Origin of the sequence: Longimicrobium sp. (assembly GCA_036389135.1) — a bacterium.
Taxonomy (GTDB): domain Bacteria; phylum Gemmatimonadota; class Gemmatimonadetes; order Longimicrobiales; family Longimicrobiaceae; genus Longimicrobium.
This window is the reverse complement of sequence record DASVQP010000089.1, coordinates 1-45,442: the sequence shown is the minus strand read 5'-3', so window position 1 is coordinate 45,442 and position 45,442 is coordinate 1. Positions and strand designations below refer to the sequence as shown.

Annotated in this window: 44 protein-coding genes; 22 read left to right on the top strand and 22 right to left on the bottom strand. The window is 70.7% G+C overall.

Features of this window, described 5'->3' with window-relative positions:
• Positions 1-152 precede the first annotated feature (152 nt).
• The 5 genes from VF584_20310 to VF584_20290 all read right to left on the bottom strand — a co-directional run bounded on the left by VF584_20310 (position 153) and on the right by VF584_20290 (position 5,072).
• The gene (locus tag VF584_20310; GenBank protein HEX8212532.1) at positions 153-332 is read right to left on the bottom strand and encodes a hypothetical protein; all 180 of its coding nucleotides are present in this window, start codon (positions 330-332) and stop codon (positions 153-155) included.
• Between the two features lie 173 nt (positions 333-505).
• Positions 506-868, bottom strand: a complete 363-nt coding sequence (locus tag VF584_20305; protein ID HEX8212531.1) for a hypothetical protein — start codon at positions 866-868, stop codon at positions 506-508.
• Positions 869-944: 76 nt separating this feature from the next.
• Positions 945-1,472, bottom strand: coding sequence for a hypothetical protein (locus VF584_20300; GenBank protein ID HEX8212530.1), 528 nt, complete (start codon positions 1,470-1,472; stop codon positions 945-947).
• 463 nt (positions 1,473-1,935) lie between these two features.
• The gene (locus VF584_20295; GenBank protein HEX8212529.1) at positions 1,936-3,306 is read right to left on the bottom strand and encodes a sigma-54 dependent transcriptional regulator; all 1,371 of its coding nucleotides are present in this window, start codon (positions 3,304-3,306) and stop codon (positions 1,936-1,938) included.
• A gap of 86 nt (positions 3,307-3,392) precedes the next feature.
• Positions 3,393-5,072 (bottom strand): ATP-binding protein, encoded by a 1,680-nt coding sequence (locus tag VF584_20290; GenBank protein ID HEX8212528.1) that lies wholly within the window; start codon positions 5,070-5,072, stop codon positions 3,393-3,395.
• A gap of 234 nt (positions 5,073-5,306) precedes the next feature.
• On the opposite strand from VF584_20290, the gene VF584_20285 reads away from it, so the two are divergent.
• Entirely contained in the window at positions 5,307-5,852 is a 546-nt protein-coding gene (locus VF584_20285) for a DUF411 domain-containing protein (GenBank protein ID HEX8212527.1), read from the top strand.
• A gap of 302 nt (positions 5,853-6,154) precedes the next feature.
• Here the strand turns inward: VF584_20285 and VF584_20280 are convergent, their stop codons facing one another.
• The 6 genes from VF584_20280 to VF584_20255 form a co-directional block, all read right to left on the bottom strand.
• On the bottom strand, positions 6,155-6,376 hold the full coding sequence (locus VF584_20280; GenBank protein ID HEX8212526.1) for a hypothetical protein: 222 nt from the start codon (positions 6,374-6,376) through the stop codon (positions 6,155-6,157).
• The gene (locus tag VF584_20275; protein HEX8212525.1) at positions 6,370-7,251 is read right to left on the bottom strand and encodes an FAD-dependent oxidoreductase; all 882 of its coding nucleotides are present in this window, start codon (positions 7,249-7,251) and stop codon (positions 6,370-6,372) included. The genes VF584_20280 and VF584_20275 overlap by 7 nt, the downstream gene beginning before the upstream one ends.
• 4 nt (positions 7,252-7,255) lie before the next feature.
• On the bottom strand, positions 7,256-7,696 hold the full coding sequence (locus VF584_20270) for a hypothetical protein (GenBank protein HEX8212524.1): 441 nt from the start codon (positions 7,694-7,696) through the stop codon (positions 7,256-7,258).
• Complete coding sequence (locus tag VF584_20265; protein HEX8212523.1) at positions 7,693-10,368, bottom strand: LodA/GoxA family CTQ-dependent oxidase; 2,676 nt, start codon at positions 10,366-10,368, stop codon at positions 7,693-7,695. The genes VF584_20270 and VF584_20265 overlap by 4 nt, the downstream gene beginning before the upstream one ends.
• A gap of 23 nt (positions 10,369-10,391) precedes the next feature.
• On the bottom strand, positions 10,392-12,512 hold the full coding sequence (locus VF584_20260; GenBank protein HEX8212522.1) for a tyrosinase family protein: 2,121 nt from the start codon (positions 12,510-12,512) through the stop codon (positions 10,392-10,394).
• 504 nt (positions 12,513-13,016) lie between these two features.
• On the bottom strand, positions 13,017-13,199 hold the full coding sequence (locus tag VF584_20255; GenBank protein ID HEX8212521.1) for a hypothetical protein: 183 nt from the start codon (positions 13,197-13,199) through the stop codon (positions 13,017-13,019).
• A gap of 195 nt (positions 13,200-13,394) precedes the next feature.
• Between VF584_20255 and VF584_20250 the strand changes: the two genes are divergently transcribed.
• From VF584_20250 to VF584_20235, 4 genes are all read left to right on the top strand, one after another.
• Entirely contained in the window at positions 13,395-15,173 is a 1,779-nt protein-coding gene (locus VF584_20250; protein ID HEX8212520.1) for a glycoside hydrolase family 3 N-terminal domain-containing protein, read from the top strand.
• 78 nt (positions 15,174-15,251) lie between these two features.
• Positions 15,252-15,593 carry a hypothetical protein gene (locus VF584_20245; protein HEX8212519.1) on the top strand — a complete coding sequence of 114 codons (342 nt, stop codon included), beginning with the start codon at positions 15,252-15,254 and terminating at the stop codon, positions 15,591-15,593.
• A gap of 84 nt (positions 15,594-15,677) precedes the next feature.
• Positions 15,678-16,181, top strand: a complete 504-nt coding sequence (locus VF584_20240) for a helix-turn-helix domain-containing protein (GenBank protein ID HEX8212518.1) — start codon at positions 15,678-15,680, stop codon at positions 16,179-16,181.
• Positions 16,181-16,741, top strand: a complete 561-nt coding sequence (locus VF584_20235) for a PIN domain-containing protein (GenBank protein ID HEX8212517.1) — start codon at positions 16,181-16,183, stop codon at positions 16,739-16,741. Before VF584_20240 ends, VF584_20235 begins: the two co-directional genes overlap by 1 nt.
• Before the next feature lie 119 nt (positions 16,742-16,860).
• On the opposite strand, the gene VF584_20230 is transcribed toward VF584_20235, so the two are convergent.
• On the bottom strand, positions 16,861-17,412 hold the full coding sequence (locus tag VF584_20230) for a C40 family peptidase (protein HEX8212516.1): 552 nt from the start codon (positions 17,410-17,412) through the stop codon (positions 16,861-16,863).
• A gap of 264 nt (positions 17,413-17,676) precedes the next feature.
• On the opposite strand from VF584_20230, the gene thrS reads away from it, so the two are divergent.
• From thrS to VF584_20205, 5 genes are all read left to right on the top strand, one after another.
• Positions 17,677-19,650, top strand: coding sequence for a threonine--tRNA ligase (gene thrS / locus VF584_20225; protein HEX8212515.1), 1,974 nt, complete (start codon positions 17,677-17,679; stop codon positions 19,648-19,650).
• A gap of 358 nt (positions 19,651-20,008) precedes the next feature.
• A complete protein-coding gene (locus VF584_20220) occupies positions 20,009-21,136 on the top strand; it encodes a hypothetical protein (GenBank protein ID HEX8212514.1) in 1,128 nt (375 codons plus the stop codon).
• A 293-nt stretch (positions 21,137-21,429) separates the two neighbouring features.
• Positions 21,430-21,639 carry a cold-shock protein gene (locus VF584_20215; protein HEX8212513.1) on the top strand — a complete coding sequence of 70 codons (210 nt, stop codon included), beginning with the start codon at positions 21,430-21,432 and terminating at the stop codon, positions 21,637-21,639.
• A 126-nt stretch (positions 21,640-21,765) separates the two neighbouring features.
• Positions 21,766-21,996, top strand: coding sequence for a hypothetical protein (locus VF584_20210; GenBank protein HEX8212512.1), 231 nt, complete (start codon positions 21,766-21,768; stop codon positions 21,994-21,996).
• Positions 21,997-22,079: 83 nt separating this feature from the next.
• Positions 22,080-22,619 (top strand): hypothetical protein, encoded by a 540-nt coding sequence (locus VF584_20205; protein HEX8212511.1) that lies wholly within the window; start codon positions 22,080-22,082, stop codon positions 22,617-22,619.
• 105 nt (positions 22,620-22,724) lie between these two features.
• On the opposite strand, the gene VF584_20200 is transcribed toward VF584_20205, so the two are convergent.
• The 4 genes from VF584_20200 to VF584_20185 all read right to left on the bottom strand — a co-directional run bounded on the left by VF584_20200 (position 22,725) and on the right by VF584_20185 (position 25,505).
• Entirely contained in the window at positions 22,725-24,149 is a 1,425-nt protein-coding gene (locus VF584_20200; protein ID HEX8212510.1) for a rhomboid family intramembrane serine protease, read from the bottom strand.
• Positions 24,150-24,227: 78 nt separating this feature from the next.
• Positions 24,228-24,386, bottom strand: a complete 159-nt coding sequence (locus tag VF584_20195) for a hypothetical protein (protein HEX8212509.1) — start codon at positions 24,384-24,386, stop codon at positions 24,228-24,230.
• 103 nt (positions 24,387-24,489) lie between these two features.
• Positions 24,490-25,008: a DUF3124 domain-containing protein gene (locus VF584_20190; GenBank protein ID HEX8212508.1), complete on the bottom strand. Its 519-nt coding sequence runs from the start codon at positions 25,006-25,008 to the stop codon at positions 24,490-24,492.
• A 65-nt stretch (positions 25,009-25,073) separates the two neighbouring features.
• Positions 25,074-25,505: a hypothetical protein gene (locus tag VF584_20185; protein HEX8212507.1), complete on the bottom strand. Its 432-nt coding sequence runs from the start codon at positions 25,503-25,505 to the stop codon at positions 25,074-25,076.
• A 211-nt stretch (positions 25,506-25,716) separates the two neighbouring features.
• Here VF584_20185 and VF584_20180 point away from each other — a divergent pair, with 211 nt between their 5' ends.
• From VF584_20180 to VF584_20170, 3 genes are all read left to right on the top strand, one after another.
• The gene (locus VF584_20180) at positions 25,717-26,667 is read left to right on the top strand and encodes a VOC family protein (GenBank protein ID HEX8212506.1); all 951 of its coding nucleotides are present in this window, start codon (positions 25,717-25,719) and stop codon (positions 26,665-26,667) included.
• Positions 26,668-26,749: 82 nt separating this feature from the next.
• Positions 26,750-27,742, top strand: coding sequence for a quinone oxidoreductase (locus VF584_20175; protein HEX8212505.1), 993 nt, complete (start codon positions 26,750-26,752; stop codon positions 27,740-27,742).
• A 12-nt stretch (positions 27,743-27,754) separates the two neighbouring features.
• A complete protein-coding gene (locus VF584_20170) occupies positions 27,755-28,297 on the top strand; it encodes a DUF488 domain-containing protein (protein HEX8212504.1) in 543 nt (180 codons plus the stop codon).
• A 268-nt stretch (positions 28,298-28,565) separates the two neighbouring features.
• Here VF584_20170 and VF584_20165 read toward each other — a convergent pair whose 3' ends face one another.
• From VF584_20165 to VF584_20155, 3 genes are all read right to left on the bottom strand, one after another.
• Entirely contained in the window at positions 28,566-28,967 is a 402-nt protein-coding gene (locus VF584_20165) for a hypothetical protein (protein ID HEX8212503.1), read from the bottom strand.
• An 11-nt stretch (positions 28,968-28,978) separates the two neighbouring features.
• Positions 28,979-31,546: an FAD-binding oxidoreductase gene (locus VF584_20160; GenBank protein ID HEX8212502.1), complete on the bottom strand. Its 2,568-nt coding sequence runs from the start codon at positions 31,544-31,546 to the stop codon at positions 28,979-28,981.
• Between the two features lie 180 nt (positions 31,547-31,726).
• The gene (locus VF584_20155) at positions 31,727-31,909 is read right to left on the bottom strand and encodes a hypothetical protein (GenBank protein ID HEX8212501.1); all 183 of its coding nucleotides are present in this window, start codon (positions 31,907-31,909) and stop codon (positions 31,727-31,729) included.
• 139 nt (positions 31,910-32,048) lie between these two features.
• Between VF584_20155 and VF584_20150 the strand changes: the two genes are divergently transcribed.
• Entirely contained in the window at positions 32,049-32,267 is a 219-nt protein-coding gene (locus tag VF584_20150; protein HEX8212500.1) for an MbtH family NRPS accessory protein, read from the top strand.
• On the opposite strand, the gene VF584_20145 is transcribed toward VF584_20150, so the two are convergent.
• Complete coding sequence (locus VF584_20145) at positions 32,192-32,941, bottom strand: hypothetical protein (protein HEX8212499.1); 750 nt, start codon at positions 32,939-32,941, stop codon at positions 32,192-32,194. The genes VF584_20150 and VF584_20145 overlap by 76 nt on opposite strands.
• Before the next feature lie 304 nt (positions 32,942-33,245).
• Here VF584_20145 and VF584_20140 point away from each other — a divergent pair, with 304 nt between their 5' ends.
• From VF584_20140 to VF584_20110, 7 genes are all read left to right on the top strand, one after another.
• Complete coding sequence (locus VF584_20140; protein ID HEX8212498.1) at positions 33,246-33,980, top strand: hypothetical protein; 735 nt, start codon at positions 33,246-33,248, stop codon at positions 33,978-33,980.
• Between the two features lie 4 nt (positions 33,981-33,984).
• Positions 33,985-35,283, top strand: a complete 1,299-nt coding sequence (locus tag VF584_20135) for a hypothetical protein (protein HEX8212497.1) — start codon at positions 33,985-33,987, stop codon at positions 35,281-35,283.
• Positions 35,284-35,312: 29 nt separating this feature from the next.
• Positions 35,313-36,902 carry a hypothetical protein gene (locus VF584_20130; GenBank protein ID HEX8212496.1) on the top strand — a complete coding sequence of 530 codons (1,590 nt, stop codon included), beginning with the start codon at positions 35,313-35,315 and terminating at the stop codon, positions 36,900-36,902.
• On the top strand, positions 36,903-38,009 hold the full coding sequence (locus VF584_20125; protein HEX8212495.1) for an aminotransferase class I/II-fold pyridoxal phosphate-dependent enzyme: 1,107 nt from the start codon (positions 36,903-36,905) through the stop codon (positions 38,007-38,009).
• Positions 37,970-39,619 (top strand): N-acetylmuramidase domain-containing protein, encoded by a 1,650-nt coding sequence (locus tag VF584_20120; protein ID HEX8212494.1) that lies wholly within the window; start codon positions 37,970-37,972, stop codon positions 39,617-39,619. Before VF584_20125 ends, VF584_20120 begins: the two co-directional genes overlap by 40 nt.
• Positions 39,620-39,651: 32 nt before the next feature.
• A complete protein-coding gene (locus tag VF584_20115; GenBank protein ID HEX8212493.1) occupies positions 39,652-40,623 on the top strand; it encodes a hypothetical protein in 972 nt (323 codons plus the stop codon).
• 180 nt (positions 40,624-40,803) lie between these two features.
• Entirely contained in the window at positions 40,804-41,640 is an 837-nt protein-coding gene (locus tag VF584_20110; GenBank protein ID HEX8212492.1) for an amidohydrolase family protein, read from the top strand.
• A gap of 334 nt (positions 41,641-41,974) precedes the next feature.
• Here VF584_20110 and VF584_20105 read toward each other — a convergent pair whose 3' ends face one another.
• On the bottom strand, positions 41,975-43,450 hold the full coding sequence (locus tag VF584_20105) for a sigma 54-interacting transcriptional regulator (protein HEX8212491.1): 1,476 nt from the start codon (positions 43,448-43,450) through the stop codon (positions 41,975-41,977).
• 196 nt (positions 43,451-43,646) lie between these two features.
• Here VF584_20105 and VF584_20100 point away from each other — a divergent pair, with 196 nt between their 5' ends.
• The gene (locus tag VF584_20100; protein ID HEX8212490.1) at positions 43,647-44,228 is read left to right on the top strand and encodes a gamma-glutamylcyclotransferase family protein; all 582 of its coding nucleotides are present in this window, start codon (positions 43,647-43,649) and stop codon (positions 44,226-44,228) included.
• Positions 44,229-44,305: 77 nt separating this feature from the next.
• Here the strand turns inward: VF584_20100 and VF584_20095 are convergent, their stop codons facing one another.
• Entirely contained in the window at positions 44,306-44,479 is a 174-nt protein-coding gene (locus tag VF584_20095) for a hypothetical protein (GenBank protein ID HEX8212489.1), read from the bottom strand.
• Positions 44,480-45,442: the final 963 nt, after the last annotated feature.

Below are 45,442 nucleotides of genomic sequence, written 5' to 3'. Positions count from 1 at the left end.
ACCGTCAACTCCTCCGGCGGGACTTTCACCCGCAAGAACACGCCGCCTTTGCACGGCGCACCACAGAGACACAGAGGGCACGAAAAGAGGAACGGAAAGGCTTGTCGCTGAGCCTTTCCGTTCCTCTTTGTGCCCTCTGTGTGATGCTTTGTCTACGCCGCCCGGTTGCGCTCGCGCCCGAAGGCGATGGATGGAACCGGAGCCGCTTCGGGGCCCCACATGAACGCGAGATGGGGGCGCACGGGCAGGGACGGGACTCCCTGCACCACGATCCCCACGATCTCCCGAGCTTCGGCGGGGAGGTCGGCGCGGGACGTACGTTGATCGATCATCGGAATAGCTCACGCTAAAGGACCGCCGCTGTAGATGGCGCGGCATCCCCGTGCCCGTGCACGGCGCATACCGTGAACGGGCGCCATCCCAAGCACAAGAGGTACAACGACTTACGGCGCGAGCAACCGTGCTCGCGCCGTCTGGTGTAGCCGTTTGTGATCAGCGCACGTGTTCAACCGACACAGGCCAGGGGAGCCTTCACCGCAGGGATCGGCGCTGGCGCCGGGCGCGGGGGCGGCGGCGGCGACAGGTCGGGCGGGAAGAGCGGCGCGTTGAGGGCGGCGAGGCGCTGGGCGCTCCAGGAGCGGTACCCCGGGAGCTTGAGCGAGCGCGCGATCCGCTTGTCCATCGCGTGGCAGATGAGGAGCTCGGTGAGCTGGTACTGCCCCGAGTCCGTCATCCGGAGCTCGCGCACCACCTCGTCGGCGATCCTCAGGAGCTCGGAGCGCGGGATCTCGTCCTTGAAATTCTCGACCTGCTCTTCGACCCAATCCAGGTACGCGCGCCGCAGCGACCGGGGTGACTCGTGGTTCATGAATGAGCCGGTATGGGACGACTGGGAGATGCGGGGAGGGATGCTCTTTACAAAGTATACTCGCGACGCCCGGGGATCAAGCTCCACGTGCGGCGTCCCACTGGAAGCACGCTCCGCAGAAGGAGTTCCCCTTCCCATCCGTGTCCGCGATGTCGCGCGAGGGGTACATTACACACCGCGGATTCGCGCAGTGCTCGGCACCCGCCAGGTGTCCCAGCTCGTGAACGGACGAGGTGACCAGGCGCGGCCAGAGAGCGGAGGTGCCGTCGGCGCAGGGTACGCGCAGCGACGCGAGCCCCACCACCGCGCAGGGCCCGTCCATCGTCGCCTCGCCGAAGACGACGTCGTACTCCGGTGCGCACAGCCCCGCCTCGGCCACGCCGAGCCACCAGCACTCGCGCGGGTCGCGTCCCGATCGGTCCGCGCGCTCCAGCAGCGCATCGACGATAGGTCCCGAGAGGTAGCGGCAACGGTCGCCGTCCCACCACTCCTCCTCCAGCGGGAGCCCCGCGCCGACCGCGCACTCCAGCCCCAGCCGCGGCCCCAGGTCGTCGGCGAGCGCCTGCAGCAGCCCCTCGTCCGCACCGCCGACGGGCACGATCACGAGCAACCGCACCGCGGCCTACGCTCCTCGCCAGGACGCGCCGGCCAGCACCGGAACAGTCATGTGCGCCACCTTCGTGCGGGGGACGTTGCCACCGGAAGCGGAGGGGGCTCGGCAGGTTCTGTACCGGGGCGGGGGCGCAGGGCGGGTGAGGGGGAGAACTGCGGCGCGGGCTGCACAGATCCGTAGGGGCGCGATTTATCGCGCCCACCGGCCGCCTTCCTCGACCCTCGCCCCTCGCACGATTTCCTTAGGGGCAGACCTGCGTGTCTGCCCACCCTTACCCCCACCTAGACCTCCGCCATCCACCCTGAATTCTGTAGGGGCCGCCCCGCGTGGCTGCCCGTGCCCGCCCCTCGCGACGATCCGTGCGACCCGCGCAGATACATGCTAAACGCCCCTCCCCCAGCAGTTTTGGGGGAGGGGCAGCGAGGAACGAGCGGGGAGGGGGCTCGGGCGCCCCTCACCCCGCATCCATCCCGTACCGCAGCAGCTTCCGGTAGAGCGTCGACGGATCGATCCCCAGCACCTCGGCGGCGCGCGTCTTGTTGCCGCTCTCGGAGTGGAGGACCCAGTGGATGTAGGCGCGCTCGATGATCTCCAGCGTCGGGTTGGGCGGCAGGGCGGCGGAGACGAGGGGCTGCGGGGCGCGCTCCGTGATGCGCGTGGGGAGCGTGGACACCTGGATCTCGCCGTCGGCGGTGAGGACGGCGGCGCGCTCCAGGGCATTCTCCAGCTCGCGGACGTTGCCCGGCCAGTCGTACGACGCCAGCGCGTTGACCGCCTCCTGCGAAAGCCGCGGCGTCTCCTTCCCCCTCCCGCCCGCGAACCGCTCCAGGAAGAAGGAGGCGAGGAGCGGCACGTCCTCGCCGCGGTCGCGCAGCGGGGGGAGGTGGACGGTGATGACGTTGAGGCGGTAGTACAGGTCGCTGCGGAAGCCGCCGCGGCGAATCTCCTCCTCCAGGTCGCGATTGGTAGCGGCCACGATGCGGACGTCCACCGGCACCGCCTCGGTCGCGCCGACGGGGATCACCTCGCGCTCCTGCAGGACGCGCAGGAGCTTGACCTGCGTGGCGGGCGACATCTCGCCCACCTCGTCCATGAAGAACGTGCCGCCCTTGGCCGCGACGAAGAGGCCCTGCTTGTCGCGGTGCGCGCCGGTGAAGGAGCCCTTGGTGTGGCCAAAGAGCTCGCTCTCCAGCAGGCTTTCGGGGAGGGCGCCGCAGTTGATGGAGACGAACGGCCCGTCCGAGCGCCCGGAGATCTCGTGGATGTACTTGGCGATCACCTCCTTGCCCGCGCCGCTCTCCCCCGTCACGAGGATGGTGGAGTCGGTGGGGGCGGCGGTCTCGGCCGTCTTGAGCACGTCCAGAAAGCGCTTGCTGCGGCCGATGGGGCGCGCGGAGTCGCCCCGGTCGCGGCGGCGGATCTCGGTCTTGAGCGCCTGGTTCTCGCGCTTGAGCTGCCGGCTCTCCGCCGCCCGCCGGCAGATGGCGACCATCTCGTCGTTGGCGAAGGGCTTCTGGATGTAGTAGAACGCCCCCTCGTTTACCGCGCGGATCGCCGTCTGGAGCGACGCCTGCGCCGTCATCAGGATCACCGGAAGCGACGGGTCCAGCTCCTTCGCGGCCAGCAGCACCTCAAGCCCGCCCACGTTGGGCATCCGCACGTCGCTGAGCACCACGTCCGGGCGCAGCTCCTCCATCCGGGCCACCCCCTGCTGCCCCCCCACGGCGGTCTCCACCTGGAAGCCCTCCCGGCGCAGGAGGATGCGGAGGGTGTCGAGGATGGCCGTTTCGTCGTCGATGACGAGGATTTTCGTGGCGTCGGACATAGTGGGGAAGTCCTAAGTGCTGAGTGCTAGGTGCTGAACAGAAGGTGCGTTAGTGTGTTGGTGCGTGAGTGCGTTCCACTTAGGACTCAGGACTCAGCACTTGGCACTTCCGTTCCCTCCCCGTCCAGCGCCGGAAGATAGAGCGTAAACGTCGCGCCCCAGCCGTCGCCGCGGGGCTCGTCCACGAAGACGGCGCCGCCGTGGGCCTCCGCGGCGCGCTGCACCAGGGCGAGGCCCAGGCCCGTGCCGCCGGGGCGCAGGGTGAAGAACGGGTCGAAGACGTGCTCCACCTCGTCCGGCGGGACGCCTGGGCCGGTGTCGGTCACGCGCACGCGCAGGGCCCGCGTGCTGCTCATCGCCGCGGAGAGGAGGTCGGATTGGATCACGTCGGCCTCCACCTCCACCTTGCCGCCTGGGCCCGCCCACTGCGCGGCGTTCAGCACCAGGTTGAGAAAGGCGCGGTGGAGGAGGTCCTCGTCGCCCAGCACCTCGGCGGTGGTGGCTTCGGCGGTGCACTCCAACCGGATGGCGCGCCCCGATGCGTCGGGGTGGGCGCGCACCAGCTCCACCGCGTGGCTCACGATCGTCCCCGCGCGCACGGGGGCAGAGGCGCGGAGCTTCACGCGCGCGAAGTCGATGAACTCCGTCAGCAGGCGGCTCAGCCGGTCCGACTCGCGCGTCACCAGGTTGCTCAGCACGCTGCGATCTTCGCGGTCGATTCCGTCGCCGGCGAGCTGCTCGGTGGCGCTGCGGATGGAGGCGAGCGGGTTCTTGATCTCGTGCGCCAGCGAGGCGCTCAGCTCGGCCACCGCCTCCAGTCGCTCGGCGCGGCGGCGGAGCGCCTCCAGCCGCCGGCTCCCGGTGATGTCCTGGAAGATCGCCGTCACCGAGGGGGGTTCGGGCTCCGGGCGCTCCACGACCGTAGTGCTCACCCCCAGCACCATCCCGTCCCTCCCCTCCCCCGTCTGCGAGCGCCGCACCCCCGCGTTCTCGCGGACGGAGGTCTCGATGATGGTGCCGAGCCCCGGCGCGGCCGCGTCGAGCGCGGCGATCACCGGCTGGCCCTGCAGCTCGCGCGGGTCGAGGTCGAGGAGCTCGGCGGCGGTGGGGTTCATGTACACCAGCCGCCCGTATCCGTTTACGGTCAGGATGCCGGTGAGGATGCTGGCCAGGATGTCGGCGGTGTCCAGCCGCAGCAGCCGCAGCTCCGTCTCCACCTCGCCGAGCGCCACCCCGGTGCGGCGCAGCCGGTCGCCCAGGTAGCCGGTGACCAGCGCCACCGCGCCAAAGATCACGATCTGGAGGAAGACGGCTGCGTCCAGCTCGTGTGCGCTCCACACCACGTCCGCGAAGTACAGCACGCACGCCAGCACCGCGATCAGCATCCCCCCCACGATGGGGAGGAGGACGGCCCCGGCAAAGATCGCCAGCACGTACAGCGGCGCGAAGCTGCTGTCCTTGCCACCGGTCAGGTGCACGACGACGGCGACCATGCACACGTCGAACACCACCTGCCCGTACAGGTACGCGCGGCCGGGCGTGCGGCCGGCCAGGTGCGTGTGCCAGAACGATGGGAAGGTGACGAGCAGCGCAGTCACGAAGAGGAGCGTGGCCGTGAGCGTCGTCCCCGGCGGAGCGTCGCGCCAGGCCCACGCCGCCGCCACGAAGATGGCCGCCGCCAGCGTCATCCGCGCGACGTACACCCACGACAGGAGCTGCCGCGTGTCCGGAATGGTCCCCGTGGTAAAGCGTTTCTGGCGGACCATTCGGCGGGGCGCGAGGGAAGGAGACGGCACGAACCGGCTGCGAATGATCCGCCGCGCCGGGGGGTGTGTCAAGCGGGGGGCATCGTAGGGGCGTGATTCATCACGCCCGCCCTCTCCCCCACCTCGACCTCCGAGATTTCGCGCGTCCAGGGACCACACGCCCCCCCTCGCGGGTACAGGGGCGCCGGAACGATCGTCCGCCGGCGCCCGGCAACCCCCATCCGCGAGCCACCGATGAACCACGCCCTCCGCGCGACCCTGATCCTCGCCCTGACCGCCGCCTGCGCCCGCCCCTCCGGCGAGGCTCCCAGCGCGGATGCCGCGCCCGCGCAGTCCCCCGCCTCGGTGCACGCCTCCGGCGCGCACGCCGAGGGAACGGCCCGCGCGCCGGGCTCCGCCGCCGCTGCATCCGCCCTCCTCGCCGTCGTCTACAAGACGCCGACGTGCGGCTGCTGCGCGAAGTGGGTGGACCACCTGAAGGCGAACGGCTACACGGTGGAGGTGCACGACGTGGAGCAGGTGGAGCCGATCAAGGCGGAGTGGGGCGTCCCCGCCGGCCTTGCATCGTGCCACACCGCAAAGGTGGGCGGTTACGTCTTCGAGGGCCACGTCCCCGCCGAGATCATCCAGCGCGTGCTGCGCGACAAGCCCCAGATCGCGGGCGTCGCCGTCCCCGGCATGCCGATGGGCTCGCCCGGGATGGAAGGGCCCTACAAGGACCGCTACGACGTGATCTCCTTTGACCGTGGCGGCAACACGAAGGTGTACGCGAGCCGCTGATCGGTTGGGAGCGCCGGCATTCGACGCCGGGGATGCGACGGCGGGGGCACGACGCCGGGCACACGTCGCCGGGGAGACGCAGCGCCGCGGGGTGCCTCGGCGGTGGATGCGGCGCCGGCGCACTACCGGGGGATAAATCCCCCGGCTGGAACGACGGGAAGGCGGCTGAAGCCGGCTCGAGGAACGCGGCATCGGACCCCGAGTCCGCGCAGGCGGACTTTGTGCTGTTGTTGCTGCGAGTTCACTCGCCCCTGGCATGCAGAAGAGGTCCGCGCGGCGCGGGTGCGCGGGCGGACCTCTTGCTATGGTGCGGCGGCGGACTCGGGGGCGTGGCGGCGGCGCCAGAACTCGCGGGCGGGCCAGCGGCGCTCCTCGGCGTAGTAGCGGGCGCGGGCGCGGAGGTAGCCGGCGAACTCCTCCCGGATGAAGTGGTCGTAGCGGCGCATCCCCAGCTCGTCGCCCGAGGCGAGGAGGTCTCCGGCGGCGTAGGCGGCAAAGATCCCCGAGCGGAGCGCCTTCAGCACCCCCTGCGAGGAGAGCGGGTCAAAGGCGGACGCGGCATCGCCCGCGGCGAGCCAGCCGTCGCCCGAGGGCGGGTCCAGGCGGCGCGAGCGGGCCGCGCGCACCAGCGGCGGCCCGCACGGCTCGGAGCCGTCCAGGAGGGCCGAGGTGAGCGGCGCGTCGCGCAGGCATCCAGCCACCCCCGCTCCTCGTCCAGCCGCAACGGGCGCGCGAGGTCGCTGTCCGTCATGCACACGGCTACCCGCAGCCCGCCGGGAAGCGCCGCCGTGTACCACCAGCCGTCCGGGAACGCTTCCACCAGCGTCCCGGCCGGGGTGGGGCGCGCCTCGCGCAGGAATCGCGCAAAGCCGGCCAGCCGGTCCACCACGCGTGCGCGCGCACCGCCGTGGCGCCGCGCGAACGAAGCGGACGGGCCGGTGGCGTCGATCACGAAGCGCGCATGGAGCGCGGGAGCGCCGTCGAGCGCGAGCCGCCATCCCCCGCCCGCCCGCTCCGCGCCGGTGACGCGCGTGGCGCGGCAGACCTCCACGCCGCGCGCTTCCGCCGCGGAGGCGAGCATGGCGTCGAAGGCGGCGCGGTCCAGGTGCCATCCCACCGAGTGCACCGAGCCGAAGAAGTCGTGGTCGTGCGGCCGGGCATCGCCCCACGCCGCCGAGGTGCCGTAGGCGGGGCGGTGCGCCTGCGCCTGGAACTCGTCCCACATCCCCAGCTGCCGCAGCACCTCCGCCGCCGGGGGAGGAAGCGTCTCGCCGATGCGCGGCTCGGCGTAGCCGCTCGCCTCCAGCAGAGTCACGGAGAGCCCCGGCGCGTGGGCGCGGAGGGCGAGCGCGGCGGCGCACCCGGCCGGGCCGCCCCCCACGACCGCGACGTCCGTCATCCGGCTACTTCGCCAGCACCGCGTAGAACGACGCCACCACCCCCGCCGGCGCCGTGCCGCCCCCGCTCGGATGGGGAATGGTGCGCACCACGCTCCCCACGATGGCGCGCGTCTGCAGGTCGTTCGTGCTGTTGGGCCACACCGGCACCAGCCAGCCGATGTAGTCGTACACCCACTCGTCGCCGCCCACCACGCCGCGCCCCTGGAAGCGCACCTGGCTCGGGTTTCCGTAGCTCATGGAGCCGCGCAGGTTCAGCGACCACCCGCCGCCGCCGATGGTGCCCGTGAGCTGCTCCGGCCCACTCTCCTCGATCACGATGGTGCCGTAGCCGAAGAAGAGGTCGGCCCACGGCTGCGGGTCCTTGGACGGGTCCGGCGCCAGCGCGGGGTCGTTGAGGAGGCTGCGGTACGTCCAGCTTCCCACGAACGGGTTGGTTCCTTTCATCGCGAAGTCTCCTGGTCGCGGGAAGTGCGCTCCACGCCGATGAACACCGGGTCGCCGGGCGCGGGGCTGGGGTCGGGGTTGCGGATCACGAAGGGGAGCCGGCGCCACTCCGTCACCATCTTGAGGTCGCCCGCGTTGGTCTGCGTCACGCCGCGCGCCCAGTCCAGCCAGCGGTAGCCGCGGGAGCCGTCGGGCGCCACCGGGAGCGGCTCGTAGTTCTGCATGGGGCGGTGGGCCGGCCACCAGAGCGTCTCCCAGCTCCGCTGCTGGCGCTGGAGGAGGGAGTCCTGCGGGTTGGTGTAGTCGATCTGGTTCCACAGCTCGTAGGTGACGTCGATCACCTGCGTGGAGCACTCGTTGAAGTCCGCCTGCCAGGGGATCGCCATGTGCTTGGTGAGGTCGCCGGGCTGCATCCCGGTGTCCAGGTCGTCCGTCTGGCTCAGCTGCTGGTCCGCGTAGCCGATGTAGTCGGTCTCCGGGATGGCGCCCCGCCAGCTGTTCGCCTGCGCGGCCGTCAGCGAGAAGGCGCTGAACACGGGATCGGCCTTCACGCGGTACGGCTCCAGCCAGATGGCCGGGTTGCGCATGATCCACCCCACCTCGCCGCCGGGGCAGAAGGCGCCGCCCACCGCGTGCGACAGGACCCCCTGGTCCAGGTCGCGCCCCGTGCGGATGGGGCTCACCGCCCACGGGTCGTCCGGGTCCACCTTGTCCACCCACTTCTCTTCCAGCTCGTTGATGAACTTCCCCTCCGCCCACTGCGTCAGAAGGTAGTACTGGAAGTCGGTGAGGCGCAGGAACTTGGAGGGCAGGATGTTGCTCATCGGGTTGTCGCCCGAGAGGAGCGGCATCAGCGGGAGGTTGAAGACGCGCGTGGTGGCGCGCCCGCCCCGGCTGAAGCGGTTCTCCTCCCCCGGCTCGCGCAGGAGGGAGAAGAGGAACTCGCGCTCCGGCCGGAACGGGTCGCTGGTGTGCCGCGCGATGCACTCCCGCAGGCACTCTCGGTGCACCTCGCCGCTGTAGAGGCGCCGAATCTGGCGGCGGAGGGCGCCCTCCACCTTTTCGCGAACCCCCATCGGACGCTTGTCCTCGGGGGCCGAGTTGTAGACCGGGGCGCGCTGCGTCTTGAGCGCCGTGCCGTGCGCGGGACCGGAGGGGACCGCGGGCCCAAGCCGGTCCAGCAGCGCCGCGACCTCGTCCTGCAGCCGGCCGCGGGCGTCCGCGCGCTCTGGCGACGAGGCGGACGCGGCGAAGCTCCGCACGACCTGGTCGGGCGCCCCCGCCGGCTCCGGCTCGGCGGCGAAGGCGGCCACGGCGCGCTGGAAGCCGTCCAGCAGGTCGTCCGGCACCGAGTCGGCGGCCGCGGCCCGCATCCCGCGCGAGCCCTGGTCTCCGAAGCCGGCGGTGCCGCGCAGCATCGCGCGGATGGGGGCGACCACCGCATCGCCCACCTGCTCGCCGCAGCCCGCCGCCAAGCACTCGTTCACCCGGACCCAGTCCACCCGCGGCGCCGCGCCGATGAGGCTGGGTTGAAAGGTGCCGCGCGCGGTCTGGTTGTGCGGATCGTTGGACTGCGCCAGGATGCTGGTGAGGTACAGGTACTGCTCCGGCCGCCAGAGGATCGGCCAGATGTCGCGAAAGAACCAGGGACGGTAGTCGGGGTTCCACCCCAGCCGCCCGGCCTGCCACACCACCAGCGCCTCGCTGTCGCGCGGGTCGATGCGCTGCGGGCAGTCAAAGGTCCCCGCCTCGCCGTACAGGTCGGTGCGGTGGGCGAAGCGGCGCACGAACAGGTCGTACACCGTCTCGTCCATCGTCACGATGTCCGGGATGTTGGGGACGAAGTCCGGGTACGCGGCGATCACCCACGCCGGGTACTCCACGTCCACGAAGCGCATCGCCTGCACCTCATCGGAGAAGAAGACGAGGCGCGCCATCACCGGGCCGTCGCTGGTGTCGTCGAACCACCCGTCGTTGTTGGCGTAGTGGTCGATGCGCGGCTGCCCGAAGTCGTCGTACAGGTAGGTGCCCGCGTTGCCGTGCCCGCCCAGCACCAGAAGCCGCGCCTGGTCGTCCACCATCAGGTCGCCCAGCGTCTCCACCGAGGCGGGCTTCAGCGGCGGCGGAAAGGTGGAGGCGTACACCTCGCCCCCTTCGGCCGAGAAGCGGGCGCGGCGCGTGGTGTTGAGCGACACCACCCGCGGGCCGGGATCGACGATCAGGTTCTGCCGCGCCTGGTCCGCCGTCACCTGCGGGTTGCGCCGCGGGTGATCGGCCTCGTAGCCGTGCTCCCCCTGCAGCTGCTTGAACTCGTACCACGACGCCTTCTTGTTGCCGAGGTGCACGCGCCACTGGATGTCCACCAGGGTGCCGTGGTTCCCCCCGCCCGCCACGGGGTCGCCCACCTTGAGGGGGCGCCCGTCCGGGTTCTCGTCGTCGTACACCCACACGCCGAAGCGCGCCGCCTGGCGCCGGATGCGCCCCGCGTCGTCTTTGAGGCGGGTGGCGCGCTGCTCCGTTCCCGCGGGGGCGCCCAGCGGCAGCGAGTTGCCGTCCTGGTCGCACTCTATGGGGAGCGCGGCGGGCTGCTCGGCCGCGATGCAGAAGCCGTCCGGGCTGTTTCCCAGGCGGGCGATCCCGATCCCGGGATGGATCCTGTATACCGTCGCCATCGTGGAGCTCTCGGGGTTCGGGGTCAGTCCAGGAAGTTCAGCGACATCCCTTCCAGCCTCAGCAGCTCGTTCTCTTCGCAGTAGTCCGCGCCGATCACCACCAGCGTCACCTGCAGCGTGGTGGCGCCGGCATCCAGCAGGGCGCGGGCGGCGCGCGTGACGTTCACGCGGTGGTTGCGCGGCGTGTTGTGGCTGCGCGGGCGCAGGTCGAAGGGGCGCGGCTGCCCCGGCGTGGCGCAGTGGCCCGGCCCGCCGAAGCACTCGCCGTGGCCGAACACCGCCAGGTAGCCGCCGAAGTTGTCTCCCTCCACCGGCGTCTGCGCGTTGGCGTCCGGCAGGTTGAGGAAGACGCGCACGAAGCAGGAGCGCTCCAGCTGGGGAACGCGGTGCAGCCTCACCTCCACCTGCCGCGGCTGGCGCGCCGTCTCGGGCACCTCCACCGGGTCCGACACGAACCTCCCCACCGGCGCCTCCAGCCCCACCGCGATGGGGAAGGCGCAGCGCACGTACTCGTAGCCGAAGCGCGAGATGTCCAGCGTGTCGCCGGCCGTGTAGCCCCACGGCGTCAGCACGGAGGTGAGGTCGGTGGGCTGCGCGTGCGGGTTGAGCTGCTGCCACTCCCACCAGAGCCGGTCGATGTTGGCGTGGATCGGCCAGAAGATGGGGTCGTACGCGGCGGTCAGGTTGCTGAACATGTCGCCGTACTGCACCTTCCTGAAGTCGTAGAACTCCTCCTTGGTGTGGAACTGGCGCCCCGCCACCGTCACCATCCGGTTGCGCTCCAGGAACGACGCCCCGCGCAGCGCCTCCCCGGTGGACTTCGACGGCGGCGCCTCGTAGTCCGGGTTCATCCCCCCGGTCCAGATGTGCATGGTGTTGTGCGGGTTCTGGTCGAGGAACCCGAAGGCGTCGTTGTACTGGCTCCCCCCGCCGAAGTCCCGCCAGCTGCGCAGCGACATGATCTCGTCCATGTCACGCGCGGTGGGATAGTGGTAGTGGATCCGCTGGTTGATGGTCTGCGGCTGCCCCGCGCTGTTCTGGTACTCGGAGGGAAAGCGCAGCGGGTACCAGAGCGGGTTGCCGATGACCAGCGCCTCCACCCACGGGTCGGACAGCGGCCGGCGGCTGAAGTCCACCCCCGTGGCATCCTTGAGCGCCGTGAAGAAGTCCCGCAGCGAGCGGAAGAGGCGTCCCCCGCCCAGCTTCTCCGTCACCGCGTCCGCGTACCGGTGCCAATCGTCCACTTTGCCGGCGAGCAGCGCCAGCCCCTCATTGGTCAGGTACGCCTTGAACGACTGGGGGATGATCCACCCGTTGTACGGCTGCGTGGGGCAGTACTGGGGCATCGTCCAGTCCCAATACGGCATGGTGACGCCGGGGCAGACGTCCTGCATCGCCTGCTCGAACTCGTACAGGTAGATGCGGTGCCAGGGGAGGAAGCGCTCCCACCCGTGCTGGCAGTGGTCCTGGTGGATCAGCGCCAGGTTGTTGTAGTTGCGGTAGTCGCGCGGCCACTTGTTGAGCGCGTACAGCTCGCGGAAGGCGAAGCGAAGCTGCTCCAGCTGGTCCGCCGTCAGGCAGTCCAGGTTCATCCGCTGCTTCACCTCCGGCCGCGCCCCCTGCTGCTGCCCGCCGCCGTACACCGTCCCCGCCTCGCGCTGCAGGCGCGCGGCGGTGGGCTCGTCCACGCGCAGCCGCGGGAGCGTCTCCGTGCGGCCGGGCATCTCCAGCTTCACCAGCCCGTGGCGGTAGTCCTCCGCCGGGCACCCGTCGTCGATCCAGTCGCTGATGAAGCGGATGTCGTCTTCCCCCATCCGCGTGCCGCCCCAGGGAAGGCGCGGAAGGCGCGACCCGTCGAACGGGGGCTCGCCGCGCAGCCCGCGGATCAGCCCGGAGGTGGCGCCGCGGCCGGGGAAGGGCGCGCCCTCCGGCGACGGCGGCGGGCAGCTGCCGCACCCGCACCCGCCACCCGGCGCGGCGGCCTGCGCGGGGGCCACCATCCGCACGCCGTGGATCTCGGCGGCGTGCAGCGTCTCCAGGTCGCGCCAGAAGCGCCCGGCCCCGGCGTACACCGCCTCCTCCGGGTGGGCCTCGTTCAGCAGCGCCTGCACCCGCGCCCAGCGCGTGAGCGTCTCTTCTGCCATGCTGTGGTGTCCTCGTTGCGGCGAAGGTGGAGGGGGAGGGGCTAAGTGCCAAGTGCTAAGTGCCAAGTGCTGAGTAAAAGCGCAACAAGGCACTCACGCACTGCCGTTCAGGACTTGGCACTTCATCTCAGTTCCGGAGGCGGGGGGACCATGGCGGCGGTGGAGCCGCGGGGGAGAACGGGCTACGGAGCAGAAGAGGGTACTAGTTATGGCCTATTAAGAGCCCCGGCGCACTGGAGCGCGAAAGCGGTGGCAGCGGTCCAGGGGGCGTCCTTATCGCTGCCATGCATGCGGTATTATTCGTTCTGAACGCCCTGATGTCAATGAAGTTGAGGCGCTTACCGGGCGTGGCGCACGACATGTTTCCGCGCTAACGCCTTGTCACCACGGCGGAAGCGCGTCGCTACACCGGGGGGGGGAAACCGCGGGGATGCAGAGCGGGCTGCGGAGGCCTGAGCCCCTGGGGGGGACGACAACCCGCGCCTGCATTGCCACTGCCCTGCCCTACCTCCAGCCCCGCGGCTCCAGCTCCCCGTACTCGCTCCGCCCGCCGCCCGACGCCCGCAGCTCCTCGTCCTCGCGCAGCCTTTCCGCGAACTCCCTGCGTTCCACCTCCGTGAGCTGTTCCGGGTGGAACCCTCGCTCGCGGATCAGGGGTGCATCACCATCCATCCTGTAACGGTCCATAGCGGTCCTCCTGGGGGGGTGATCGGCGGAAAAACGCCGCCGCACCTTCCGTGCCCCGCGCGTGGCATGTCCGCGCCCGCGGGGAGGCCATGCCACGCGCGCAATCGCCGCCGCACGCGGCATCGGCACGGCTTGAGCGCGGCGCTTGCATTGGACGCCGCGCTCCACCGCGAATCACCGCAGCGAAGGGTATGGATGACGTTGTTCCGGGAATCAGGAGGCGCGCTCCTCGCGGCCCTCCTCGTCGTTTCGCAGGGGTGTGGCCAGGCCGAGCGCCAGGGTGAGCGCACCGGCGCCGCCCCCCGCGAAACGCGCGCGGAGGCCCCTGCCAGGCCCGCCGTCGCGCCGCTCCCGCTGGACGCGGAGGGGCGCGCGTGGGTGGATGCCCGGCTCGCCGAGATGGGGCTGCGCGAGAGGGTGGCGCAGCTCGTCTTCCCCTGGATTTCCGGCAAGTCGATCGGCGAGGCACCCGCGGAGGCCGACCGGCTGGCGCGGTGGGCGGGGGTGGAGCGGGTGGGCGGAGTCATCATCTCCACCGGCACGCCGGCCGCCATCGCCGCCAAGCTGAACGCGGCGCAGGGGCGCGCGCGTGTGCCGCTCCTCGTCATCTCAGACCTGGAGACGGGACCCGGGATGCGGCTGCGCCCCGGCGGCACCCACATGCCCCCGGCGATGGCCTTCGGCGCCGCCAACGACGAGAACCTCGCCCGCGCGGCCGGCCGCGCCACCGCCGTCGAGGCGCGCGCGGTGGGGATCCACGCCACGCTCGGGCCCATCCTCGACGTGCAGTCGGACCCGGCGAACCCCATCATCAACGTCCGCTCCTTCGGCGAGGACCCGGCGCTCGTGGCGCGGCTGGGGAGCGCGTGGGCGCGCGGCGCGCAGGAGGGCGGCCTTCTCGCGGTCGGCAAGCACTTTCCCGGGCACGGCGGCACGCGCACGGACAGCCACGTGGGCCGCGTGATCGTCCCCGCGGACTCGGCGCGGCTCTTCGGCGTGGAGATGGTCCCCTTCCGGCGCGCGGTGCACGACGGGATGGCCGGGGTGCTGGTCGGGCACATCGCCGCGGTGGGGCTGGAAGGCCCGCAGGCCGCGCCCGCCTCGCTCTCGCCGCGCATGACGGCCGGGGTGCTGCGCCGCGACCTGGGCTTCAGCGGGCTGGTGGTGACCGATGCGCTCAACATGGGCGCCGTCACGCGCGACCACACGCCCGCCGAGGCCAGCATCCTCTCCCTCCTGGCCGGCGCCGACGTCCTCCTCCAGCCGCCCGGCGCCGAAGAGGTGATCGCCGCCATCGTCCGCGCCGTGGAGTCGGGGCGCATCCCCCGCGCGCGCATCGACGACGCGGCCCGCCGCGTCCTCGCCGCCAAGGCCGTGGCGGGGCTGCACCGGGGCGCGCGAGTGGATGCCGGCCAGGTCGCCGCGCGCGTGGGGACGGCCGCGCACCGCGACGTCGCGCGGCAGGTGGCGGAGCGCTCCATCGTCCTGGAGCGCGACGAGCGGCGCCTCCTGCCGCTTCGCCGCGGGATGCGCGTGCTGCACGTCACCTACACCCGCAGCGGACGCGGCCCCGGCGGCGCCACGCTGCAGAGCGGCCTCATGGCCGGCGGCGTGGTGGCCGAGCACGTCCGCGTCAGCCCCGGCACGCCGGCGGCGACCTATGCGCGGCTCCGGGAGCGCGCCCGCGCCGCCGACCTCCTGCTGGTGAGCGCCGAGGTGGCGCCGCTCCAGTACGCGGCGCTGGGCGTCGGCGGCGGCTTCGCGCCGTTCGTGCAGTCCGCCGCATCGTCCGGAATCCCGACCGTCGTCGTGTCGCTGGGGAGCCCGTACCTGCGCAGCGCGTTTCCGGCCGTGGGCACCTACGTGCTGGCGTGGGGCCCCACGGGCGTCACCGAGAGCGCCGCCGCCCGCGCGCTCACCGGCGAGGAACCGTTCCGCGGCCGCCTCCCCGTGACGCTTCCCGGTGCGCGCTGAGCACCTTGCCGCACCTGTGCGCCGCGGCGTACCTTCGCGGGGTCCGAAGCCCTCCGCCGCCCCCGGGAGACCCCGCCGATGCGCCTGTTCCGCACCCTCGCCATCCCCGCCGCGCTCCTGCTGCTCGGCGCCTGCTACGCGCCCTCGGTCTCGATGCCGTCGTACGAGCCCCGCGCCGTCGCCATCCCCGCCGAGTGCGACACGCTGGCCCAGCGCGCCGCCGCATCCGGCGCCGCGCAGCTCAGCGAGCCCGACTTCCGCATGCTCACCTTCTGCCAGCACCAGCAGCTGATCCGCGCGCAGGAAGAGGAAGCCGCCGCCCGCAAGCTGGACGCGCACGCCCGCACCGCCGGCCTTGCCCTCCAGGCCGCCACCCTCGTCCTCGGCGCCACCATCGCCGTGATCACCTGGGTGTTCTGAACCGGCCATCTGTGTTTCGTTTGTTGCGTTTGCGGTGACCCCGGTGCTATATTCGGGATCACACTCACGCACGAGGCCGGGAACATGGCAACGGTAGAATCTTCCCGCGAGCTCCTTGGCGCTCTTGACCCGTCCGCCACCGCGATCGATCGTCAGGAGGCCGAGCGCAGCGCCGCCGCCCTTCAGGGCCTGCCTGAGGGAGCGACCGTAACGGTCAGTGCGCCAGGTGGATTCCAGGCCGCCCTTCCTCCGGCCGTGGTGGCCATGGTGGCGACGCTGCTCTACGAGGCATCGGTAGGTCACGTGGTGGCGCTCGTCTCCGCCGCTCCGGAGGTGACGACGACTCAGGCCGCCTCCCTCCTTGGAGTCTCCCGCCCCCACGTCACCAAGCTCGTTGACTCGGGACGTCTGCCCGCACGCATGGCGGGCTCCCATCGCCGGATCCGGCTCGCTGATCTGCTCCGGTACAAGGCCGAGCGAGACCGTCGGCGTGAGCTGATCGACGAGGTCGTGGACATGAGCCAGGGAATGAACCTGTACGAGCTCCAGGCAGCGGAGCGAACCCCGCCACGCCGGCTCGGAAGCTGATGCCCGAGCCTGTTCCGCGTGCGTTGCTGGACGCGAACACCTTGTTTGGCGCACTCACCCGGGACGTCCTCCTCACACTGGCTGAGGAGGACGTTCTCGATCCGTTCTGGAGTCAGCGGATCGAGGAGGAATGGACGCGCAACCTGGCCGCCAAGTATTCGCTGCCACAGGCGCAGGTTGCTCGCATCGCCGCGAAGATGAACGCCGCTTTTCCGAATGCGGTGGTCCCCGCGGCTCCAGCGTTGGAGGCGCGATTCCCCCGGGTGCACCCTGGAGACCGGCACGTAGCCGCGAGCGCCCTTTCCGCCGAGGCGACGCACCTCGTGACGGTCAACGAGAAGCACTTCCGCGATCCGGCGCTGGAAGCCGCGGGGATCAACGTGATCTCCCCGGATCGTTTCGTGGAGAGGCTCATCCAGGAGGATCCGGGGACCGTGCTGCCCTTGCTGGAGCGGATGCGCAGCCGGATGACCCGCCCGCCATACGATCGCGCCGCATTTCGAGCTCTCTTTCGCAAGACGGGATTGCCGCGATCGTCACGCCTCCTCCCGAAGTCATAACCGTCACGCCCGCCCCCGCGCGGCCGCCCGCGACTCCGCACCGCCACATGCAAACCGCCCCTCCCCCAGGTTGTTTTGGGGGAGGGGCCGCGAGTTCACGAGCGGGGGAGGGGGCCCCCTCAGCTCCCCGGCACCCTCGTCGAATCCGCCTGCGCCGACGCGACCAGCACGCGGCGCGCGCCCTGCCACCAGGAGCGGCTTGGAAGCGGGCTCTCGGTGACGCGGCCCGCGTAGCTGCTGGCGTGAATGTAGCGCCCGTTCCCCACGTAGATCCCGATGTGCGAGATCCGCCCGCCGCGCCCAAAGGTGATCAGGTCGCCCACGCGGAGCTGAGCCACGTCCCGCGGCACCTCCTGCCCCGCCCGCGCCTGCTGCGCGGAAGTGCGCGGGAGCTGCACGCCGGCCGCCCGCATGATGTGCCGCACGAACCCGCTGCAGTCGAACCCCGTCTCCGGCCGCTCGCCGCCCCAGCGGTAGCGGAGGCCCATGTAGCTGCGCGCGCGCGTGACCACCGACTCCTCGGAAGCGGAGGCGGCGGGCGGGGCGGCTTCGATCCCCAGGAAGCGCTTGATGTAGGTCTGGGCGGCGGCGGGGGCCGGTACGGCGAGCAGGACGGAGAACGCGAGGAGGAACGGGAGGCGCGCAACGGCGCGGCGCGGCTGTGCTTTCATCGAGCTCTGCGGATTTCGGTTCGCGCGCCGGAACTGCGCTCGGCGCGTGGGGGAGAGACCCCGGTCAGCGGTAGGCTGGGCTTGGGAAGGGCGGCAGAATACGTCGCGCCGGCGCCGCTGTCAACACCCGCGTGGCTGCCACGGTATCAGCCGGCACACGCGAAGTTGCCACGAAACGCCGTGCCGGACTAGATTCACGGTCTACCGGTAACACGTGGCGCGGCCACTTCGCGATATCTTCGTACGTCGTCTGGAGACAGGAACATGAGCGTTGCAGAGTCTGCCGAGCGGGTGCGGGTCACGCTCCCGGACGGCTCCGTCCGCGAGCTGCTGAAGGGCAACTCCGTCCGCGACCTGGCGGAGCAGATCGGGCCGGGGCTCGCCAAGGCCGCTCTCGCCGCAAAGGTCGACGGCCAGGTGGTGGACCTGGCGCGCCCGCTGGAGGGCGACGCGAAGGTGGAGATCCTGACCGACAGGAACCCGGAGGCGCTGGACGTCCTCCGCCACTCGGCGGCGCACATCATGGCGACGGCGGTTCGCCGCCTGCGCCCGGAAGCCAGGATCGGCTTCGGACCGTCGATCGAGGACGGCTTCTACTACGACTTCGAGGTGAGCCGCCCCTTCACCCCCGAAGACCTGGAGCAGATCGAGAAGGAGATGGCGGCCGTCGCCAAGGAGAGCGACCCGTTCGAGCGCCGCGTGGTGAGCCGCGAGGAGGCCCGGGAGCTGTTCGCCGGAGATCCGCTCAAGCTGGAGCGGCTGGAGGAGCTGCCCGAGGGTGAGACGATCACCGTGTACCGCAACGGACCCTTCCTGGACCTTTGCCGCGGCCCGCACGTCCCCACCACGGGTGCCCTCAAGCACTTCAAGCTCCTCAACGCCGCCGCCGCCTACTGGCGCGGCGACGAGAAGCGGCAGACGCTGCAGCGCATCTACGGCACGGCCTTTTTCAGCAAGGACGCGCTGGAGCAGCACCTGCACCGGCTGGAGGAAGCCCGCAAGCGCGACCACCGCGTCCTCGGCAAGCAGCTCGACCTCTTCTCCATTCAGGAGATGGTGGGGCCGGGGCTCGTCTTCTGGCACCCCAAGGGCGCGCTGGTGAAGTGGCTTCTGACGCGCGCGGTGGAGGACGACAACGTGGCCAACGGCTACTCGCTGGTCTCCACGCCCAACATCACCCGCGAGGAGCTGTTCAAGGTCTCCGGGCACCTTCCGCTCTACGCCGAGAACCAGTTTCCGGCCATGGAAGCGGGCGCGGGCGAGGGCGAGGAGGTGAAGTACCGCGTGAAGCCGATGAACTGCCCGATGCACGCGCTGATCTTCAAGAGCCAGCCGCGCAGCTACCGCGACCTCCCCATCCGGTACTCGGAAGTCGCCAACGTGTACCGCAACGAGCGCTCGGGCACGCTGCACGGCCTGCTGCGCGTGCGCGGGCTGTCGATGGACGACGCCCACATCTTCTGCACCATGGACCAGATCGAGGACGAGATCTTCCTCTGCCTGGACCAGGTGGACCGACTGGTGAGGGAGACGTTCGGCTTCGAGCTGAGCTTCGAGATTAGCACGCGCCCCGAGGAGCGGCTGGGGAGCGATGAGGTGTGGGACCAGGCGGAGGCGACGCTGCAGCGGGTGCTGGAGCGCAAGGAGATCCCGTTCGACGTGGACGAAGGGGGCGGCGCCTTCTACGGCCCCAAGATCGACATCAAGTTCAAGGACGCGATCGGCCGTATGTGGCAGGGCCCGACGATCCAGCTGGACTTCCAGCTCCCCGAGCGCTTCGAGCTGGAGTACACGGGGCAGGACAACAAGCCGCACCGGCCGGTGATGATACACCGCGCCATATTCGGCACCCTGGAGCGCTTCACGGGGAACCTGATCGAGCACTTCGCCGGCGCCTTCCCGGTGTGGCTCGCGCCGGTGCAGGTGGTGGTGATCCCCATCAGCGACGACCAGGCCGAAGTGGCGCGCCGGTACGCCGCCGAGCTCAAGGCCCTCGGCATCCGCGCCGAGGCCGACGACCGCGGCGAGACCCTGAACTACCGCATCCGCGAGGCGGAGACGCAAAAGGTCCCCTACATGGCCGTCATCGGCGGCCGCGAGGCCACCGAGGGCACCGCCGCCGTCCGCGTGCGCGGCGCCGGCCGCAAACAGGAGATCGTCGACCGCCGGGAGTTCGCGGACCGTATTCTGGAGCAGATGAGGACGCGCACGCTGCAGGTAGGGTTTGGGAGTGCGTGAGTGCGTGAGTGCGTGAGTGCGTGAGTGCGTGAGTGCGGAGGGGTAACAGAGAGGCGGGGACATCGGACAACCATCCCCTCCTTTCTCTCATCCTGAGTGACGCGCTTCTCCGAACTTGCTCACCCTCCGTACCATGGCGCGGAGCGAAGGATCTACTGCGCATTCCGAGAGGCCGGCCTGACTCGCCGGCCTCGTCCCCGCCTCGCCTAGATCCTTCGCTCGCCGCAGAAGTCCGGAGCGTCTCGCATCTCTCTGCGATGCGGCTCTCTCAGGATGACAAGAAGAGGGCGTGATGCTGCACTGGGCTTCCGCACTCACACCCCGCACCAACGCACTCACGCACTTCCTTCCCCTCCGCATGACTCAACAACCTGAAAGATCCACCGCCGGCGACATCTTCCTGCGGATCGTGGCATACATCGCCCGCGCGTATCTCCTGCTCATGGCCCTGGGATCAACGGCGGCAATCGGCAAAGAGCTCTTCCTGCCGTTCGGGTTGATCCTGAGCGCCGTGGCGCTGGCGGTCGCGTGGTTTTTCTTCAAGGAGCGACGGAGGCTGCGCCTCCTGGGGGTCTCGGCGGTGGCGGGAGCGGCGGGTGCGGTGTTGGCCGGGGGCGGAGCAATGGATTTCTTTGGGATTCTGCTGATCGTATGGCCGCTGGCGGTGGGGCTCCCGCTGGTGCTGGCGCTCCAGGGCCTGCCGGGCGTCCAGCCCTGGAAGCTGGGGAGAGCGCCCTCGCAGCCGCGACTCGCGGAAGAGACGACGAACCTCCCCCCCGCTCTCCCGTTCGCGCGGGCGGAGAGCGTGGAGCCCGGCCTGGATGCGGACGAGGCCCGCATCCACCAGCGGCTGCGGGAGATCGACTCGCAGCAGGCGCGCATCGACGGGGTGCAGGCGATGCTGGAGCGCGAGGTGGGGCTGGCGGCCCTCCAGCCGGTCCGCGAGAAGCTGACGTACGCGGAGAGCGTTCTTCATAGCCAGCGGGCGCGCCACGAGGCGCGGCTCTGGTCGATCGACCTGGTGCGGTGGCAGCAGGAGCTGTCCAGCTTCGTGGAGCACACCGCCGAATCGACTCTGGCCGACGCGCAGCGCAGGCTGGCGGAGCTCGCCTCCGTCGTCCAGAGCGGCAAGGCTCTGCTCGCGAGCTGGGAACGCGACCAGCGGATCGGCACGACGCCCGAGGGAGAGCGGTGCATTACCCACCTGCGCGACCTGTTGGGCCGCTGCGAGGAGGTGCGCCAGGGGATCGTGGTGCAGCAGGCGATGCTCGCCATCCGCGGGATCGCACCCACCGAAGACGAGATGCGCTCGACCGCCCTCTCCACCGAGCCGCTGGAGAGCCTGCAGACGGAGCTGGGCCCGGACGGCTCCCTGGCCGCTTCGCTCGCCGGCTTCGAAGCCGAGCACGAGCGCCTTCGCGAAGACCACGCCGCCGCGCAGGACGTGGAACGCTTCCTCACGCAACTAGAGCGAGGCCAGGCGTAGCTTATCGCACCCGGCTCGGCCAGCACTCCGAGCCAGATCGAGTGAACCAGCGCACTCACGCACCAACGCACTCACGCACTTCCGTGGCTTGACCCGGCCTCGTTTTCCCGCTACATTGCGTGAGCGAAAGAAGTTCAGTCATCGGACCTGGACGCTAGCCGTTCGGGTCCGTTTCTGTTTCTTGCCGCCGCGCCCCGCGGAGCGCCACGATTCCGCGGACCATACGGGCAGTCGGTGAGTACGGAGATACCGCACTTCTGGCAGTCAGTACAATACCAATCAGGAGTACGGAAATGCGTACCACAGGCACCGTGAAGTGGTTCAATGCGGAGAAGGGGTTCGGCTTCATCACCCCGCAGGACGGCGGCAAGGATTGCTTCGTCCACCACAGCGCCATCCAGGGCAGCGGCTTCAAGTCGCTGAACGAGGGTGACCAGGTGGAGTTCGACGTGGTGCAGGGCCAGAAGGGCCCCGCCGCCGAGAACGTCGCCGTCGTCGGCTGAGCCGAACGATAGTCCCGGGGGGGTGAGCACCCGGGGGAGAGCCGCCCCGAAGCTTCGGGGCGGCTCTTTTCGTTGGGCGGAGCCCGTTGGGGCTCCGGCGGGATCCACTCCAGGCGAGGCAGGACGATGAGCGAAGGCCCCAAGCCGTTGACGGAAGAGCAGGAGCGCGCCCTGCGCCGCACGCTGGGAATGGCGTCCGCGGTGGAGATCGTGATGGTGGTGGCGACCAGCCACTTCGTCCGCATCGAGGGGCGCCGCGCCATGGAGCTCGAGCACACCCACTTCCTTCCCGGCGGGCGCGCCATCCGCTACGGGCTCGACGGCCGCAAGCTGTTCGTGGCCGACGTGGTGAACTAGCGGCCCCACCGAATCTCAGAAGCCCCCCGGTCCCTGTCCGGGTCACGGGGCGCCCGGCACCCAATCAACACGAGGTCGGCACGATGCAGCTTCAGAACGACTCCAACGACGGCCAGCTCCGGATCGGACGCCACGCCGTCGACGGCGACACGCTCGTCTTCGACCCCAGCCAGTCCGCTCCCGGTTCTCCCAACGTGGCGCTCTTCAGCCTCACGCAGTTCCGCACGCGCGCCTTTCCGCAGCGGGTCGTGGAGTCGCAGGTCGTGGAGATCGTCGATCCCGAGCAGCGCGCCCAGGCGGAGGCCCGCTACCGCCAGTGGCCCACGCTGAAGGCGGAGCTGGAGAAGGAGAAGGGCCTGGCGCAGGAGGCGAGCGGCGCCCGCCGCCGCGAGCACACCCTTGAGAACCACCGCCGATTCCTGGAAGGGAACGGGGTGGAGTACAAGGGCGTGCAGGACAGCGCGACCAAGGTGACCGGCGGCTCGCGCAAGCGCGCCCGCTCCGCCTGTTCGCGCTGCACCACGCCGCTGGACGACTTCCTGGGGCTGCGCTGCGCGGCCTGCGGCGGCGTGCTCTGCTCGTGCGGCGCCTGCGCCTGCGCCCCGCCGCGCACGGCCGAGTAAGCTCGACGGCGGTGGAGGAATCGGGGGGAGAGGCCATCGCGCCTCTCCCCCTTTTTCGTGCCCATCGCTCACGCGGCCTGAGTGATCGCTGGACGCGTCGCCGTCTCAGTATCCCCCGTGCATGGCGAGCACGCACCAGGCGGCGCCCGCGAGCAGCACCCCCGCCGACACGCGCCCCAGAGTCCGTGTTGCGCGCGAGTCGCCGGGGTCGATCATCCCGCGCCGTTCGAGGACCCGGCCGAGCACCCACCCGCCCACCAGCCCGCCCAGGTGGGCCGCGTTGTCGATCAGGGAGAAGCCCACCAGCCCCAGGACGGCGGTGGCGGCGATGACCAGCACGATGGCACCCGCGAAGCCTTGGGGCAGCTTGTCGCGGCGGCGGTACCCCAGCACCAGGAGAAAGCCGGTGAAGCCCATCAGCCCTCCCGATGCGCCCACCGAGGTGGCGTCGGGATAGAGGAGCACGCTCGCGACGCTCCCGGCCAGCGCGGAAAGAAGGAAGACGAGCGGCACGTGGTCGCGCCGCGAATGCACCTCGACCAGGGGCCCCACGGCCAGGAGCCCCGCGCCGTTCATCCAGAGGTGAGTGAAGTTGCCATGCAACAGGGTGCCGGTGAGGAGGCGCCACACCTCGCCGTTCCACACCGCGGGCTTCACCAGCCCGGCCAGCGCGACTCCACTCGCGCGCCCCGCGAGCATCTGTGCGATGCCGACGACTACCAGGAGGGCCAGGAGCGACTTCGTGTAGTGCGCGGGCTGCGCCTTCATCCACGCCGCGTGACGCGACCATGCGCGCGCCGCGGGAAAGGCTTCCGCACCCATCCGCCGGAGCTCCCTGCGCCTGAACGCCGCCTGGACCGCGCCGACGGCGAGAAACGCCGGGAGCAGCACCAGCACGGACCGAAATCCCCACCCGGGAATCCAGAACGCGAACGCCGCCAAGGTGACGGCCAGGCCGGCGACGCAGAGCTTCAGGGTGAGCGCCGTCCGCCGCATCCCGTGGCGGGTGAGCTCGTCCACGAGGAAGGAAACGCGTTCCGGCGGTACCGCGGCGGACCCGGCCGTCCAGACCAGCGGGGTAGTTGGAAACTTGATGCAGCGCTTTATGAGTTGCTCGCGCGTGCAGGAAATCCACTTTTCGCCGGTGTGGTAGCCGTACTCCGCACTCGCAGGCGCGCCCGCGAGCTCCGGCTCCTCCGACCAGTGACGGGGCTTCGGAGCCGGCGCTGGCCAGTGTGTGACGCGCGGCGGACACACGACGTACGGCCGGTCTTCCGGCGCGCGCTCGGCGGCCGGGCTGTGCGTGGCGACGGAGAAGGCGGTTCCTTCCACCCGCGAGTTGAACCCGCTCTGAAGCGCGGGAACGTCCACCGTGCGCCCGATCCGCGCACGCCACGCGCTGTACGGAATCCCGTAGTATTCCTCGTCGGGGTGTAGCCGGTGTGCGCCGCGCGGCACGATGCCGTCCCGCGGCGCAACCTGCACGTCGGCGTGCGTGCCCCCATCGTCCCACGTGATCAGCAGTTCCATGTGAAGCGCCAGCCTCCAATCTGCCGTGCGGGTACGAGACGGGGGCGCAAGCACGCCCCCGTCCCTGTGCCGAGTACGTTACCAGCCGCGGCGCGCCTGCTCGTCTTGGTTCGCCTGGTCCGCTTCGTACGCGTCGCTGTTCGGATTCATCGCGTCGCTGCGGTCGTCGTTCGGAGACCGGTCCTCCGTGCTCCCGCCGCGGTCCTCCGACTCCCCTCCTCCGCCTTGCTGGCCCATACGTACCTTCCTGATGGAGATGAACAAAATGGCACTTCGCGGACTCCACCCGATACGGGTCGCGTGGAATCGCGGTTTCACCTGCACGTTGTGACGCTGCTTATCAGGGCCGTTGCAGCAGCCGGGCGTGGGTCACGAACGAGGTTCCGACGTTGCCGCTGAACCCGATCATCACCGCCTCCAGCACGGGATCGGTGACGACGGATTCCGCGGCGAGCTCGACCAGGAAGTTGGCGCCCGAACCACCCGAGGTGTCGTCCCGGGGGACGACGTACTCGGCGGTCTCCAGCGGCGCGAGCCGGCGCGGTGAGGCGAGGTAGGCGCGCAGGGGGCGCCCATGGGTGTCGTAGTAGTCCACGCGGCTGAGCGTAAGCCCGTGCTGCGGATCGGTGTTCCGGATGCTGAGGGTGACCGCCAGGTTCACGGCCGAGACCGTGTCGCGAAAGTAGATGTGCGAGTAGACCGGCACGTAGTACAGCCGCTTCCCCTTGCCGTCGCCGGCTCGCGGCACCACCGCGGAGGCGGCGGGTGTCGCGACCGCCTCGCGCGCTTTCGGGGGGCCGCCGCGCTCGCACGCGGACGCGGCCACGAGGAGGGCTCCCATCATCACTCTTCCCAGCATGCGCGCTCCTCTCGGCGTGAAGCAGGATGCCGCGTCGTTCGCGCACCGGCATGCGGCGGAGTACCTCAAACGCGGCTCTTCGCCCGCTCGCGCACCACGAACACGGCCTGGTACGCAACGTTCGCGGCGATGGCCAGCATCCCGGCCCCCATCGCCAGCACCAGGACGGCGCCCAGGTATTCGGCGGCGGCGAGCAGTCTCAAGCCGTCCCTGATGGTCGCGACGGCGGCCGCGCCGAACACGAGTGTGGCGATGGCGCCCACGGCCGCGACGAGGGTTTCGGCGCCGCGCGTGCCCGGATGCCACTTCCCGCGAGCGCCTCTCGATTTTTCCTGCCGAACCGTCGCCAGGGCACGCCACACCTGTCCGGGCGCGATCCCCGCCTCCCGCGCCACACGCGCGACGTCGTTCCCATCCACCTTTGCGCCGCGGCTTGCATGCAGCTCCGCGGCGAGGTTGTAGGCGCGTTCGGCGGCGGCGCGGGAGATTCGCTTCATCCAGCCTCGATTGCGGATCGGAGTTTCCCCGGCGTCACTCGCCGCCACGACGTTACCGGATTGTACGGCGCCACCAGATTCTTTCGCAACGTCGATGCGAATGAGGATGGGATGTGTTCGTGTTGACGTTATCCGTTTCAACAACTAAATTTGTGGGCAGTACATATCCGGAACGCATGCGCCGCCCGTCTCGATACGGTGAGGAGGAATCATGGGAGTTACCACGCGCGACATTTTCGGCGAAGCCAAGGGTGCGCAGCCGGCGAAGCCAGGCACGTACGGCGAGCCCCCGCGCGGCCGCAGGCTTCCGGACTCGGCCGCCCTCGGCCCCGTCCGCCTGCAGATCGCGGATCTGGAGCGTTCGCTGGCGTTCTACCAGGGCGTCCTCGGGTTGCGGGTGGTGGAGCGCGACGGCTGGCGCGCCGCACTCGCCGCGCACGGCGACGATCGCGTCCTCGTGGAGCTGAACGAGCGGCCGGGTGCGCGTCCCGCCGGGCGTGGAGGGCGGCTGGGGCTCTACCACTACGCAATCCTCCTCCCCGACCGCGCATCGCTCGGACGGCTGGTGCGGCACATGGCCGAGTCCGGGATTCGCGCGGGCGCGGGGGATCACCTGGTGAGCGAAGCGTTCTACATCAACGATCCGGACGGGCTCGGCATCGAGGTGTACGCCGACCGCCCGCGCGAGACGTGGCGCCGGAACGGGCGCGAGCTGATGATGTCGACCGATCCCGTGGACGTGCAGGATCTTCTCCAGGCCGCGGGCGACGCACCGTGGACGGGGATGCCGGCCGGCACGGTGATGGGGCACGTCCACCTCCACGTCGGCGATCTGGAGCAGGCGGCGGCTTTCTTCTCCGAGGCAATCGGCTTCGACCGCATCACCTGGAGCTATCCGGGCGCGCTGTTCATGGGTGCGGGCGGCTACCATCACCACCTCGGCACCAACACCTGGGCCGGTCCCGGCGCGCGCCCTTCCGCCGATGGAGACGCGCGGCTGCTGGAGTGGACCATCGAGCTGGCCGATGCGGAAAGCGTGCAGGAGGTCGCACGCAGCCTGGCCGAAGCGGGCTACCCGGCCGACACGGCAGCGGAGGGCGGGCTCACGACGCGGGACCCCTGGGGCACGGGGCTCCGGCTGCGCGTGCGGGCGGGGGCGTGACCCTCCGAATCGCTGGCACGGTTGGCGCGAGACACCCGGGCCTGTTCCCCGCCCTGCTCACCGAGACACGAGACGGTCCCGTATGACTGACAGAGCCACGATGACGGCCGTGCGGCTGCACGAGACCGGCGGTCCGGAGGCGTTTCGCACGGAGCGCGTAGCCGTTCCGGAGCCGGGAGCGGGTGAGGCGCTGGTGCGGATCGATGCCACGGGCGTGAACTTCATCGAAGTCTACCAGCGCACCGGCCTATACAAGGTCCCGCTCCCCGCCACGCTCGGCGGCGAGGGCGCGGGCGAGGTGGTGGAGGTGGGCGCCGGCGTCGAGGAGGTGCGCGCGGGTGACCGGATCGCGTGGGCCGGCGGGTTCGGCGCCTATGCCGAGTACGCGGTGGTGCCGGCCGCGAAGCTCGTCCCCCTCCCGGCCGGCGTCAGCGCGCGGCTCGCGGCGGCGGTGATGCTGCAGGGGCTGACGGCGCACTACCTTGCGACCTCCACCTACCCGCTGCACGCGGGCGAGCGCTGCCTGGTGCACGCCGCGGCAGGTGGCGTGGGCCTGCTCCTGGTGCAGATCGCAAAGATGCGCGGCGCCCACGTCATCGCGACCGTTGGATCGGACGAGAAGGCGGAGCTCGCCCGCGGCGCGGGCGCGGACGAGGTGATCGTCTACACGCGGGACGATTTCGCCGCGGAGGTGCGCCGGCTGACGGATGGCGGCGGTGTGCAGGTGATCTACGACTCGGTGGGCAAGTCCACCTTCCTCCCCGGCCTGGACGTGCTGGCGCCGCGGGGGATGATGGTGCTCTTTGGGCAGTCGAGCGGGCCCGTGGAGCCGGTCGATCCCCAGCTGCTCAGCCAGAAGGGCTCACTCTTCCTCACCCGGCCCACGCTGGGGCACTACGCGGCGACGCGCGAGGAGCTGCTGCGGCGCGCGGACGACCTGTTCGGGTGGATGGCGGCGGATCAGCTCTCCGTGCGCATCGGAGCCGAATACGCGCTGGCCGACGTGGCGGAGGCGCACCGGGCGCTGGAGGCGAGGCGTACGACGGGCAAGGTGCTGCTGCGCGTCGCGTCCTGACCGGCTGTTCGGATGATGGATTCCGATCGTCCGCTGGTGGTCTGGAGCATCGGGCACTCGTCACGCGAGATCGGCGAGTTCCTGGCGCTATTGCAGGGCCAGGGCATCGAGCGCATCGCCGACGTCCGGCGATACGCCGGCTCGCGCGCGCACCCGCACTTCAACCCGGAGCCTCTCGCCGCGGCGCTCGCGGATGCCGGGATCGAGTACTGCCCCTTTCCGGAGCTCGGCGGGCGACGGCCTCCCCTCCCCCACTCGGCCAACACCATCTGGCGGCATCCCAACTTCAGGGGATACGCGGACTACATGGATTCCGCGGAATTCAGCGCCGGCCTTGAGCGCCTTGTGCGCGCCGCGCGCGAGCGCACGACGTCGCTCCTCTGCTCCGAGGCGGTGTGGTGGCGATGCCATCGCGCCATGATCGCGGACGCGCTGAAGGCGGGCGGCGCCGAGGTGCTCCACATCATGGACCGCGGCAAGGTCATCGCGCACCCGTACACCGCCGCAGCCAGCATCGTGGACGGGGTGCTGCGGTATGGGGTGGGGGCGGGGTGATGACCCTGGCACGGGCGTGGGTGCCGGGGGCTGAAGCCCCCGGCTGGAACGACGGGAAGACGGCTGAAGCCGTCTCGCGGGGCGCGCGGTCGGGAGAGATGGCGGGCGGCGGGCAGACACGCAGGTCTGCGCCTACCGGGTCCGGTGCGGATGGTGGGGGTCGATTCGGGAGGAGGGTGGGCGTGATGAATCACGCCCCTACCACGGATCTGGCCCCCGAGTCCGCGAAGGCGGACTTTGTGCTGTTGTTGCCGCGCGTTTACTCGCCTCAGGCGACCGCTGGAATGCCGTCGAGGGACGGCTCCGGCCGGTACCCGTACGCCACGGCGAGCATGACGCTGGAGACGACGACGTGGGGGAGGTTCAGCATGATGTCGGCGGTCCAGGTGAGGTCGTTGACGAAGCCGTTCAGCAGGTAAAAGGTCGCGTCGAGGGCGTAGTAGGAGCCAAAGGTCACCAGGAAGAGGCGGCTGGCGCGGTCGGAGTGGAACGCCGCGGCGAAGGCGGCCAGCGCCGTCAGGCCGTGGGTGATGTCGTCGACGGCGCTGATGGCGAAGGCGTTGAACATCATCCGCTCGTGGCCCTCGTGCGGCGAGATGCCGGGAATCCAGCCCAGCGCGACCACGACCACCCCGAACAGCCCCATCACGAACGTCACTTTCCTCAGCATCGAATCTCTCCTCAGTAGTCGTAGACGTGGTCGACCCGCATCCGCTTCTCCGCCTCCATGCGGCGCAGGAAGGGGAGCAGGTCGCGCGTGTGCACCTTGAGCACGGGGCGGATTCGCCGCGCGTCGTTGGCCAGCGGCAGGGCGTACAGGAACTCGGCTTCGGGGCCCACGTAGCGCCAGTCCGCCGGGGCGATGCCGGTCACCACGATGTCGTCGTTGCCGGCGATCTCCACGATGGGCACGCTGTCGCGGCGGGCGCGCTCCAGCAGCAGGCCGCTGAACGCGGCGTAGCGCTCGGCGGTGATCAGCGAGTGGTTGGCGCCCAGCGGCCGCCGCTCCAGCACGCGCCGGTCGCCCGCGGCAAAGGACGCGGTGTCGCCGAAGACGACCAGGCCCATCTTCAGCTCCTGCGGCGCGTACGCCGTCCCGGTCGCCCAGCCGAGGGCGGATGCGTAGCCGGCCTTGATCCCGTACTCCACGCTCAACGCTAGCCGCCGCTCCCATTTGCGGAAGGCGTGCGGGCCCCACATCGGCACATCGCTCCACAGCTTCCGCAGCTGCGCGCCGAAGGGGTAGCGGTACCACGGGATGGTGTGGATGAAGCGCGCGTAGTCCGCCGCAACCTGGTGCGCGAAGCGGTCCTCGGCGGTCGCCTTGCCGCCGGACGTCCACGCGCTGAAGCGGCCGACGGTGTTCTCGTACGCGCCGCGCAGGCTGTACTCCACCGAGTGGCTCACGCCGATCACGCCCAGCATGATGGAGTACTGGCTGTTGGGCGGGTTCTCCGCGCGGCTGGCGCGCGACGCGTGGCCCCAGTTGCGCCAGAACTGCCCGATGGAGCTGGCGTACGCGAAGCCGGTCGGCAGCCGGTCGCGCGTCCACTCCGCGTATTCCACGGAGCTGTAGACGATGAACCACTCCGGGTGGCTCAGGTAGCTCTGCGACTCGGGGCGGCGGTAGCCCGGCATGCGGTCCACCGCGGCGCGCTCGGCCGGGGCCAGCTCCATGCGCGCGGGCCCGGCGGGGTCGTAGCGATCCCACAGCCGGTTGCGGAAGCGGTTGTTCGGGTCCAGGCGCCGCTTGAGCGCAAAGAAGCGGTCAGCGCGCGGATATGCGCGGTGGAACTGCGCGGGGGTCGCGTGCGGCTGGTACGGCAGGTACCAGCGCCCGCCCGAGGCCAGCGCCGCATCCGCCAGCTCCCGCGTCCAGCGGGCCACCTTCTGGCGCGACTCGGCGTCCGTGCGCTGCTTGTAGTAGAGGACGAACGCGAACACCTCCTCCGGCGCCCAGGCCAGCAGGGTGCCCGGATCGGCGGTGGCGTGGCGGATGGAGACGTTGACGACGTTCACGTCGTGGCGCGTCAGCACCTCGCGCATGCGCGGCACGAAGGCGTCGAAGCGGCCGATGGGGATGAAGTACTCCTGCAGGACGTAGGTGTACTCCTCTCGCGACGACGGCTCCAGCTCGGCCACGTCGTAGCTCGCCTCGTAGTTGCGCCATACGACGGGGGAATTGCGGTGCAGCCACGGGTCTAGCACGTGCTCGCGGATCTCCTTCCCCCCCGGCCACCCGGTGATCACCCGCTGCGCGAAGCGGCTCCCCGGGTACGACTCGCGGCGCGGGATCAGCCGCTCCGGGACAGTGACGGCGTCGGCGGTCTCGGTGAAGGTGACCGCGCTGACCCGGTCGTACTCGTTGGGATAGATGTCCGCGTTGTGGAAGACGATCTTTGGGTTCTCGCGGATCGTCGAGCGGAAGTAGCGCAGGTACTCGTCCACCGGCATGCGGCGGCGGGTGCGGCGCACGCGGACGTTGGGCGCCAGCTCCAGCGTGGCCTCGGTGATGACCCCCAGGCCGCCGTACCCGCCGATCACGCCGTAGAAGATCTCCGCGTTCTCGGTGGGCGAGGCGGCGATGGCGCTCCCGTCCGCCAGCACCATGCGGATGGAGCGCACGGTGGAGACGACTGGCCCCAGCCCCACGTAGCGGCCGTGCACGTTCACCGAGAGCGAGCCGCCCACGGTGAAGTTGCCGTATGACTGCATCACCTTCACCGAGAGGCCGTGCGGGTCGATGGCTTCCTGGATCTGCCGCCACGTCGCGCCGGCCTGCACGGTGATGGTGCGCGCCGCCGTGTCGATCCGTACGATGCGGCGCAGGCGGCGCATGTCGATGTGCAGCGCCCCCTCCGTGCCGATCTGCCCCCCCATGCTGAAGCGCCCGCCGCCGATGGACACGGGCCCGCTCGCGCCGCGGATGGCGGCCGCGATCTCCGCCTCCGCCGTCGGCGCGATCACCCGCGCGACCTCGATGCGGTTGAGCTGCGTGACGTCGTTCACGGTGGGTCCGGACACCGCGCCGATCACCGGCGTCTTTGCGATCCCGTAGACGGTCATCCCCAGCGTCAGCAGCCCCACCAGGAGCACCGTCCACCCGACCACGCGCGCGATCCTGCGCACCCCGCGGCCCAGCGCGCGCCCAAAGCGGACGTGCCGTCTGGCCCGCGGCGCGCCATCCGCGGGCGGCTTCTTTGCAGCTGATGTCGAGCCCTGGTCGCCGGGGGCCGTGGTGGGCTTCATTCCGTGGGGTTTTGGTGGGGGAACCGCGGTCTCACACAGAGGCACAGAGACACCGAGAGAGAACTGAGAGGGGTTCTCTGTCGGCTTGTCGTTCTCTCTGCGTCCTCTGTGTGATGCTTTTATCGGAAGGATCTCGGCGCAACGATAATCGTGCTCGTGTGCGCCCGCAAACGATTTCTTTCAGCGCTGGTTGAGCAGGGAGTCTATGCGGTTCCATTCGCGCGCCAGGTCCGCGCGGTCGTCCGCGTCCAGCGTGGAGCCGCCGCCGGAGCCGTCGCCCTCCTTCATCAGCTTCATCAGCCGGTCACGCCGCTGCTCCAGCTTCGCCCGTTCCGCGTCCGTCAAGCTCGCCGCGTCTGCCATCGTCGTCTCCTGTGCCGGTGAGGGGTGCGCCGCGTCATACATCATAATACGTCATCACGCGCAATGCTCGCCACGCACGGCTGCATGCGGTAAGATCACCCGGACCAATTTTCTCCCATCCCCCTGGCGAGCCGGGAAAATGAGCGAACAGCGCGAGGACGACACCATCTACCAGGTGGTGGTGAACGAATTGGAGCAGTACTCCCTGTGGCCGGTCGACCGGGACCCTCCCATGGGATGGAAGCCCGCGGGGAAGCAGGGCACGAAGACCGAGTGCCTGGATTACATCCACGAGGTCTGGACCGACATGCGCCCCCGCACCGTGCGCGACGCCATGGACGAGCCCGAGGGGGCGTGACGCACGTACGCCGCGCGGCGCGAGACGAAGTCGCGGACGGCGCGATAGAGGGCGGGGTCGCGCAGAAGGCCCAGGTGTGACACGCAGCCGGTGAGGTGATTGTCGGCCCCCTGCAGGATGACGGTGTCCACCGGGTCGATGATCTCGTCGCACGGCGAGCGCCAGGTGGCGTACCGCGCCTGGCCCGGCGTCTCGTCCCCCTGGTTGAGCGCGGCCAGAAAGGGGGATCCGCGCCGCATGTCCCTGCAGTCGGCGGAGATGCACAGGTCCGCCACGTGGATGCCGTGGTTGGGTCCGCCCAGCGAGACCCACGCATCCACCTTGCCCGCGCTCCTCAGGTTCTTGAGATAGTACCGGGTGGGGAGCGCCCCCATCGAGTGCGTGACGATGTCCACCCGCGAGGCGCCGGTGGCCACCAGGATCTGGTCCACCCGCGCCGCGATCTTTGCCGCGGCCGCGGCGTGCGAGTCGCGCGGATCGAGGGTCCACGCAAAGAGCCGCGCGCGGCTCCACCCGTCGTCCACGAACCGCTGCGTCATCGGCCTCCACTGCTCCGCCCGCCCCCGCCAGCCGTGCACGAACAGGATCGGGTCGCGGGCAGGCGCCTGGGCGAGCGCGGGCGACGGCAGCACGAGGAGCACGAGGGCGAAGACGAGTGTGTAGCGGCGGAACATAAGGACTCGTTCAGAGGCGTTCGGTGCGCATTCCGCCCCGCGCGGCGGAAACGACGGCCAGAGCACATCCAGGACCCGGGGAGATACCTCTCCCGGGGTCTTTTCGTTTCACCCGGGCAGAGAACCCGCGGCAACACCGCCGCCGAAACCAGCTTCGCCAAAACCCGCAGCCTTCTTCGCCGTCCGAAGGCATCTTCGCCGGGCATCGTTGAAAAACAACCACTTAGCGCGGCACCGGTACTGCTTTTCAATGGGGCCCGGAGGCTGGCTCACATGCGCTTCTTCTCACCCCACGGAGGATACCATGCACGATCTGGATCGCACGCTGAACGAGTTCGAGACGGGGATGGACGCCCTGGAGTCCGGCGACTTCGAGATGGAGTACTGGGGCGGCGACCGCGAGAGCGTGTTCGACGAGTACGGGCAGCTCAACGAGATGGACGAGATGGAGCTGGCCGCCTCCCTCCTGGAGATCCAGGACGAGGAGGAGCTGGAGCAGTTCCTGGGCAAGGTGTTCAAGTCCGCGGGCACCTTCCTGCGCTCGCCGGCCGGGCGGGCGCTGGGCGGCATCCTCAAGAGCGTGGCCAAGAAGGCGCTCCCCGTGGCCGGCGCGGCGCTGGGCAACCTGATCGCCCCCGGCGTGGGCGGCGCCATCGGCGGGAACCTGGCATCGATGGCCGGCAAGGCGTTCGGGCTGGAGCTGGAGGGGCTGAGCCCGCAGGACCAGGAGTTCGAGATGGCCCGCCGCTACGTGCGCTTCGCCACCGACGCGGCCCGCAACCTCAACGAGGTGGGCGGGCTTCCGCCGCAGCAGGCCGCCAGGCAGGCCGCCGTGGCCGCCGCGCAGCAGCACGCGCCGGGGCTGGTGCGCACCCTGGCCGGCGGGCAGGCGGCGGGCGGGGCCGCGCGCAACGGCAACGGGCAGGCGCCCGCAGGGCAGGCGCTCGGCGGGCAGCGCGGCGCGCAGGGGCAGCAGGGCGGCGGCAGCAGCGGCCGCTGGGTGCGGCGCGGCGGGCGGATCGTCCTCTTCGGGGTCTGACGCCATGCACCTCGCGGCGTGGCTCCTGGAGCAGGAAGCCCGGGCGCTGCTGACCCGGCTGGCACGGGTGCGCCCGTTCGCACTGGTGGAGTCCATGGTGCCGGCCGCCGCCGTCTCCAGCGAGGCGCAGATCGCCATCGAGCAGTACCTGGCCGACGGCCGCCGCGAGCTGCGCACCCGGGTGCAGCACTACGTCCGCTGGCTGCGCGGGCCCCGGGGCCAGGCCGCCGCGCCGGCGGAGATGCAGCGCCGCTTCACCTTCCTGCGGCTGCGGTTCAACGTGGTGCTGTCGCAGTTCGACCTCTTCGCCGACGTGCTGACGCAGCGCAGCGAGCACGGCAACGGGGTGTGGCTGGCGGGGCTGGACGTGGTGGCCGACGACGCGCTGGCGCTGCGCGGCTCCCCGTTCGAAAGCCCGGCGCTGGTGTGCTACGTGGACCGGGGGCACGGCGCCGCAATCCGCCGCGCCCGCACCCGCCTCCCCGGCGGGGGAGAGAACCCCGTTGCGGTGGTGCGCGTCCCCCGCGAGCGGATGGTGGGCTCCGGCATCGCCTCGTCGCTGGTGCACGAGGTGGGGCACCAGGGGGCGGCGCTGCTGGACCTGGTGAACTCGCTGCGCGCGCCGCTGGTGGCCGAGCAGCGGCGCGGCGGCCCCGACCAGCCCGCCTGGCTGATGTACGAGCGGTGGATCTCGGAAATCGTGGCGGACCTGTGGTCGGTGGCGCGCGTGGGCGTGGCGTCGACGCTGGGGCTGATGGGGGTGGTGTCGCTCCCCCGCGCCTTCGTCTTCCGCGGGGGGACGGAGGACCCGCACCCCATCCCCTGGATCCGCGTCCTTCTCTCCTGCGCGATGGGCGGCGCGCTCTACCCGCACCCGCAGTGGGAGAAGCTGGCGGGGGTGTGGGAGGAGTTCTACCCGGTGAACGACGAGATTTCGGAGCGGCAGCGGGAGCTGCTGGCGGTGCTCCGCCGCACCATGCCCGCGTTCGTGCGCCTGCTGGTGAACCACCGCCCGGAGGCGCTGCGCGGCGCCTCGCTGGCCGAGGCGTTCTGCCTGGCCGAGCGGCAGCCCGCGCGGCTGGGCGCCCTGTGGGAGCGGGCGGGCGGGTCGTTCGAGCGGCTGCGCGGCGGCGCCCCGTCGCTGGTGATGGCCGTGATCGGCCAGGCCAGGGCGGACGGACGGCTCACTCCCGAGGCGGAGAGCGGCCTGCTGGCGGACCTGCTCACGTACTGGGCGCTCCGCCGCACTCTGGACACATCGGCGCGCGCGGCCCGCATGCCGCGGCCGGCCCTGGCATCCTGAACCCAAATCACGAAGGTGTGGAGGCACACATGGCGAATCCAGTCAACATCGTACTGAACCGCGCGGGCGAGCACGACGCCAGCGCGCAGCCGCTGTGGGCGGCGATCCTCCTGCACACGGAGGCGGTCTCGTTCACCCATTTCGAGAGCTTCCTGAGCGGGATCGCCCGAGATGGGGACACGTGGAAGGGTGTGGAGGATGACGTGACTGTTCCCAGCCGCCCCGAGGCGCGGCGGCACCGCCCGATTCCGGGAGCCGAGCTGTACGGCGTGATCCGCGACGCCGCCGAGAGCTTCCTCCTGCTCCAGGGAGGGGTCTGGAACTCGAAGAAGACCGGAGTTCCTCCCGTCCTGGACCTCTCCACCGTCCGCGACGCCGACGGCCACCTCCTGATGCCGCGCGACGACGAGGACAACCACCGCACGCCGAGCAACCCCTCGTGCGCCGGCAAGCTGGTGAGGGCGCTGACGGGGACGCCGGCGGAGACAGGGGCGGAGACGGCGGAGGCGGAGGCGGAGGCTGCCGAGCGCGACCGGGCATCGCAGACGGTGGATGACGACTACCTGCGCCTGGGCGGCAAACCGATGACGTATGCCGAGCTGAACAGGGAGCTGCGGACGTACCTGCGGAAGCCGTCCAACAACTACCTCAGCTCCGTGCTGAGCGAAGCATACGACCGCGGCACGCGTCCGTCGCCGCTCTCGGCGCTCACGCGCGGGGCCATGGGGCCGTTCCTGCTGGAGCTGATCTGGTCGTACTGGCACGAGGAGGCACTGCTCACGCAGACGATGAACGCCATCCTGCTGCGCTTCCAGAACATCCGCCGCCCGGGCGACACCGACCCGCTGGCGGAGATGGAGCTGGACCCGCTGATGCCGCTGGCCGGCGTGCTGTGGGGCTACCTGCAGGATGAGCACACCCGGTTGAGCGTGGTGCGCCGCGCCTACGAGTACAGCCACCAGTACGACCTCCCGCTCAGCGGGCGGGCGGTCCCCCGGCTGCGGCCGGCGGACCCGCGCTCGCGCTTCATCACCGCGTTCCACCACCTGCTGCGCGAGTGCGCCCGCTTCTTTCGCGAAGACAACAACACCACGGTGATGGCCGACGCGTTCGGGGTGATGAACGCGCTGCGCGACGTGCACATGGTGCTGGCCGAGGGGGCGCACAACCAGTTCCGCGACCTGCCCTGGACGGCGCGCGTGGAGATGCTGATGCAGCAGTGGATCCTGTCGCAGCCGGAGGTCGGCGACTTCCTGCGCGGCCGGCCCATGGCCGCCTACCGCGAGCCGTGGATGGGGCGCGTGGACGCCATGAAGCGGCTGCAGGGGTGGGGCGACACCAGCAGCGTGCACTTCGCCGACCTGGCGCGCTCCGGCGAGCGCATCCTCCTCTCCATCCGCTACGGCAACTGGACCAACGTGGTGGACCAGGAGCAGGCCCGCGCCTGGGTGCGCTACTGGCGGCCGGAGATCCAGAACTACGTCCACGCGTACTACACGGCCACCGGCGTCAACCTGACCGACGACGTGGTGGCCACCCGGCGCGAGGACGAGCGCTCGCTTCCCCCCTCGTACCACCTGGCCCGGCGGGAGCAGGCGCTGCGCTCGCGCTGGCGCTAGATGGCCGACTTCACCTCGGCCCTGTACCTGGGGCTGCGCCACGGGGCGGGGTCGCTGCGGCCGTGGGCCCGGCTCACCACCGGCCGGCCCGCGGCGCTGGCGGACCCTCCCGGGGCGCGCGAGGTAGCGGGGGCGCTCGCCGCCCTGGCCGGGTGCGGGGCCGGCACGCTGGCCCCCTCCACCCTGCACCTCTTCTGGGACCTGTTCGGGGTGCTGGCCGCCGGGGGCGCCCCCGTGCACCTGGATGCGGGGGCGTACGCGGTGGCGCGGTGGGGCGCGGAGCGGGCGGCGGGGCGCGGGTCGCCGGTGAGCACCTTCGCCCACCACGACCCGGACGCGCTGCGGCGCTCGCTGCGAAAGGCGCGCGGCCGCGGGGCGCCGGTGGTGGCCGCGGACGGCTTCTGCCCCGGATGCGGCCGCCCGGCGCCAGTCGCCGAGTACGCCCAGGCGGTGCGCGAGGCGGGGGGCGTGCTGGTGCTGGACGACACCCAGGCGTTCGGCGTGATCGGCGAGAGCCCCGGCCCAGGTGCGCCGTACGGACGAGGCGGGGGCGGGTCGCTCCGCCGCTGGGGGGTGCACGGGGAGGGGGTGCTGGTGGCGGCGTCGCTGGCAAAGGGATTCGGCGTCCCCGGCGCGGTCCTCATGGGCGACGCCGCGCGGGTGGCGGAGCTCGAGGAGGGGAGCCAGACGCGGATGCACTGCAGCCCTCCCTCCGCCGCGGTGGTGGCGGCGGCGGAGCGGGCCCTCCGCGTGAACGCCGAGCACGGGGACGCGCTGCGGCTGCGGCTGGCCCGCCGCGTGGCGCTCTTCCGGCGGCGCCTGGCCGAGGGTGGGATCCGCCCGGTGGGGGGGAGCTTCCCGGTGCAGAGCCTGGAGCGGGCGGGGGCGATCGGCGCCGGGGAGCTGCACGCCCGCCTCCTGCGCCGCGGAGTGCGATCGGTGCTCCTGGCGGGGAAGGTTCCGCGCCTCGCCTTCCTCGTAACCGCCGCGCACCGGCCGGACCAGATCATCCACGCCGCGGACGCGCTGCTGGCCGCCGCGGCTTCCGAATCACGGAGGACGGTACCATGGCCAAGCTATTCGTCGGCAAGGTGCAGGGCGGGATGAGCGGCGGCCCCTGGTGGGGCCCCGAGCAGGAGACGAGCGGCGGCTCCCTCTCGGCCGACGCGGTGGCGCGCGCCGTGGCGGCGAACCGGAGCTACGCGTCGTCGCTGGGGTGGATGCCGCATTTCGACGCCATCGCCCGCGCGGTCGGCTTCACCAACCAGTCGCCCGACGAGGCTTCGCTTGCCCGTGCCCTCGCGCTCTGGCAGGCGCGACGCGGGCTGGCGGCCGACGGCATCCTGGGGCCCCAGACGTGGGCCGCCCTGCGTCCGCTGCTCGCCGGAGGCCCGACGAGCGTCGGGGGTTCGGCGGGCGCCGGCGGCGGGAGCCCGACGAGCGTCGGCACGGCGGGCGGCTTCCTCGTCCACGACGCGCGCCTCCAGCGGCTGCCGATGCCGCCGGCGACCCCCATCGCCATCGACTCGCGCTGGTCCAGGAACCGGCAGGCGCTGGCGCGGACCTACAACCGCCTGGGCGGGCTGATGAGCGCCGTGGGGAGCCAGCTGGGGATCGACGTCGCGGCCGTGCTCGCCGTCTGGCGCATCGAGAGCGGCGGGCGCGAACACACCGTGGGGCGCGCCATCATCCGCTTCGAGAACCACTACCTGTGGGACCGCTGGGGGCAAAAGAACCCGGCGCTCTATGACCAGCACTTCCGCCACGGCGGCCGTGCAGGGGTTCCCGGCAAGCCCTGGGTGGGGCACATGTTCCGCGAGAGCCCCTCCGGCGCCTGGGAGAAGATGCACACCGACGACCAGAAGTCGGAGTACCGCGTCCTGGCGCTCGCGTCGCGGCTGGCCGGCGAAGAGACCGCGCTGAAGTGCATCAGCATGGGCGGGCCGCAGATCATGGGGGCCAGCCACGCGGACATCGGCTATGCCACCGCGCGCGCCATGTACCAGGCGTTCCAGACCAGCGAGCGCGCGCACGTGCTGGGCTTCTTCGACTTCTGCCGCACCAAGCTGGCGCCCGGGAAAGGCGGCCTGCTGCTGCACATCCGCGCCCGCGACTGGGACCAGGTGGCGCGGTACTACAATGGAAGCGGCAAGGTGGCAGAGTACGGCCCGCTCCTGCGCGCCGCCTACCAGGAGGCCACGCGCCTCCCCCTGGGCACCGCCAACGAGTGGGAGACCGACCCCGACATCGACGCCGACGCCTCCCTCGAGCCTCCGGCCCCCGTCGAGGGCGGCGGAGACGCGGGCGACCCGGGCGCGTCGAATGAGCCCGGCGCGGACGCAGCCCCGGACGCGGTCTACGCCGATGCGCCGCCCCCTCCCCCGCCCTGCCGCTGCGGCGACCCCGGCTGCGCCTGCGGGCTCAGCTACGTCACGCGCGACGGCCACGCGCTCAGGATCCCGCACTGGTGGCTCGACCGCCTGCGCGCGCGTCTTCCCTGGCCGGACCCCCGCACCTCGATGGGGCGCCTGGCCGGCCTGGCGCGCGGAGCCCGCCGCATCGGCACGCTGCGCAACCGGCGCAGCGGCAAGGGCTATCCGGTGTTTGCGGGACAGGCGGGGGGCCGCCGCTTCGGGATCGTGACCAGGCCCGCGAAGGGACGGCGCGGGGGCGACATCGTCGCCGTGCGCCCCGTGCGCACCGCCCGCCCGCGCTGAACACCAACCTTCTTTCGCGATCCGAGGCACGCATGTGGACCACGCGCGACGGATACACGCTCCAGCTGCCGCACGACAGCCTCCACACGATCCTCTCGCGGCTGCGCCCGGAGCAGCTCCGCGGCATCACGGGCGGCCCCCTCGCGGGCGATCCCGGTCCACTCCTCGTGCGGGCGGTGGGGCGCGCGGCACAGGCGGCGCGGCGCACGCCGGAGACGATTGGAGGCCAGAACGGCCCTCCGCTTCCCGTCTTCTCGGCCCCCGGCTTCCGCCTCCTGGTGCGCCCCAGGGGGCCCACCGAGGGCGAGATCCTGATGGTGCGCCCGGAGGATGAGGCGGACGCCGAGCTCGTCCCCGTGGGCGCGTCGGGCTCCACGCGACCGTACAAGCACCCCAGGACCGGCAAGTCCCAGGACCTCCGCGTCCGGGGCGCGAGAGTGCAGATCACATGGAAGCAGCTCCCCCTCGCCCAGGCGCGGAACCTGGGCGTGACGGACCCCAGGAAGGTCGTGTACGTCCTGGCGAAGCGCACCGCGGCGCCGGAGACGGTGAACGGGAAGACGAAGAAGTCGGCGCGCGAGCTGGGCGGCACTTACCTCCGCCCGCTGTACGTGGGCGAGACGAAGGAGCAGGACCGAATGCGGCCGCGCATCGACGTGCTCCGTGCGTTCGACGTCGACTTCGCTCCCTACGTGGTCTGCGTGGGAACGATCGCCGCGCTCCCCAGCCAGAGGGTGCAGCAGCAGCCCAAGGACCGCGCCTTCGCCCCGACGAACGCCGCCGACTTGCAGCTCCTGCGCGAAGACGTAGAGCACGTTCTGGTGCGCATCCTGACGAATACCGGCTACGAGCTGACCGTCCGCACCCCCAGGAACCCGGTCTGGATCAACGACCTGGGAATCTCGGTGAGCCACGTCAATCCGCCCGCGTTCCTGGACCCCAGGGGCGTCTCACTCGGCAAGCAGGCGACGCCGTACGAGATTGCCCCGATCGGTTGGGGCTGAGGCGCTTCGGGCTGACGGCAACATGCAACCAGGAACAGCAATCTCACGCAGAGCCACAGAGGCACAGAGAGGGCTTCTGCGCCTTTCCTCTGTGTCTCCGTGTCTCTGTGTGAGCCCGCTGTTGCAGTTCTCCGCGCCTCCACGTCTCCGCGTGAGGCCCGCCGTTAGGGGAATGCGCCGATGATCATCGACTGCCACTGCCACGCCGGCACCGGCGACGGCCTCACGGGCCCGTGGGACACCTCGGCGCCGCTGGACGGCTACCTGCGCTGGGCGCGGGAGTACGGGATCCGGCGGACGGTGATCTTTGCCGCCTTCCACTCCGACTACCTCGCCGCGAACCGGCAGGTGGCGGCGATCGTGCGCGCGAGCCCCGACCGGTTCTGGGGCTTCGCCTTCGTGCACGCGTCGCGCGACCGCGGGCGCGTGGCCGCGATGGTGCGCGAGGCGGTGGAGCGGCACGGCTTCCGGGGGATCAAGGTGCACCGCCACGATGCGCGCATCAGCCGCGAGATCTGCGAAGCCGCGCGCGCGTACCGCCTCCCCGTGCTCTACGACGTCATGGGCGAAGTCTCGGCCGTGGAGCTGCTGGCGCGCGAGTACCCGGACGTGCGCTTCATCATCCCGCACCTGGGGAGCTTCGCGGACGACTGGCGCGCGCAGGTGGCGCTCGTGGACCCGCTGATCCGCTATCCCAACGTCTACACCGACACCTCGGGCGTGCGCCGCTTCGACCTGCTGCAGGAGGCTGTTGGACGCGCGGGTGCCCGCAAGTTCCTCTTTGGGTCCGACGGCCCCTGGCTCCACCCCGGCGTCGAGCTGGAAAAGATCCGCGCCCTCCACCTATCGGACGAGGACGAGCGGCTGGTACTGGGCGGCAACCTCCTGCGCCTGACCGCACGCGTTCGCCCCCCGCGCGCCGCCGCCGCCATCGAAGGCCCGCCCCCCGTCCCCGCCGGCGCGCACGAACGTCCCGCCCCCTCCGATCCCTGGGAGGGCGAAGCGTTCATCCCCTGACCATCCACTTCCTGAACGGAGCGCCACACGTCCCCTGCCCCTGCATCGAACTCTGGCGCGGAGTGAAGGAAACGACCACCGCCGCTACGTGCGATCCCGCCCATGTTCGGTAGGCCGCCTGCGTCCCTGCGTACCTGGTTCCGAACATTGGATGGATCGGTGCGCAGGGGAGAGCCCGTCTCCTTCACTACGCGCCACAGCATCCTGCTGCAAACCCGGTGATGGAGGTGGGGCGCTCCGTTCAGGAAGTGGTGCGGGTCAGGCGCTCAGGAGCCACAGAAACCCTCCTGCGGTTCTTTCCGTGCCCCTCCGTGTCCCTGTGTGAAACAGCCGCTCAGTTCGCCGCGGAGCCCGCCGAGCGCCCCCCGTTCTGCGCCTTCCTCATCTGCAGCGCCCGGTCCGTGACGCCCAGCCGCTGCGCCGCGCGCTGCAGGTTTCCCGCCTCGTCGCCCACCGCGATGCGGATGGCCGTCTCCGACGCCAGCCGCCCGATCTCCTTCAGCCCCAGCCCGTGCGCCAGCGCCCGCCGCAGCGAGCACTCCAGCGCGTCGTCCGGCCACCCGCCCGCGGACTCCGCCCCGTCCATCGGCCGCTCGTCCTCGGGAAGGTCGCCCAGCGTGATGGCGCCCTCCCCCACGTGCCGGTACGCGATGCGCGCCGCGAGCTGCCGCAGGTCGCGCACGTTGCCGGGGTAGGCGCGCCGCAGCAGGAAGTCGCGCACGGCGCCGTCCAGCTCCGGCACCGGCCGGCCGGAGAGGAACTTCCCCAGGAAGTGGAGAAAGAGCGGCACCACGTCTTCCGGGCGGTCGCGCAGCGGGGGAACGCGGCAGGTGACGCTCGCGATGCGGTAGTAGAAGTCCGAGCGGAAGCGCCCGCGCGCCACCTCCTCCTGAAGGACGCGGTTGGTGGCGCACACCAGCCGGAAGCTGCTCTGCTGCCAGGCGTTGCCGCCCACCCGCTTGTAAGTGCGTTCCTGAACCGCGCGCAGCAGCTGCGCCTGGAGCACCAGCGGAAGCTCACCTATCTCGTCCAGGAAGAGCGTCCCGCCGTCCGCCAGCGCGAACGCGCCGTCGCGCACCCCCACCGCGCCGGTGAACGCGCCGCGCTCGTGTCCAAAGAACTCGCTCCCCGAGAGTTCCGGGACCACGGTGGTGCAGTCCAGCACCACGAGGTCCCGCTTGCGGGGGCGGGTGTCCAGCGAGTGCACGAGGTTGGCGATCAGCTCCTTTCCCGTCCCGCTCTCCCCCGTCACCAGCACGGGCGCATCGGTAAAGGTCGCCACCTCCACCACCTGGCGCAGCACGGAGCGCCACACGGGGCTGCGCCCAATGAGGTTGTTCTGCACCAGCGGCGATGCCACCAGCCGGTCCACCGCGCTCCACCGCTGGAAGCGTGCGGCCACCTCGGTCGCCAGCGATGGCCTGCCGCGCGCCAGCACGTCCGAAGCGCCGGCGCGCAGCAGGTGCCACCCCGCGCCGTCCGCCAGCGCGGCCGGGCTCGCGGCCACGGCCAGCACCCGTTCCGCCCCCCCGCGGCTCGCCTCGTGAATGCACTCGTACAGCTGGTCGCTCACCTCGCTGAAGGCCACGATCCCAGGACCTTCGGGCTCGTCCCGGTCGCGCGGCACGGGGGTGAGCCCCGCCGCGGCGAGCTCTGCGGGGAGCGGGTCGGACGCGGCGGCCCCCGCATCGAAGGGGTGGTACCAGAGACAGAGCGTGCTCACGCAGCGCAGGCGGGCTGGCGGAGAAGACGCGGACTGCCAGGTGCCGTACGTGCGGTACACACGCTGGCGGGACCGGTCTCCGAGCATTCGGCGTTCCGCGCGCCAACCGGCGGGCCTTAGTACTGGTATGCTCGTTCCCGCAACCCTTTTAGGCCTTTCTCGCGCGCATCGGCCGCGCGCCGCCGGAACCGGGGCCGGGGCAACAAAGGGACTCCCACCGTGGCATCGACGCCCCACCCAACTCTTTCGCTCGCGGAGCAACGCTTACTAAATCGGACAGCGGATGAAGTATCCCCTTGCGCAACTGTTCGCGAACTTTAGGGCGCACCACAGATCGGATGGCCCCGAATTCGCCGCGTGCGCCGCCGCGGATGAGTGCATAACCATCGAGACGGTTGAAGTCAGCGTGGATCTGTCATTCGACGAAGTGAACCGCCTGGTTGCCGCCGCGAACACCGCGCGCTGGCGGAGCGCCGATGTGGACGATGAGCCCGCCGCCTATGCCGAACGCCGGCTTCACGAGCTCTTCGCGACGCGCCACACGCTTGCGGTATACGGCACGCTAGCGCCCGGCCGGCCCAACCATCACGTCGTCGCGCCGCTCGGCGGCGACTGGACGGACGGGGTGATCGAGGGCGATCTGTTTCCTGAGGGATGGGGCGCGACGCTCGGTTACCCAGCGTGCCGCCCGCGTGCCGGGGGACCCTCCGTCCCCGTGAAGGTACTCTCCGCTCCCGCACTGGCGGCGGCCTGGCCGGCGATTGACCGTTTCGAGGGCCCCGGCTACCGGCGGATTCTGGTGCCCGTCCTCACGCGCGAGCGGCGCCTGTACACCGTTGCCAACCTCTACGCCGCCGCTGGGTAGTATCCCGCGGCTACGAACCCCGCCGACGCGTCGGTGCGCTGAGTGGAAATCCGAAGCTCAGGGGCTCGCGGCTGCCGCTACGCTATGGCCATCGCCCGCTGCATCCCCCCTGCGAGCGCGGGATCGTGATCCTCCAGAACGTCCTCCTTCGCCGAGGCCAGGATTCCGCGGACGACCTCTGAACGGTTCTTGATGCCGACCATCTCCGCCATCTGATCGACCGCCACTAGGATGTAACTCGGCACACGCACGGAAACGTCCTGGTCAGCCGCCCCCTGGGCGAGGTCGTCCGCGAGGGGGTTCTTGACTTGCTGCGCAATCCGGGATTGTTGCCGAACCCGTGCAGCAGGTACTTCAGCACGGGGGATTTGCCATTCTCCCAGCCGTACGCGACACGGTCGATGAGGAGGTAGCGCCGTCGTGCCCACCGTCGGTAGGGCGATAGTGCCTACGATCACCACACTCACCCAACCAAGTGCTCTGTGGCCCAACTGGACCGTAGAACTCGCCGTTCTGTTGCCGCACCATCTTCGGTTCATCACTGATGTTGTCCAGACGTATTGCTCGGTTCAAAACAAAGCTCTTATGACCTTCAACCGGTCCGTCCTCCACTCGTTGACGGCTCGGATGAGCGGCTTATCTGGGTGTACCGTACTTGCGCTCCTTCGTCAGCACCGCATTCCGGATCAGGGGATCAACCCTACCGAACCAATGCTCAATGGGATAGGCGCCGATTGGTCGAATCCCATGCTTACCTCGGGATTCCTCCGCGGAGCGCAATACCTTCCTATTCGCTACACGGAGCGGCTGGCAGAGGCTGCGATTGAACCCTCGGCAGGAAGCAAGGGGGACGCATACGAAGAACTCCGGCGCAATCTTGCTCCAGAGCCCCTTTCAACCTGACGGACGCTGTTTCACCTCGCTGTGGCACCTGGGGCACCTGGGCTAGCTACTGTCAAGGTCTGCTATCTCGCTCATCTTTCAGATTGGTTCTAGGGGCTGGTTCCTCGGCACTACAATCGTCACCCAAACCTCGTTGCTATTGGGAATGGCGACCACCTCCTCCCCGCTACCTAGTGTCCATCCGGAAACTCGGAAGCGAGGCGGGGGCAAAGAGATGACGGCGCACCCGGGTGTGTTGGATCTCGCGCGGAAGGCGTAGGTTTGGGTTGCGAAGCTCAAACCACCTTACGCGGAGCACACTCGAATGCGCC

What these genes read in the sequence shown, in the direction of transcription:
- VF584_20115 (HEX8212493.1), top strand. Translation starts at nt 39,652, where the DNA reads ATGTGGACCACGCGCGACGGATACACGCTCCAGCTGCCGCACGACAGC.
- VF584_20170 (HEX8212504.1), top strand. Translation starts at nt 27,755, where the DNA reads ATGATGGATTCCGATCGTCCGCTGGTGGTCTGGAGCATCGGGCACTCG.
- VF584_20175 (HEX8212505.1), top strand. Translation starts at nt 26,750, where the DNA reads ATGACTGACAGAGCCACGATGACGGCCGTGCGGCTGCACGAGACCGGC.
- VF584_20140 (HEX8212498.1), top strand. Translation starts at nt 33,246, where the DNA reads ATGCACGATCTGGATCGCACGCTGAACGAGTTCGAGACGGGGATGGAC.
- VF584_20255 (HEX8212521.1), bottom strand. Translation starts at nt 13,199, where the DNA reads ATGGACCGTTACAGGATGGATGGTGATGCACCCCTGATCCGCGAGCGA.
- VF584_20200 (HEX8212510.1), bottom strand. Translation starts at nt 24,149, where the DNA reads ATGGAACTGCTGATCACGTGGGACGATGGGGGCACGCACGCCGACGTG.
- VF584_20125 (HEX8212495.1), top strand. Translation starts at nt 36,903, where the DNA reads ATGGCCGACTTCACCTCGGCCCTGTACCTGGGGCTGCGCCACGGGGCG.
- VF584_20205 (HEX8212511.1), top strand. Translation starts at nt 22,080, where the DNA reads ATGCAGCTTCAGAACGACTCCAACGACGGCCAGCTCCGGATCGGACGC.
- VF584_20110 (HEX8212492.1), top strand. Translation starts at nt 40,804, where the DNA reads ATGATCATCGACTGCCACTGCCACGCCGGCACCGGCGACGGCCTCACG.
- VF584_20180 (HEX8212506.1), top strand. Translation starts at nt 25,717, where the DNA reads ATGGGAGTTACCACGCGCGACATTTTCGGCGAAGCCAAGGGTGCGCAG.
- VF584_20290 (HEX8212528.1), bottom strand. Translation starts at nt 5,072, where the DNA reads ATGGTCCGCCAGAAACGCTTTACCACGGGGACCATTCCGGACACGCGG.
- VF584_20295 (HEX8212529.1), bottom strand. Translation starts at nt 3,306, where the DNA reads ATGTCCGACGCCACGAAAATCCTCGTCATCGACGACGAAACGGCCATC.
- VF584_20165 (HEX8212503.1), bottom strand. Translation starts at nt 28,967, where the DNA reads ATGCTGAGGAAAGTGACGTTCGTGATGGGGCTGTTCGGGGTGGTCGTG.
- VF584_20145 (HEX8212499.1), bottom strand. Translation starts at nt 32,941, where the DNA reads ATGTTCCGCCGCTACACACTCGTCTTCGCCCTCGTGCTCCTCGTGCTG.
- VF584_20220 (HEX8212514.1), top strand. Translation starts at nt 20,009, where the DNA reads ATGACTCAACAACCTGAAAGATCCACCGCCGGCGACATCTTCCTGCGG.
- VF584_20185 (HEX8212507.1), bottom strand. Translation starts at nt 25,505, where the DNA reads ATGAAGCGAATCTCCCGCGCCGCCGCCGAACGCGCCTACAACCTCGCC.
- VF584_20235 (HEX8212517.1), top strand. Translation starts at nt 16,181, where the DNA reads ATGCCCGAGCCTGTTCCGCGTGCGTTGCTGGACGCGAACACCTTGTTT.
- VF584_20240 (HEX8212518.1), top strand. Translation starts at nt 15,678, where the DNA reads ATGGCAACGGTAGAATCTTCCCGCGAGCTCCTTGGCGCTCTTGACCCG.
- VF584_20260 (HEX8212522.1), bottom strand. Translation starts at nt 12,512, where the DNA reads ATGGCAGAAGAGACGCTCACGCGCTGGGCGCGGGTGCAGGCGCTGCTG.
- VF584_20245 (HEX8212519.1), top strand. Translation starts at nt 15,252, where the DNA reads ATGCGCCTGTTCCGCACCCTCGCCATCCCCGCCGCGCTCCTGCTGCTC.
- VF584_20310 (HEX8212532.1), bottom strand. Translation starts at nt 332, where the DNA reads ATGATCGATCAACGTACGTCCCGCGCCGACCTCCCCGCCGAAGCTCGG.
- VF584_20120 (HEX8212494.1), top strand. Translation starts at nt 37,970, where the DNA reads ATGGCCAAGCTATTCGTCGGCAAGGTGCAGGGCGGGATGAGCGGCGGC.
- VF584_20210 (HEX8212512.1), top strand. Translation starts at nt 21,766, where the DNA reads ATGAGCGAAGGCCCCAAGCCGTTGACGGAAGAGCAGGAGCGCGCCCTG.
- VF584_20215 (HEX8212513.1), top strand. Translation starts at nt 21,430, where the DNA reads ATGCGTACCACAGGCACCGTGAAGTGGTTCAATGCGGAGAAGGGGTTC.
- VF584_20160 (HEX8212502.1), bottom strand. Translation starts at nt 31,546, where the DNA reads ATGAAGCCCACCACGGCCCCCGGCGACCAGGGCTCGACATCAGCTGCA.
- VF584_20195 (HEX8212509.1), bottom strand. Translation starts at nt 24,386, where the DNA reads ATGGGCCAGCAAGGCGGAGGAGGGGAGTCGGAGGACCGCGGCGGGAGC.
- VF584_20130 (HEX8212496.1), top strand. Translation starts at nt 35,313, where the DNA reads ATGGCGAATCCAGTCAACATCGTACTGAACCGCGCGGGCGAGCACGAC.
- VF584_20135 (HEX8212497.1), top strand. Translation starts at nt 33,985, where the DNA reads ATGCACCTCGCGGCGTGGCTCCTGGAGCAGGAAGCCCGGGCGCTGCTG.
- thrS (HEX8212515.1), top strand. Translation starts at nt 17,677, where the DNA reads ATGAGCGTTGCAGAGTCTGCCGAGCGGGTGCGGGTCACGCTCCCGGAC.
- VF584_20250 (HEX8212520.1), top strand. Translation starts at nt 13,395, where the DNA reads ATGACGTTGTTCCGGGAATCAGGAGGCGCGCTCCTCGCGGCCCTCCTC.
- VF584_20230 (HEX8212516.1), bottom strand. Translation starts at nt 17,412, where the DNA reads ATGAAAGCACAGCCGCGCCGCGCCGTTGCGCGCCTCCCGTTCCTCCTC.
- VF584_20105 (HEX8212491.1), bottom strand. Translation starts at nt 43,450, where the DNA reads ATGCTCGGAGACCGGTCCCGCCAGCGTGTGTACCGCACGTACGGCACC.
- VF584_20155 (HEX8212501.1), bottom strand. Translation starts at nt 31,909, where the DNA reads ATGGCAGACGCGGCGAGCTTGACGGACGCGGAACGGGCGAAGCTGGAG.
- VF584_20305 (HEX8212531.1), bottom strand. Translation starts at nt 868, where the DNA reads ATGAACCACGAGTCACCCCGGTCGCTGCGGCGCGCGTACCTGGATTGG.
- VF584_20190 (HEX8212508.1), bottom strand. Translation starts at nt 25,008, where the DNA reads ATGCTGGGAAGAGTGATGATGGGAGCCCTCCTCGTGGCCGCGTCCGCG.
- VF584_20100 (HEX8212490.1), top strand. Translation starts at nt 43,647, where the DNA reads ATGAAGTATCCCCTTGCGCAACTGTTCGCGAACTTTAGGGCGCACCAC.
- VF584_20285 (HEX8212527.1), top strand. Translation starts at nt 5,307, where the DNA reads ATGAACCACGCCCTCCGCGCGACCCTGATCCTCGCCCTGACCGCCGCC.
- VF584_20275 (HEX8212525.1), bottom strand. Translation starts at nt 7,251, where the DNA reads ATGACGGACGTCGCGGTCGTGGGGGGCGGCCCGGCCGGGTGCGCCGCC.
- VF584_20150 (HEX8212500.1), top strand. Translation starts at nt 32,049, where the DNA reads ATGAGCGAACAGCGCGAGGACGACACCATCTACCAGGTGGTGGTGAAC.
- VF584_20270 (HEX8212524.1), bottom strand. Translation starts at nt 7,696, where the DNA reads ATGAAAGGAACCAACCCGTTCGTGGGAAGCTGGACGTACCGCAGCCTC.
- VF584_20265 (HEX8212523.1), bottom strand. Translation starts at nt 10,368, where the DNA reads ATGGCGACGGTATACAGGATCCATCCCGGGATCGGGATCGCCCGCCTG.